This is a genomic window from Variovorax paradoxus (assembly GCF_000834655.1).
Lineage (GTDB): Bacteria > Pseudomonadota > Gammaproteobacteria > Burkholderiales > Burkholderiaceae_C > Variovorax > Variovorax paradoxus_F.
The window spans coordinates 1-46939 of sequence record NZ_JXQQ01000006.1; the positions used below are offsets into that span (position 1 = coordinate 1).

The following is a 46939-nucleotide window of genomic DNA, read 5'->3' on the forward strand; positions in this document are numbered from 1 at the left end:
GAAGATCTCGGTGGTGGTGCCGATCAGCAGCAGCGCGACGCTCGCATAGATGGCGCCCAGCGGCGCGCCCAACACATACGCGCCGGTCGGCAGCAGCCGCACCGTGGCCCGGCGATCGACGCGCGTGGCGACGACGCCGACGGCCAGGCCCAGCACCACGCCCACCGCCTGCCAGGCCAGCTCCGACAGGAGCCCGCTCGCCGCGATCGCCAGCACCGAGGCGGCCAGCAAGCCGATCTGCAGCGCCGGAATGCGCGGCATGGTCTCGGGCCGCGCATGCCGAACGCCGGCACCGGGCCGCAGTTGCACGAGCACCAGCAACGCCTGCGCCGCGGCCACCGGCAGCAGGAACCAGAACGCCCAGCGCCAGTGCCCCGCCTCGGCGAACAGCCCGCCCACCGCCGGCCCGCACAGCGTGGCGACGCCCCACATGCCCGACACCAGCGCCACCGCGCGCGGCCACAGGCGCGGCGCGAACACCCGCTGGATCAGCGCATAGCTCAGCGCCGCGAGCATGCCGCCGCCCAGCCCCTGCACCGTGCGTCCGGCGAGCATCCAGTGCATGGCCGGCGCAAGCGCGCAGCCCATCGAGCCGGCGGTGAACACGGCCAGCGCCGCCAGGCACGCCCCGCGCGGGCCGAGCATTGCGAGCAGCCGCACCGAGAGCGTCGCCCCGAGGATCGAGCCCACCACGAAGAGCGTGGTGCTCCATGCGTACCAGTCGAGCCCGCCGATCTCGCGCACCACCGAAGGCAGCACCGTCGTCACGATGTGGACGTTGACCGCATGCAGCGCGACGCCTCCGGTGAGCGCCAGGGCGCGCCAGCCGTTGCGCCCGGTGAAGAGCTCGCTCCACCCGGCCGTGACAGGCGGCGGCATCGTGGAAGGATCGGCGGAAGAGGAAGCGGCAGGCGGCATGGCGGACCCGGGAGACTGGAAAGGAGACACCGGATACTAGGCGCCCGCAGCCAATTAAACAAGTTATTGCTTTGATAAATAGAACCCCGGCCCGGATCGCCGGGCGCCCGGATGCGCGACACTTCGGGCCTGATGCAAGCCGCTGCTCCTTCTTCCTCCCACGCCACCCTGTCCGGCGCCATGCCGCAACCCTCGATCCGCCGCCCCACCCTGCGCTTCCTGTTCGGGCACCCGGCGCATGCCATCGCGCTGGGCTTCGGCTCGGGCCTGCCGCGCTTTGCGCCCGGTACCGTGGGCACGCTGTGGGCCTGGGTCGCCTTCGTGGTGATGCAGCTGTGGTTCACGCCGGCCACCATCGGCTGGATCATCGCGGCGTCGCTTCCCATCGGCTGGTGGGCCTGCACGGTGACGGCGCGCGACATGAACCTGGCCGACCCCGGCGCCATCGTGTGGGACGAGGTCGTTGCCTTCTGGATCGTGCTCTGGCTGGTCACGCCGGCTGGCCTGTTCGCGCAGGCCATCGCCTTTGGCCTCTTCCGTTTCTTCGATGCCGCCAAGCCCGGCCCGGTGGCCTGGGCCGATGCGCTGTTCAAGCAGCGCGACGCCGGCCAGGTGCGCTGGTGGCGCGCGGGCTTCGGCATCATCCTGGACGACCTGGTGGCGGCCTTCTGCACGCTGCTGGTCATTGCGCTCTGGCGCGCGTGGTGAACACTATGGATTCTTCTTCGACGCTCTCGACGCTGTCGACGCTCCCCGACCAGGACACGCCCGCGCTCGTCGCGGCGGTGGCCGGGCGGCTGCTGAAAAAAGGCTGGATGCTGTCCACCGCCGAGAGCTGCACCGGCGGCCTGATCGCTGCCGCCTGCACCGAGCTGGCCGGCTCCAGCGCGTGGTTCGAGCGCGGCTTCATCACCTATTCCAACGCGGCGAAGACCGAGCTGCTGGGGGTCGATGCGACATTGATCGATGCCCACGGCGCGGTCAGCGAGCCGGTGGCGCGCGCCATGGCCGTGGGCGCCATCGCGCGCTCGGCACCCTCTCGCGCGGCCATCGCCGTAACCGGCATCGCCGGGCCCACGGGCGGCACGCCCGAGAAGCCCGTCGGCACGGTGTGGTTCGGCTGGTCGGTGGACGGGCAGCTTCGCACCGAGCGCCGCCGCTTCGACGGCGACCGCGCCACGGTGCGCGCGGCCACGGTGCACTACGCGCTGCAGACGCTGGTGGAACTGCTGGGCGAGTAACCCTCGCCCCGGCCTTCTCAGGCCAGCATGAAATCGCCGACCGCCCGGCGCGGTGCGGCGGGCACCGGCGCCATCGGATAGCCGAGGCGGCACATCATCTGCAGCGTCGGGCTGCGCGGATGGCGCGGGGGCCCGGCGCCCAGCAGCAGGTCGTGCGCCGCGGCGTGATGCGGCGCCATCTCGGCGAATTCCTCCAGCGGCTGGCTCATCGGATGCAGGCCCACGCCGAGCTCGGTGGCGCGCAGTTGCTGGCGCACATAGGCGCGGCCCGCGGCGACCTGGTCGGTGCGGCTGTTGCCGCGCGTGCTGAGCCAGACGAAGCCCATGGCCGTGTGGGCCTGGTCCTCGAACACCTGGAAGGTTTCCTTGAACGAGCCGCTGTCTTCGGGCGCGGGCACGTTGCGATCGAACTGCCCGAGCGCGATCGCCAGTCGCAGCGCCGGGTCGTTGCGCGAGAAGCCGTCTCGGTGCGCCAGGATCTCCTGCGGCCCGACGCGCAGCATCCGCAGGTTCTCCAGCGCGGTGCCGGGCGTGACGATCTCCACGCGCGCGGCCTCTGCGCAGAGCTTGCGCAGCACCCGCACGCGGGGCATGTCGACCGTGCCGTCCGACTGCACCGGGCCGCCCGCGGGCGCGACGGCGGTGAGCCCCTGCAGCATGTCGGCCGACACCGGCCGGCCGGTATCGAATCGCTGTTTCGGCGTGCGGCGCCGCAGCACCTGCGCGAAGAGCGGATCGGGTGCAGCGCCGCCCGACAGCTGCAGGCGGGCGACGGGAATGTGCGGCCAGTGCCGCGGCTCGCTCGGCAGTTCGCCCTGCGGCCACAGCTGCACGTTGGCCAGGATGCCCTGCTGCGCCAGCGCCATCACGAGCAGCTCGATGAAGGCGCCGTGGCCGATGAGGGCCTGCCGGCCATACGGGTCGGTCTCGGGCAAGAGGCGCTCGCGATCGCAATAGAGAACGACGGCATCGGGCTCGCGCAGGTCCACCAGCCAGGGCTGGCAGTTGTACGCGGTGGGCGCGGTGACCGCATAGGCCACGGCGCGCCTGCGCGGATCGGCTTCGTTGCCGGGCCCGTTCCAGATCTCGAGCGCGGCCGCCGGAATGTCGGAGTGAAGCCACCAGGTTGCCAGAGCCATCACGCCGGCCGCCACCACCACACCGCCTCCCAGCAGCCGGACAAAGTTTCTTCGTTCATCCATTGCCGGCATTATCGAAAGACGCCTTTCAATTCACAATGCGTCAACTTTTGATCCCCGCTGCCAATGTGGCTCGCGGTGCATCGCGAGATCGCACCGGGCGGCGCATTCGCGCCGTCTATGATTTCCTCGCGCGCAACATCCCGGCGTCGATCCGACTTCTCTCCCGAATCTCCCCGGAAGCTCCCCGATAACTCCAAGAGGCCTCATGACAGCAGCCACCAATGCCCAGACCATCGAGCGCTTCTACAGCGCGTTCGCCAAGCTCGACGCCGCCACCATGGAGGCCTGCTACGCACCCGATGCGGTGTTCGACGACGAGGCCTTCTCCCTGCGCGGGCGGCGCGAAGTGGGCGGCATGTGGCGCATGCTGGCCGCTGCCACCAAGGCCAAGGGTGCGGACGTGTGGCGCATGAGCTTTCGCGACGTGCAGGCCGACGAGACCACGGGCAGCGCGCACTGGGACGCGCACTACCGCTTCAGCGCCACCGGCCGGCTGGTGGACAACAGCATCGACGCACGCTTCACCTTCACGCCCGAGGGGCTGATCGCCACGCACCGCGATACTTTCCCCTTCTGGACCTGGTCGCGCCAGGCGCTGGGCACACCGGGCCTCCTGCTGGGCTGGACGCCGATGCTGCGCAAGAAGGTGCGCGCCACCGCCGCCGGCAATCTTTCCAAATTTCTACAGGGCCAACCATGAGCAACGACATCGCCTACACCAACAACGAAGCGGCCCACCGCTATGAAGCCACCATCGACGGCAAGCTCGCGGGCTACGCCGAATACAACCTGCTGAGCGAGGCGATCATGTTCACGCACACCGAGGTGCTGCCTGAATTCGAAGGCAAGGGCGTGGGCTCGGGCATCGCCAAGCATGTGCTCGGCGAAGCACGCACGAAGGGGTCGCATGTGATTCCGGTGTGCCAGTTCATCGCGGGGTACATCCGCAAGCACCGCGAATACGCCGACCTCGTGCGGCCCGACATCCAGCGCGCCTTCAAGATCTGAGGAACACGGGCTCTCCCCCAGGCTACGCGCACTGCGTGTTGCCTCTACTACCCCCTGCCGGGGGCAACACCTGAGGCCCGGCAAAGCCGGTTCCTCGGTGTTTCACGATCAGGACGCCACGGCCTTCGGTGCGGGCAACCATGCGAAGGCCGCGATGCCGATCACCAGCAGCGTGGCGATGGTGGCCAGCACGGCCGTGAGCGGATCGCCGCCGTGCGCCGCTGCAATGGACGCCGCGACACCCGTGCCCCACTGCATCAGCGCGACGCCGAGGAACATCGCCATCGTGAAGACGGCCATCGCGCGCCCGGTGAGCGTCGCGGGGTAAGCCACGCGCACGTCGGCGTACTGCCACACGATGAAGCCCGAGAGCACGCCGATCAGCACCATGCCGAAGATGTCGAGCCACGCCGAGTGCAGCACGGCGATGAGCGCGAAGAGCGCGGCGTAGATCAGCCCGCAGATCACGATCCAGCGGCGGCGCGCGGCGCCGTCGCGGTCCAGCCGCCCGAAGAGCGGCGCGCCGACGAGCGAGATCACCGACACCGCGAGTGCGACGTTGCCGCTCTGCACCAGCGAGTAGCCGTGGCGTTCCATCATCAGCGGGCCCAGCCAGAGGCCGCGCAGCGAGATGAAGGCCGCATACGTGACCGCGCCGAGCACCATGATGCCCAGCGTGTGCGGCATCGCGAAGAGCGTGCCGAACTGGTGGATCGCTTCGGGAATCGACTCCTTCACCTGCGGCACGGCCGACGCGGGCTCGTGCACCCAGTACCAGATCGCGAGCCACGCGAGCGCCGCGGCAACCGCCAGCACGAGGAACCCCGCGCGCCATGAATACGCCTCGACCAGCCACGCGAGCGGCGTGCCGGTGGCCAGCATGCCGATGCCGCCGATGGCCAGCACCATGCCCGACACGGTGGCGAAGCGCGCCGCCGGAAAGTGCCGCGCGATGAACACGGTGCACACCAGAAAGGCCGGCGCGCAGCCCACGCCGATCAGCGCCTGCCCCGCCACCAGCACCAGGTAGCTGGACGACACCGCCGACAGCAGCGCGCCCGCGATCGCGATCGGAAAAGCCACCAGCACCGTGCGGCGCACGCCGTGAAGGTCGATGCCGATGCCCATGAAGAGCTGCATCGCGCCGAATGCGAAATGAAAAGCCCCCGAGAAGATCCCGAGGGCCTGGGCGGAGAGCTTGAAGTCGGTCTGCAGCGGGCTCGCCATGATGGCGCCGACCGTGCGGAAGGCCTGGCTGAGCGCGACCCCGGCGCACAGCGCCAGGACCATCACCCAGGCCGCGCGCGGCGTCAGGGGCTCCGAGGTCAAGCGCTGCGGCGGCGGGACGGCGCTCATTTCAGGCATACCGCGGAACCGGCTTTGCCGGGCCGCAGGTATTGCCCCCCGCCAGGGGGTTGGCGAAGCGACTCGAAGTGCGCGAAGCCTGGGGATGAGCCCAGTTACTCACCGTGGCACTTCTTGTACTTCTTGCCGCTGCCGCAGGGACACGGATCGTTGCGCCCCGGCGTGGCCTCCTTGCGGATCGTCTCGACCTTCGGCCCCAGGCTCTTCCAGAGCTGGCGCAGGTCGTACACCGCCCAGATGGCGGCGCCGAAGTCGTCCAGCCGCTGCTGGCTCACGCTGGGCGGCGCGTCGTCGCTGTACATCGAGAGCGTGGGCTTGGCGGTGTCGTCCTCGGTGAGCGCGACGATGTTGTCGAGCGCGTCGTCCAGCATCTGCGCGGCTTCCTTGTCGCGCGGGGTGGCCCAGTCTTCGGGCCAGTTCTCGACCGCGTACATGAAGCCGAGCGCCCAGACCTGCGCGAACGAAGGAATCTCCTCGCCGGCCACTTCGGCGCGCTCTTCCTCGGGGAGCGAGGCGATGGCGCCGCGGGTGTCGAGCACCTCGGGCTGCCAGCTGCGCTCGTCGTCCAGCGACTCGACGGGGGCGTCCAGGCCCTCCTCGATCTCGCGCCAGCGGCGCTTCCAGTTCCAGACGAACTCCATGTGCTGGGCCGGCACGAAGTTGTCGCCCAGCAGCACGGGCCAGTATTCGGTGGGCTCGATGGGCCGGCGGGTGCAGATCAGCGCGGCCATGAAGCCTTCGCAGAACTCCCACTGGGGAATTTCCTCGTCGTGCTCGCGCATGGCGTCCAGCGCGGTGTCGAGGGCGTCGAAATCGTCGGGGCCCAGGGGCTCCTGGTCGGGGGTCTGGGGGGTATCGGGGGGAGTGGGAGAAGTCGTCATGGCAGGTTCGGGGCAGCCCTCTATGATGCAGCAGGCTCCCGGAGTCATCTATTTCTATGCCCACGATTATTCCGTTTCCGGCGCGCTACAGCGCCTTTGCCTTGTGCGTGGTCGGCCTGGTCGCCTGCGTGGCCTTCGTTCTCGTATCGCCGCATCTGTGGCTCGCCTGGGCCGGGGTGGCGGTCTTCGCGGTACTTACAGGTACCGGCATTCACGACCTGCGGCAGCCGCGGCACGCGATCCTGCGCAACTACCCGGTCATCGGCCACCTGCGCTTCCTGCTGGAATTCATCCGGCCCGAGATGCGCCAGTACTTCATCGAGAGCGACTCCGAAGCAGCCCCCTTCTCGCGCGCGCAGCGTTCGCTGGTCTACCAGCGCGCCAAGGGCGAGCCGGACAACCGACCCTTCGGCACGCAGCTGAACGTGACCATCGCGGGCTACGAGTGGATCAACCACTCGATGCAGCCGACCAAGCTTGCGAACCACGATTTCCGCATCGTGATCGGCGGCACGCCGCAGCCGGCCGATGGCAACTCCGCCCAATCGGCCGCCGCCGGGCCGCCCCAAGGCGGCCGAGCCTCCCCCTCGGGGGGTGGCGAAGCACACGAAGTGGCAAGCCGGGGGGCCAACCATCCTTGCACGCAGCCGTACAACGCGAGCGTCTTCAACATTTCTGCCATGAGTTTTGGCGCACTGTCCGCCAACGCCATCCTCGCCCTCAACCAGGGCGCCAAGATGGGCGGCTTCGCGCACGACACCGGCGAAGGCTCCATCTCGCAGCACCACCGGGTGCACGGCGGCGACCTGATCTGGGAAATCGGCTCGGGCTACTTCGGCTGCCGCAACGACGACGGCACATTCAACGCCGAGCGCTTCGCCGCCAACGCGCGCGACCCGCAGGTGAAGATGATCGAGATCAAGCTGAGCCAGGGCGCCAAGCCAGGCCACGGCGGGGTGCTGCCCGCGCCCAAGGTCACGCCCGAGATCGCGGCCGCGCGCGGCGTGCCCGTGGGCGTGGACTGCATTTCGCCCGCCTCGCACAGCGCGTTCTCCACGCCGACGGAGATGATGCATTTCGTCGCGAAGCTGCGCGAGCTCTCGGGCGGCAAGCCGACCGGCTTCAAGTTCTGCCTCGGCCATCCGTGGGAGTGGTTCGGCATCGTCAAGGCGATGCAGGCCACGGGCATCACGCCCGACTTCATCGTGGTCGACGGCGCCGAGGGCGGCACGGGCGCGGCGCCGGTCGAGTTCAGCGACCACGTGGGCGCACCGCTGCAGGAGGGCCTCCTGCTCGTGCACAACACGCTCATCGGCGTGAACCTGCGCCACCGCATCAAGATCGGCTGCGCGGCCAAGGTGATCACCGCCTTCGACGTGGCCCGCATGATGGCGCTGGGTGCCGACTGGTGCAACGCGGCGCGCGGTTTCATGATGGCGCTGGGCTGCATCCAGGCGCAGAGCTGCCACACCGGCCATTGCCCCACCGGCGTGACCACGCAGGACCCGCTGCGCCAGCAGGCGCTGGTGGTGCCGACCAAGGCCGACCGCGTGCGCAACTTTCACCGCAGCACGCTGCATGCGCTGCAGGAACTGGTGCAGGCCGCGGGCCTCGATCATCCGCAGCAGATCACCGCGCACCACATCGTGCGCCGCATCTCCGACACCGAGGTGCGCCTGTTGAGCAACCTGGTGATGCAGGTGCAGCCGGGCGCGCTGCTCGGGCCGCTCGACGCGCAGCACAATGTCTTTCGCACCTACTGGCCGCTGGCCAGTGCTGAGAGTTTCCAGCCTGTGACGCAGGGCCCGCAGGGCCTGGTACCGGGCTTTGCAATGGCCGCATGAGCGCAGCGCCGGGCCGCCCCATGCAAGCTTGTACCGCAGCACGAAGTGCGGAGGTACCGACCTGATGAATCCACTGAGACGAGGCGCTTCGACGCGCCTGCACAGCGCGAAAGGCGCGGCTTCGGCGCCGGCGCCGCTCGACGCGCTGCCCGAGCACCCATCGCCGGGCGACTACGCCGAGTTCCTTCGCATCACCCTGCCCAAGCAGGAAAAGAACGTCGCCAGCCATCGCCTCGGCAGCGAGCGCGTGTGGCTCAAGAAGGCCGGGCCGCGCCACGGCAAATGGGGCTACCGCGTGATGGCGGCGGTCGCGCGGATGGCGCGGCTGGACATCATCAAGCCGGTGCCCAACCCGGGCGGCGAAGCCGCCATCGCCACCGAGGCGCGGCGCCTGAAGCAACTCGCGGCCGCGGGCCTGCGCGTGCCGACGGTGCTCGCGCAGCAGCCCGATGGCCTCCTGATCTCCGACCTCGGCGAAAGCGGCCGTGCCACCGTCGTGCTGCAGGAGCGCCTGGACCAGGCCGCCGCCGCCGGCCCAGCCGCGCTGCTCGCCGTGTGGCGCGAAGGCCTTGCCGCCATCGCGGCCGTGCATGTGCGCGGCCAGCACCTGAGCCAGGCCTTCGACCGCAACCTCGTGCAGTGCCCCGACGGCGTGATCGGCTACATCGATTTCGAGGACGACCCCGCCGAGGTCATGACGCTGGCCGAATGCCAGGCGCGCGACTGGCTCAGCTACCTGCACTCGACGGCCATGATGCTCGAGGCGGCCGCGCCGCAGGCGGCCGGCCAGCACTGGCATGCCGCGCTCGCCACGGTGAACGAGGAAGTGCGCGAGCGCATTGCCAATGCGGCGCGGCGCATGAAGTGGGCGCGCAAGCTGCCCGCCAGCCGCCGCTGGGGCCGCGACACGCAGCGCGTGCGCGCGGTGGCCCGGCTGCTCGGGCGCTGGCACGACGCGGCGGCCTGACGCTTCTTCTTTTCGTACCGCTCAGGGCGGCGTCGTCCACCGCAGCGCGGCCAGCAGGTTGCTGTGGTCGTCGGTCCACGTCGCAACGCCCGCGGCATCGATCGCCTCGCCGCGCTCGCGGATCACCGGGTCCTGCAGGAAGCGCGCATCGCGCGTGAGCAGCACGTATTCGGACGAATGTTCGAGCGTGAGATTGCCGGGTGCAGGTTCGAAGTGCACGCGCACCGCCTGCATGCCCGCGTCTTCGGCCAGGCGCTTGACCACCGGCGCCAGCTTCAGGTGCCGGTTGCTGATGTGGAAGGCGATCACGCCCGTGGGCAGCAGGTGCCTGCCGTAGAGCGCCAGTGCCTCGCGCGTCATCAGGTGCATCGGAATGGCATCGCCCGAGAAGGCGTCGACCACGATCACGTCGAAGCGCTGCGAGCCTTGCGCATCGAGCTCCTGCTGCATCAGGAGCCGCGCATCGCCCTGCGCGACTTCGACCGTCGCGGATGAATCCGCGAGGTAGGTGAAGTGCGAGCGCGCCGCCGCCGTAACGCGCGGGTTGATCTCGTAGAAGCGCACCGTGTCGCCGGCGCGCCCGTAGGCCGCGAGGGTGCCCACGCCCAGGCCGATCACGCCCACGCGCTGCGTTGCGGCGCGGTTCGTGAGCAGCGCCAGGCCGACGCCCGACTTCGGCCCGTAGTAGGTGCTCGGCAGCCGCCGCTGCACCGCGCCCTGCAGCTGTTCGCCGTGCGAGATCACGCCGTGCATCAGCCGGCGCGATGCGGTCAGCGCGCCCGGAATGCCGAACTGCTCCACGCGCAGCGCGCCGTAGAAGTTGCGCACGCGCAGCATCGTGCGGTTGTCGGCTTCGAGCACGCTGTAGACCGAGAGCCAGACCACCGCCACCGAGGCCAGTGCGCCGCCCAGGCCCGCAGCCGCCGACCATGAACGTGCGCGCCATGCGGTGTAGCCCACCGCGAAGAGCGCCAGCGCGCTCACCGTCGCATACAGCACGTTGAGCGACACGGCCACTGCGTCCATCCGCAGGAACGCCGCGAACCCCACCACGACCGCGAACGCGAACAACGCCCACACCCACTGCTGGCGGCCGCGCGTGAGCCACAGCACGATCAGCCCCGGCACCGCCAGGCTCATCGGCAACTCCCAGTAGCCGTTGAAGAAATGCGGCGCGACCACGCCCGCGAAGATGCCGCCCACCGCGCCGCCCAGCGCCAGCAGCAGGTAGAAGCGCGTGAGGCGCTCGGGCCCGGGCCGCGCGCGCGCGAGTTCGCCGTTCGCGAACATGCAGATGGCGAAGAGGCCGACGCTGTAGAGCCCGATGGCCGCGGCGATCGGCAGCGAGCGCTGCGGCGTGTTCAGGTACCAGCCCATCACCGGCGTGAGCAGCAGCACCGCGGGCCAGAAGAGCCAGCGCCGGTACCAGAAGTCGCTGTCGAAGCACAGCACGAAGCTCAGCAGGTACAGCGCGAGCGGCACGATCCACAGCATCGGCACCGAGGCGATGTCCTGCGTGATGAAGGCCGACACCGCCAGCAGCGCGACCGTGCCGAGCGCGGCCAGCACCAGCCACAGCAGCTGCTCGGACCACGGCAGCGGCGGCGCAGCCGGGGCCGGCGTTGCCGACACCGCCTCGGCACCGGTCCGCGTCGGCCGCGCCTTCCCTACCGCCACCACCGACACGATGGCCAGCATCGCGAAGAGCCCGAACCCCACCGACCATGCCAGGGCCTGCGCTCGCAGCGCGAACACCGGCTCCAGCACGAAGGGGTACACCACGAGCGCCGCCAGCGCCGCGAGGTTCGACAGCGCGAAGAGCCGGTAGACCTTCGCCTGCCGCGGCGCATCGCCCGCATGCAGCCGCGCGACCCAGCTCTGCACCAGCGGCCCGGTGGTGCAGACCGCGAGGTACGGCAGCCCGATGGTGGCGGCCAGCACCGCGAGCACGCCCGCCGAGGGGTCGCCCTGCCCGGTCGGCTTCCATGCCGCATCGGGTATCACCGGCAGCGTCGCGCAGGCAGCAAGCAGGAGGAGCGCATGCACGACGGCCTGCATGCGCAACGGCCGGCGCGAGAGCCAGTCGGCGTAGAAATATCCGACGAGCAGCACCACCTGGAAGAACACCAGGCACAGCGTCCACACCGCGGCCGAGCCGCCGAACCACGGCAATATCTGCCGCGCGATCAGCGGCTGGACCAGGAACAGCAGGAAGGCCGAGACGAAGATGGTCGATGCGCAGAGCGCCAGCGCGCCGGCGCTCGCGTCGCGCGCAGCGCGTGCTGCGCTCCCGCCGCGCACGGCATGCGATGCGTCCGCCACCTCGCGCATCAGGGCGCTTTGCCCGGGTTCGGCACCTTGTCCAGCTGACCCTTGACCGAGGCGTTCCAGATGGCCGGGCAGAAGGAGTTGCCGTCACCCACCTTGTCGGCCAGGGAATCGACGCCGCTGGCCAGGAGCTGCGAGGCCCACTCGGTGCTGTTGTTGCGCACGAAGGCAAAGATGTTGGTCATGGCGTCCTGCGGTTTCTCCAGCACGTTGATGCCTGCATTGTTGCTCCACGCCGGGTCCCATTGCAGGTCGATGCTGCGGTCGCTCTTGGGCCCGAACGAATAGAACGGATGCCAGAACATCGGCGACTCCATGCCGGCCACGCCGTCGGCGGCCAGCGGGATCTTGCCGTTGGCGATGTAGTAGGCGTCCAGCTGGTTGAGGCGGAAATCGGTGCCCGGCGCGGTGGCGCCATCGACCGACATCAGCTTGAACCACGCCTCGCCCACGAACTGGTAGCCCTTCAGCGCGGTGAGGATGATCTTGTTGGCCACCGGAATCCCGAGGCGATAGCCGTAGTGCACGCGCAGGTGCAGCACGCTGGACTCGCCCAGCGTCTTGTTCGACACGTTGCCGCGCAGTTCGGCGTCGGGCGGCAGCGGGTCGCCGATGCCCACGGTGGTGCTCATCGCCTTGGCCTTGAAGTCGTAGGGCAAGGGCTTGCGGTAGCGCATCGTGTCGTTGGGGATCTGCATGATCCAGCGGTTCTCGCCGAAGTTCTCGATGAAGGCCCAGTCGATGAAGGTGGTCTGCGTGGGGTTCAGGTACTCGATGCAGGCCGACTCGATCATGTCGGTGTTGGTGTCGATCCAGCCCTTGAACATGCCGCCCACGCTGGCCTCGCGCACATTGAGCGGCATCATCCCCTTCACCAGCCCCTGCCACACGCTCCCGCGCGTGAGCGCATTGGTGGTGAGCTCCAGCGCCGCGCTGTTGAGCGTGCTCAGGCCCGGCGTGGTCGAGTTGCCGATGCGGAAGATGAAGGGCAGCGGCATGCCGTTGTTGAGCGAGCCCGCGCGTGCCGCCTCGTGCGCGGCGTACTCCAGCGTGAGGCGCGCACGGTAGATGAGGCCGAACTGCACCACGCACATCACGAACAGGATCAGCACCGGCAGCGCGATCATCGTCTCGGTCATGGAGACGCCCCGCTGGCCGCGCCGTGGCCGGGCAAAGCGGCGCTTCTGGTTCGCTCGAAGAGTGGAATGCATTGCTGTTCTCCTCTGTGTGTGGTTACCAGCCCGACAACTTGAGACCCGGTCGCAGCGCGAGCCGCCTGGCCTGTCCCGCGGCCAGTTCGAGCACGTTGGCCGCGCCCAGGCACATGGCCATGCGCATCGGGCGCAGGCTCTCCACCACGCGGGCGATGCCGCCGTGCCGGTCGAGGAAGACGACATCGATCGGGTAGCGCATGCCCACCGTGTGCACCGAGCTGCAGCGCATGATCAGGAGGCCTTCGCTCGCGGCCAGGCGCGGCCGCCCGAGCAGCCCGCGCGTGCGGTCCCAGCCGCGTTCGGCCACGCGCACGGGACCGAAGGGCTGGGCCTGGGGGGAGCGAAGGGAGACGATGCGCATCGATGGTGTCAGTGGTTCTGGGTTTCGAGGAACTGCATCACCAGCGGGAAGAAGATGATGATGAAGGTCACCGGGAAGATGAAGATCACCAGCGGCCCGATCATCTTCACGGGCGCCTCCATCGCGAGCTTCTCGGCCATCTGGAAGCGCTCGGTGCGGCGCTGGTCCGAAATCGCCGAGAGCGTGTCGGCCAGGCTCGCGCCCAGCGACTCGGCCTGCGTGAGGTTCGACACCAGGCTCTTGATGTGCTTGTTGTCCAGCCGGTCGGCCAGCGCGTTGAGCGCGTCCATGCGGCTCGCGCCGGTGCGCATCTCGCGCATCATCCGGTCGAACTCCTGCCCGAGCGCGCCGCCCGGGCCCTTCTGCACCGCCTGCGCAATGGCGCCGGTGAGGCTCAGGCCCGCCTGGCAGCACAGCGTGATCATGTCCAGGTAGCCGGGCAGCGTGCGCAGGATGTCCTTCTCGCGGCGCTTGCGGCGGTCGCGCATCCACATCACCGGGTAGAGCCACCCCGTCACGCACGATGCCAGCGTGACCCAGATCTTGGTGCCCGCCATCGCATCGAGCAGGCCCGCGGTCCAGAGGCCCAGCGCGGCGACCACGATCATCGACACCACCTGCACCGCGATGAACTCCTCGGCCTTGAGCACGAACTCCAGGCCCGCCAGCTGCAGCTGGCGCTTTCGCTTGACCAGCATGGAGGTGGGCGCGATCTCCGAGACGTGGAACTGCAGGATGTTCACCACCGGCCACACCAGCCGCAGCATCCGCGGCAGCGGGTCCATGTGCGTTCGCTCCGAAGGCCGGGCCTTGCGGATCAGCGAGATCATGTAGAGCAGCAGGATCACGCCCGTGGTCGCGCACAGGAAGATGATGGCCAGGAGGATCAGCGAGCGCATGGCAATCCCGGATCTTCAGATGTCGATCGCCACGATCTTGCGGATCATCGCGTAGCCCAGCATCAGCATGATGGCGATCACGGTCAGCACGACCCAGCCGATGGTCGTGGTGAAAAGGAGCGACATGGTCGGCTGCATCAGGTAGAGCACGCCCATCAGCAGCAGCGGAAAGAGCGTCATCACCAGCCCCTGGATGCGCCCCTGCGCCGTGAGCGCCTTGATGCGGCCTTCGAGAATCGCCTTGCGGCGCAGCGTCTCGGCCAGCACCTGCAGCGGCTCCGAGAGATTGCCGCCCACTTCCTTGGAGACGCGCAGCGCCACCACCACCAGCACGAAGTCGGGAATGCCCAGGCGCTGCGACATCTTCTGGATCGCATCGTCGAAGCTCACGCCCAGGCGCTGCTCCTTGAGCACCAGGCCGAACTCCTGGCCGAGCGGCCCCACCTGGTCGCGCACCAGCACCTGGATGGCGACCGAGAGCGCGCTGCCGGCGCGCAGCGCGCTCGCAATGAAGAGCAGCGCATCGGGCAGCTCCGATTCGATCTGCTGGCGGCGCTTCTTGCGCTGCCACGCGAACCAGCGTGCGGGCAGGAGATACAGCACCACCGCCGCCACCACGCCGCCGATCAGGTTGCCCGAGATGAGCCAGCCGATCGCGCCGCACAGCGCCACCAGGAAGGCGTGGCCCGAGGCGAACGCCACCGCATGCTGCGCCTGGAATTCCGACAGGTTCAGCGTGCGGCGGCCGCTCGCCTGCAGCTTGGACATCATCTTTCCGACCAGCTCGGGCGAGCGCTGCAGCAGCAGGTAGCCGCACAGCGTGATGAAGCCCATGCCGCAGAGCACGGAGGCCAGCAGGATCATTCCCTTCATGGCACGGTCTCTCCGAAGAGGTATTCCAGGTCGAGCTTCAGGCCGTGCTCCTGCAGGCGCGTGAAGAACTCGGGCACGGTGCCCGCGGCGGTGAAGTGGCCGACGGTCTTGAAGCTCTCGTCCACGCCGGTCTTGCGGAAGGCATACACGTCCTGCATCTGGATCATGCCGTCGGCAAAGCCGGTGATCTCGGTGATCTGCGTGACCTTGCGGCTGCCGCACGGAAAGCGCGTGAGCTGCACGATCAGGTCGACCGCCGAGGCGATCTGCTCGCGGATCGCCGCCACCGGGATGTTCATGCCCGCCATGGTCACCAGCACCTCCAGCCGCGACATCGCATCGCGCGGCGAGTTGCTGTGCAGCGTGGTGAGCGAGCCGTCGTGGCCGGTGTTCATGGCCTGCAGCATGTCCAGCGCCTCGCCGCCGCGGCACTCGCCCACCACGATGCGGTCGGGCCGCATCCGCAGCGAGTTGCGCACCAGGTCGCGAATGGCGATGGCGCCCTTGCCTTCGATGTTGGCGGGCCGCGATTCGAGCGACACCAGGTTCGGCTGGCCCAGCGAGAGCTCGGCCGCATCCTCGATGGTCACGATGCGTTCGTTGGACGGAATGAAGTTCGACACCATGTTCAGGAGCGTCGTCTTGCCGGTGCCGGTACCGCCCGAGACGATGATGTTGAGCTTCTCCTCCACCGCGATGCGCATGAAGTCCACCATCTGCGCGGTGATGGAGCCGGTGCGGATCATCCCCTCGTGGCCCATGCGGTTCTTCGGGAACTTCCGGATCGTGACGCTCGGGCCGCGCAGCGCGAGCGGCGGAATGATCGCGTTCACGCGCGAGCCGTCCTTCAGGCGCGCGTCCACCATCGGCGAGCTCTCGTCGATGCGCCGGCCCAGCGGCGTCACGATGCGCTCGATGGCACCCAGCACCGCGATGTTGCTGGTGAAGGCGACATTCGTGCGCTCCAGCCGGCCCGCGCGCTCGATCCATATCTCGTCGAAGCGGTTGACCATCACTTCGGTCACGCTCTCGTCCTTGAGCAGCACCTCGAGCGGGCCGAGGCCGATGGCTTCGTCCAGCAGTTGCTGGCTCAGGAGCGCGCGGTCCAGCTCGGGCGGCATGTCGCGCGTGTCACGGATGATTTCGCTGATGAGCGCGCGGATGTTGGAGCGCAGCTCCTCGTCCTTCATCTGCGCGGTGTCGATGCGGCGGTTGTCCAGCTGCTGCAGCAGCGTGCGGTGCAGCGAGCGGCGCCATTGCAGCAGCGGGTCCTCGATGGCGAGCGCGGCCTCGGCGTACTGCGCCGCCTCGGCCGCCTCCTGCGGATCGACGCCCGCGGGCTTGAGCGCGGTATCGAGCGACACCACCAGCGTGTGGCCGCCGATGATGATTTCCTCGCCGCCCTTCATCGGGCCGAAGCGCGTCACGCGGTTGCCGTCGACCCAGGTGCCGAAGAGGCTGCCCAGGTCCTGCACGAACACCTCCTCGTCGTGCAGCACGAACTGGGCGTGCAGCTTGGCGACGTTCCAGCCCGAGAGCACGATGTGGTTGCCGGCATCCTTGCCGACCTGGAGCTCCGCGACGTCGATCGGGACCTCGCGCACGACCTGCTGCGGGGAGTTGACGAAGACCTTGTGCATGGTGGCGCTATCTCAAGGGGTCAGGGGGCGACGGGCTGGCCGGGCGTGCCGGCCGGGATGCCGCCGATGTCCGCGGCGGCGGCAGGCGGGCGCATGCCGTTCGGGTCCGACTTGTCCTCGGTCAGCTGGCCGAAGTTGCTTCCCACGTCCTGCTCGAGCTGGCGCGAGCGCTCGATGCGCTGCCGGCTGTCCGCCGGGCCGACCACGCGCGGCGTGATGAACACCACCACTTCCTGCTCCTTGTCGGTGTCGTTGTCGGAACGGAAGGCGCGGCCGATGACCGGCGCCTTGCGCAGGCCCGGCACGCCGTCGCTGGAGCGCGTCGATTCGCGGCTCAGGAGCCCCGACAGCACGATGGTCTCGCCGGCCTTCACGTTGAACTCGGTGTCGGTGCGCCGGATCAGGAGGCCCGGGATGCCCTGCACCGCGACGCTGCGGTCGATGCTGCTGACCTCGGTGAGGATGCTGCCCGACACGTTGCCCTCGCCGTCGGCGATGGGCTTGATGTTCAGCCGCACGCCGTAGGGCTTGAACTCGACCGAGCCCGCGCCCTGCGTGCTGAGCGCGGGCAGCGGGATCTCGCCGCCGGCCAGGAACTTGGCTTCGCCGCCGCTGCGCGTGGAGAGGTTGGGCGAGGCGAGCAGGAAGGCGTTGCCGCGCTGCACCAGGAGGTTGATGCGCGAGGTGAGGCTCAGGCCGATGCCGAAGTACGCCTCGGGCATGCGCCGGTTCTGCGAGAGCAGCGCCGTGCCCTGCGGCGTGGAGGTGTTGAAGGCCGAGCCGTCGGGCAGGATGCGGTAGCTGCCGCTGGAGGCGATGTCCGAGAACAGGCCGAAGTTGAAGCCGTCGCCCGAGCTCTGCCAGCGCACGCCCAGGTCGTCGAGCGCGGTCTTGCTGAACTCGACGATGCGCACCTGGATATCGACCATGCGGTCCACGCGGATGCGGTCGGCCGTGGCCAGCGACACCACCGCCGGCGCATAGAGATTGGCCACCGTGTTCAGGCGCTCGACCGCGGCCGGGTCCAGGCTGTTGCCGTCCATGATGATGCGTTCGCCGATGCGGCGGATGTTCACGCCCGAGATGCCGTGCGTGATCTCGCGCAGTTCGTCGGCGATGCGATCCAGGTCCACCACGTTCACGCGCACCTTCAGCTTGCGCACGGTGCCGTTCCGGTCCCAGACATGCAGCGTGCTGTCGCCCGCATCCTGCGCGGTGATGAGCATGTTCGCGCCGTCGAGCACGCGCGCCTCCAGCACCTTGCCGTTGCCGATGGCCACGCGGGACACGCCCGGCATCTTGACCAGCGCCATCTGCCCCACGTAGAGCGTGAGCAGGTCGGGCAGCCGCTGCAGCACGGTGGCGCGCGCGGCGATGCGCTGCAGCTCGGCCTCGGTAATGGAGGCCTGCGTGGGCGGCGGCGCGGGCGGGCGGATGCCCGGCGAAGTTTCGGCGCGCGCGCCTGTCGGTGCGCCGGGCGTCGAGAACGCCGGCGATGACATCACGGCGCCCGAGGGCCCCACCGTGCCCAGCGGCACGGGCGATGCCGCCGGCGCGCCGGGGTACGGACCCTGCGCCTCGGCCTGGAAAACAAGACACAGCGCCGTCGCTGCCAAGGTGCATCGCTTGAGGTTCATCGAACTTTTCTGGAGATCAGTAAAACGGGTGCGCCCCGAGGGGCAATGTTCGGGGCGGCAGGGCTTCAGCGCGGCAGCGCGGCACCCAGGCCGGGCGCGGGCGGGGCGCCTCGGCCGCCGCTGCCACCGACGATGTATTCGACGCTGGGGCCCGAGGGCCCGCTGGCCACCGCCATGGGGCGCGAGCGCTGCGGCCTGAAGCCGGCGACGATGGCGTCCAGGTCGACCGCGTCGACGCCGCTGGTCATGGTGGCGCGGTCCTCGGGGTTGCGCAGCGTGGCGATGATCTTTCCGAGGCGCTGCGCGAGGATGAGCTTCTGCGCATCCTGCGGCTGGATCGCCACGGTGACGGTGGAGTAGCGCTGCTGCGCGTAGGGGTCGGTGTCGGCCGAGACGTCGGAGCGCTTTCGCATCGAGGCGAACTGCTCCGAGGTGATCTGGCCGGTGGCGCGCACCTCCACGTCCTGAAGGAGCGGGATCACCACCGAGGGGTCGTTGGCCGCGGACTTCTCGACCACGTACATGAAGTCGATGCGGTCGCCCGCGCGCAGCATGCCCGAGATGGAGCTGATCTCGTCCACCGGAATGGTGATGGCGCGCACGCCCTGCTCGATCTCCTGCGCGAACACCTTGCGCGGCGCCGAGAAGAACGAGGCGAGCAGCGGCTTGCCCGCGGCCACCGGCACCGAGAGCTGGCGGCCCGCGAACTGCGCGAAGGTCTCGGGCGTGAGCGCGTCGTTGTGCACGTACTCGTTGGGCACCGAGCGCTTGGCCACCATGTTGGGCAGCACGGTCGTGCCGTCGCCCAGCGCGCGGTTGGCCACGACCACGTCGCGGCGCTGGCTGTCGGCGTCTTTCTCGAGGCTGGCGGCGATTTCGCGCTCGCTCGCCCGGAGGTAATACCAGCCCAGGCCCGCGGCCAGGAGGCCCAGCATCAGGGCACCGATCAGGGGGGACAGCCGTTTGACGCTTTGCTTGAACTTGAGGAGTCCCGGAGATGATTTCATGCCTGGCTACAAAGGATAGGAAAGGGTGTACGAGTAGGTCGACCAGGCGTCGCGGAAGGCCTTGATGAGCAGCGCGATCACCGAGCGGTCGGCGCCCGGGAAGGTGGCGAACAGCATCACGGCCAGGATGCCGGCGACGATCACGTATTCGGTGATGACCTGGCCGCGCTGGGCGCGGCGAAAGGAAGGGGCGCGTTGGGAATGATGGCGGCGTGGACGCATGACGGTCGCTCTCATTCCGGCGTGGTCTGGCTGGCGACGATGAAGTAGCCGTCGTCGCGCTTGGAGATGGCCACCACCATCTCCTCCCCGTTGCGGCGGAACACCAGCGCCGAGCGCGTGCCGCCGTCGACGGTGCGGTCCTGCACCAGCGTCCAGCCCAGGCGGATCATCTGTTCGCGCAGGTAGAGCGCGTTGGTCTCCACGCTCACGTTGTTGGTGACCACGATGGTGCGGTTGCGCTGGCCTTCGTCGTAGGAGAGCGTGTCCGAGACCACCTGCGAGCCGGCCGGGCGCGGAAAGCCCTTGCCGATGCGCTCGGCGCGCTCCTGCAGGCGCTGCTCGCTCTGGACCTCGTCGTAGACCTTCGCCGCCACCAGCCGGCCGGCCGTGCCCTCGGGCCGCGCGCGCAACTGCACCGAGACCTGGTACACGCCGAACTTCGCGCCGAGCACGCGCATGGCGCCGACGGTGTTCACGCCGTAGCCCGCCTTGTCGGCCAGCCACTTCTCGTAGTAGCGCGACACGACCTCCATCGGCTCCTTGGACTCGATGCCGCGGATCTGCATGGGAATGGTGTTCTGCTCGATGTACTCGGCGATCCAGAAGGTCTTGGCGCCCGCGGGCGACGGAATCGCCGGCCAATCCAGTTGCGGCGGTGCCGCGGCGGCAACGCTGCACAGGCAGAGCCAGGCGGCGAGCATCCATCGCAGGAACGGCACGGGCGCGGGCACGGTCATCAAGGCAGCGTGTTGACCACCGGGGTCGGCGGGAAGGCGCGGTAGTAGCGGAAATGGTCCTTCACGCTGCCGCCGTTCGCTTCGCCGTCGCCGCCGGTCTCGCCCGTCGCACCGGGCGGGATGCGCTCGAAGCGGTCCAGCGGGGTTTTCTCGAGCGCGTCGCCCGGCGTGAAACCCATGGTGAGGTTGTTCATGTCGAAGGCCGGAAAGATCTGCTTGATCTGGTAGGCCGTCTGGTGCATGCCGCCGCGCAGCTGCTGGTAGAAGGCGCCGTCCAGCAGCTTCATCGGCACCAGGCCCTGGATCTTCGTTTCCTCGCGGTTCGTGCCGCCCGCGTTCCAGGCTTCGGTGAGCATGGTGACCTGCTCGCTCATGTCCAGCGCGGGAACGTCCTTGAACTTGGTATAGGTCTGGCTCACCTTCACCTCGTGGCGCAGGTACCCGCTGCTCACCATCTGGAACTTGCCCAGCGGCCCGGTGATCGCGTTGGAGCCGAGCGCGGCCTGCGCCACCCGGATGCCGTCGAACACCACGTCGCTGGCATTGAGCAGCGAGGGCATGGGCGCGGCGATGCTCGATGCGCTGACCGCCGTGGTGCGCTGGTCGATGGCCGGCAGCGTCGGCTCGAACTCGGCGATGTCGGCGGCGTGGATGGAGATGCCGGGCGCCGAGCGGTCGCGAAAGATATGGCGGCGCAGGTCGCGCGTGACCTCCGCGTCGGTCTTCTTGATCGCCCCCGACGCGCCCTTGGCTTCGGTGTCGGAGATGCCTTGGTTCTCCGGCATCCACACGGTGCGCTGCCAGGCCACCAGCTTGGCGGCGGCCACGGTCTGCATGCGCTTGGTGCCGTACTCGGCGATGGCCGGGATCGCGCCCAGCGTGACAGCCGCGAAGCTCACGATCAGCAGGGTCTCGACCATCGCGTGGCCGGTGGAAGCGCTCGCGCGCGCCAGGCGTCCGGACGGGCGTCGTTGCAGGCGGTTCATGCGCGGGCGTCCTTCATCAGTTGCCGTTGTCTTCGTCGGCCGAGCCGCCGATGGCCGCACCGCCCATGGCGATGCCACGCGCCCACAGCGAGGGCTCCACGTTGTGCACGTGCCAGTAGGGGCTGAACAGGCTGCGGTGCTCGATGTAGCCGCCGGCGAAGCCCACGTTGTATTTGCCGATCGTCGAAGGATCGGCCACCGCGTTGTCGCGGCGCGCCCAGCGGTCCTGCGGACGTCGGAAGTAGACCTGCGAAGTCGACAGCGCCTTGATCTCGCGGCCCTGGAAGTTGTCGCGCAGTCCCGCCTTGCCGTCGGCCGCGGAGTTGCCGAAGCCGGCGACCTCGCCCGTGCGCACCTTGTCGCCGCCCTTTTGCACCACGAGCGTGAAGGCCGGGCCCTTGTCGGTGTTCTTGCCCCACTTGAGCGGGTTGGCGCCCTTGAAGCCGTTTTCCGCGAGCCAGTTGTCCGACTCGTTGGCAATCATCGGCGGGTGGTCCTTGATCTCGGTGAAGCGGGGCATCGCCCAGCTCTTGGTGACCAGGCCGATGTCGGTGCGCGGGCTGTAGTGCAGCTTGGCGTTGAACACCAGCACCGCCAGGGGGGCCACCAGGATCTCGCCGTTGCTGTCGCGCGCGGCGCGCTCGAAGGACTCGCGCTCCATGTAGGCGGTGTCGCCGATCTCGCCGTTCAGGCCGCCGTAGGTGCGCCCCTCGCGGGCATAGCTGCGCAGCGTGAGACGCTGGCCTTCCCAGCTCTTCATGTAGTTGGGCCCACCCGCGGCCGCCGCGCCGGCACCCAGGCCGAAGCGGCCGCGCAGGATGTCGTCCCAGCCGCCGATGATGTCGGTGTAGAGCACCCCGATGGGCAGCTTGATCTCGATCGAATCGGCCGACTGCCAGCGGATGCGCCCGGTCTCGTCGCCCGCGATGCCTTCTGTCGCGACCAGTTCGGTGCCGCCCTTCCACTCGAGCAGGCCGCCCATCATGTCGCCGGTGATGTCGCTGAAGCCCGGCGGCGAGGTCGGGCTGCTGGAAACCATGCCCTGCAGGGCGCCCGACATGCCCGAGGCGACCCAGCCCAGGACGTTGGGCAGGAAGCGTCGGTTCTTGGTCCAGTCGTCGCGTGTGGCCTGCGCGGCATGCGCGAAGCGCAGCACCTCGTTGAACTCCTCGTCGTCGAACGAGAGGCTGCCCGACTGGTGGTAGGTCTTCAGGTAGGTCCCCACGTCGGCCACGAACTTGATGACGAAGATCGCGGTCTCGGCCGGCGGCACCGAGGCGTCGGGGTCGTTGGAGTTGACGACGTCCTTCACCAGCTGCGGCAACTGCGCCGTGGTGCCCACGAGCATCGCGACCTGGCTGGCCGAGATGCCCTGGTTGAACGCGCGAAGGATGTCGGCCCCGATCTGCAGCGGCTTGGCCGAGGGCTCGACGAAGCCGGCGATGCGGTCGGCGGTGCGCTGCAGGCGCTGGGCCTTGGCCAGGTTGCCAAGGTACTGGAAGAAGTAGATCCAGCCCACGACGGGAAGGCGGCTTCTCTCCAGGTTTCGTATGCCCTTGAGGGCCTCGGCGACGACCAGGCCCTCCTGGATGTTGGCCGCGCTCGTGATGAGCATGGCCATGGAGGTCTGCGCGCTGGCCAGCGTCGCGATGCTCGCCTCGTTGGCGGCCATCGCGCGGTTGGTGTAGGCCATGTAGTTCAGCGCGCGTGCCGTGAGCACGTTGGCGCTGTAGGTCGCCGCATCGGCGGTGTTCTGCAGCTTCATCTTCTCGCGCGCGGCGGTGGCGGCGTTGTAGACCACCAGCACGCTCAGGAAGATGATCGGCAGCATCGCCACCAGGTACACGATCGCCTGGCCCGACTGGCGCCGGCGCCTGGACGCGCCGGCAGCAGCCAGGAGGAGTGAGGCGGCGGCTGGAGGCATCACGCGATGTCGATCAGGCCGTCGAAGCGGGGAAGCGTCGGGGAAGCGCCTTACTTCGTGGCGTCCGCACCGCCCTTGGTGTAGGTGCTCATGTTCATGTTGACCTGGGCGTTGGTGGACGCCTTGCCCGCGGCCGTCTGCGCGTTCGTGACTTCGGTGGAACCCGACTGGCCGCCCACTTCCTTGGCCATGCCGGCCACCTGGTTGCGCATGGTCTGGCCGAAGAAGCTGAACACGGCGATCGCGGCGATGGCGATGAGGCCCAGGATCACGAGGTACTCGGTCATGCCTTGCCCGCGGATCTTGATCTTCGAGGCAATTTGGCTGCTCAACTGGGTCAGACGATGGATTTGCATGGGAGAAGTTCCTGAAAGGTGGCTGAAAGGACCAGCGGATCGTAGGGACGCACCCGTCGTGTGTTCGATACACTTTTTGCGAATCTCGATACAAATTAACATTCGCAAAAAGATCGCAAACTGCGCGAATCCTTTAGTTCTCCAAACTGCCCGCACCCTCGAAACGCAGCTGGCTTTGCCTGCGAAATTCGGTCGGCGTGACGCCCTTGATCTCCAGGAACCGGCGGTTGAAATTCGAGACGTTGTTGAAGCCGACCTCATAGCAGATCGACGTGACATAGCGCTCGCTCTGCATCAGGAGGAGGCACGCCTTGTTCACCCGCACCTCGTTCACGTAGCTCAGGAAGCTGTGTCCGGTGGCACGCCGGAAGAGCCGGCTGAAGCGCCCCGCATTCATGCCGAGCTCGGCCGCGATGTCGGCCGCGCTCAGGTCCCTGGACGGATCGTTGGCGATGCGCGTCACCACGTCGTTGATGGCCTCGATGCCGTGGTCGCCATCGGTCTGCATGCCCGAGAGCAGGCGGTAGTCGGTGCACATCGCCATGTCAGCGAGGAAGTCGCAGAACAGGCTGAAGCGCTTCAAGCCGCGCGCCTCCTTCACGCGGTGCCAGTGCGCCTCGGCGGAAGCGGCCATGCCGAAGAACTCGATGCCGTAGCGCGCGCGCTCCAGCATGCGCACCGCCTCCTGCAGTTCGGGAATGCGCTCGGCGGCCTCGAAGATGGGGTCGTGCAGGAACTGGATCACGAGGTCCCGCTGCGGCACGCCTTCGGGCGGCACGTCCAGCGAGATCCAGTTGTGCGGCAGCTTCGGCCCGCACAGCACGAGGTGTCCCGGCTCGAACGAGCCGATCCAGTCGCCCACGAACGCCTGGCCCGAGGTGGCGACGATCAGGTGCAGCTCGTATTCCTCGTGGCAATGCCAGCGCGCGAGCGGCGTGGGAAAGCCGTGCTCCAGGCAGCGCACCAGTCCAACCTCGGTCGATGGCTCGTAGCCCAGTTCAGGCGAACGGGCGCGTTCGACTTCGAGTTCGGGGAGCAACTGGCGCGGCGTTCGGTGGCTGGAACTCGTCATGACTTTGTGTTGGGCTGACAGCAAACAACCGCCCGCGATCCTGGGGTCGCGGGCGACACGGCAACGAAATCGATGATCTTCGGGGGCAAACAAGTCGGTAGCACGCTCGCACGCAGCGGCGAGCGCAGGCACCGGGTTCGCGCCGCGGAAGATATTGGTTAGGCCTTGCAATTGCCAGACCCTATGCGAACTACGAAGATTCGTATGCGTGCACGGCAAGCACCGAATCGGGCCCGCCAGACAACTGCCAGCGTTGTATAGACAGCCGGCTTTCCATCCTCCCTCCAGTGAAAAGCATCACCCGAGTAGACGCGCAGGCGCGGGCTGTCTAGAAGGCGGTGCGATGCCCTCGCGAAGTCGGTGTTTTTCGCGCGTCGGTGCCAGCCTAGGCCTCGGCCAGCACCGCCCGGACCGTGACGCCTTGCACAGCCAAACGTTTGCGCATGGTCAGCACCGCCTGGTCCTTGCTGATGAGCAGCGCGCGCTGCGCCACCGCGAGGTCGATGAAGACCTGGTCGTCCGGGTCCTTGCAGACGCACGGCGCGCGCGGCGGCGTCTCGGCCAGGAGGTGCGCGCGGGCGTCGAAGGCCGCCAGCACGGCGGCCGCATCCATCTGACGCTGCGCCAGCCGCCGAGCGATCAGCGGGTAGCCGAGCACCCGCGCGAGTTCGGTGCGCATGGGCGCGGTGACGATCCAGCGCAGCGCACCGGACGCGAGCGCCGCGGCCAGCGGCACGCAGTCGGGGTTGTCGAACACGAACAGGTCGAGCGCGATGTTGGTGTCGATGACGACGAGGCCGGAGTCTGGAAGGGTCATGGCGGCGTGGAAATGACCGCCGATGTTGCACCATGTGCGACCCCGGTCAGCCGCGCGTCGGGCGCGGCGCCCCACAATGCTGCGGCGCGCACCACGCCCCCGTTTTGCACACGCCCACCCCGCCTTGCCATCCGCCCTGCCATCCGACATGAAACGACTCCCGCTGCTCTGCCTCGCCCTGCTCGCCTGCGCGGTCGCACGGGCCGAATGGCTCACCCTGAGCGGCACGCCCGGCGATCCGGCCAGCAACTACGTGCAGGTCGACCCGAGCCGCATCGAGATCGATGGCGCGCGCCGCGGCGTGACCCTGCGCATGAGCCTGGCGCAGGACACCACCGGCAAGGACGGTTTCAGGTTGCGCTCGTTCGAGGCGCGGGCCACCGTCGACTGCGATGCGCGCACCGCGCGCTACGTGAGCGCCACCTACTACCGGCTGCCGAACTTCGTCGGCGAACCGGTGGCGGTGAAGCAGTTCGAGGACGACGACATCCGCCCCGTGACGCTGCCCGGCGCCCCGCCCGAGCTGGCCGCACGCACCGTCAACGCCGCCTGCAACGCCAGCAGCGTCGGCACCAGCAAATAGCTCAGAAGCCGCGCAGGTCGGCCACCGGCAGCGCGAGGCTCGCGCCCGTGATGCGCTCCAGCGTGCGGCCGATGACGCCGATGTCGTTGTCGAAGCTGCCGTGTCCCGCCGTCTCCAGCACCGGCTTGCCGCTGGCGTCGAGCGCAACCTGGATGCGGTCGTCCTTCACCCGCTGGGTGCGCCTGTCCAGCTTCGCGGCCTTGGCCGAGTTGCGCCACACGGAGAGCGCCTCGCCGGTGTCCGAGGAGCCGTCCCACCCCGAGTAGGCTTCGTCGTTCACGCGGTCCAGGCCCAGGATCGGCGTGTGCAGGTCGGCCTCCAGCGCATTCGAGACGAGATACAGCAGCGACTTGCGGTAGACCTTGCCGACGTTGTCGTCGGACTCGATCTTTTCCGAGAGCACGTCCAGGTGCAGGCGCTCCATCACCGCCGCGTTGCTCGCGTAGTGGCGGTTCGCGAAGGCGACAGTGCAGGCCGGCGCATACAGGTTCACCGAGGCGAGCCGCTCGCCGAGGCCGCCGTCGCGCCCGGCGCGGGTGCGCGCACTCAATGCGCTGAGCAGATGGCCGATGGCGATCGAGCCGGCCGAGTGGCCGACCAGGTGCAGCTCGAACTGGTCGCGCCAATTGGAGGCCAGCGCCTGGAGCGCATCCAGCAGCAGGTCGCCGCCGCGGCGATCGGCGAATGCGAGCTCGGCGTTCTCCTTCATCTCGCTCCAGATCGGGCGCGCGAGCGGGCGGCCGATGCCTTTCTCGATGAGCAGGTCGGTCTTGTCGGTGATGCGCTCTCCAATGCCGCCGCCGGCGGGAAGCGACGGCAGCTTGCCTTCGATGATCCCGCCGATCGATTCGAAGAGCCCCGTCTTCCACACCAGGAACAGCGGGTAGCAGCCGTTGCCCACGAAGTAGCGCCCCATGGCGCAGGCGCGCTCGATGGCTTTGTCTTCGTTGTTGAGGCCGCCGTGCACATAGAGGACGAGGCGCTTGCGCTGCGAGGGCTGGCGGCGAAACCAGTCGTCGGGCAGCACGCAGGCCTGCTGCTGCAGCTTGCGTGGCTGCTCGTCCTCGGTGAGGTAACGGCTCACGCGGCCGTCGTTGCCCAGCACCACGCTGTGCTGGTAGGCCAGGCCCGTGTCCCACCACTTGTTGCGGTCCGCGGCCGAAGCGCTGCCGCGCGCCTCGGTGGCGGCGGTGCCGTTCACCGCGAGCCGGCCGGCCACCACGCCGGGTACGCCGAGCGAGACCACCCAGGCGTCCATCGCATGCGCGAGCCAGTCGAGGTAGCCGAGGACCGCGAAGCCGCCCGCGCCCCAGCGGTTGCCCCAGGAGTTCTGCACGATGAAGCCCTGCGCATTGAAGCCGATCAGGGCGAAGGCATGGCCGCCTTCCTCGGAGCGCCGGCCGTCGAACGGAATGAGCGGAAGGTCGGCATGCGTCTTCGGCGTCTTGGAGAGCTTCACCGCGTTCCAGCCCGCGTGCGTGAAGGCCGAGACGAACACCGCGCGGTGCTGCGCGATCGCGGCCTGCATGTCGGTGATCGAGGAGGTCTCGATGCGGTAGTAGACGCCCAGGGTGACGTTGGCCGCGCGCGCTGCGAAGCCGTAGGTCGCGGCGCTCGACTTCTCGCTCGAATAGGGCCAGTCGGGCTCCAGGCACACGCCGTTGTTGAACCAGCCCTTGAGCGCGCCGCGGCAGCTCGAGCCCTCGTAGTTCTCGCCCTCGTACTCGTCGTGCCGGCGCGCCAGCGTGTAGAGCATGCGCGGGCTCACCGAGTCCATCTTCGCGGGCAGGCCCGACTTGACCCAGCGCAGGTAGTTGACGACGCAGCTGAGGCCAAAGCCCGTGCACGCGCCTTCCTGGCCCTGGTCGAGGATGAGCCCCGCCTTGTCGTAGGCGGGCAGGTACTTGCGCATTTCCTCCACCGGCGGGTACTCGTCGGGCAGGCTGGTCGCGGCGGGCAGGTAGAGGCGGTCGCGCAGGTCCGCGGCGTCCTTGCGGGTGCGCAGGTCGGTGGTGCGGCGCGCGGGGGCCTGCGGCTGGGCCGCGGCTCCTGCGGCGCCCGCGCGCGCGACCGCGGGAACATCGCTCCACACCGTCTTCGCGCGCTCGAACACGTCGCGGAACCGGTCCAGGCCGTGCGCACCGCCGTTGACCAGCCGGCGCGCTTCGCGCAGGCCGTCGCGCCCGCCGACGCCGTCGTTGCGGATCGCATCGCGAAACTTGACCGCCTTGTCGGCCAGGAACAGCGCGAGCAGCACCGCGGCGATCTCCGGCGCGTTCGCGCGGTCGGGCGCCGCCTCGAGCGGCAGGCCGACGCGCTGGCCGTAGCGCCGGTAGTTGTCCTTGCCGGTCAGCTGCACGAAGCCCCGGCCGCGGTATCGCTCGCCGTCGCCGGGCTGCCCGTTGCCCAGGTCGGTGCGCGTGTCGTAGAGGCTGAAGGGCGCACCGCCGGGCGGCGTGTTGAATTTCGAGATGCCTTCGGAAATCGGCACGAAGCCTTCGGTCTCGGCGCGGATGGTGCCCAGCGCGCCGAGGATCATCGGCCGGTCGGTGAGCTTCGCAACGCCGAGCGCGGCCTCGATGTACGGCAGGTAGCGCGCGATGTTCGCGGCCTTGGTGGCGGGGAAGAGCTTGCTCACATGCGCCACGTCGAGCACCAGTTCGAACTCGCGCTTGTCCAGCGCGATGAGGCCCAGCAGCACCTGGCAGCGCGGCCCGACGACGCCGTCGCCGATGAGCCCCACGCCGGCCTGCCATTTGCGGATGGCGGCATCGAAGTCGTCGTCGATCGGTGTGCCCGATCGTTGGAGCGACGCGAACAGGTCCGCGTCGCTGCCGAGCGTTTTCGCGAGGGCCTTGCGCAGGCGTTCGACGTCTTCGCCGACGCTGCCTTTGCTCATCAGGATGTCCATGCCGCTTCCCCTTCTTGCGGGCCGTGACGGGCCGCGGGACGCATGGTGAAACTCGCGTGAAGGCGCGTCTATCCGTCGGATTGGCTAGGCCGGACCCTCAAAGTGACTAGGCCGGGCTCTCTTCGCGAAACACCGTGGAACCGGCTCTGCCGGGCCACTGGTATTGCTCCCCGGTCGGGGGAAGGCGACGCGACACGAGGTGCGCGCAGCCCGGGGCGAGCCTATTTCCGCGCGGACCCTGCGACCATGTCGAAGCGGAACAGGCGGCACTCGATCGGCCCGTTCCACATCGGCACGCGGCGCGATTCCTTCAGGCGCATCTGCTTGGGCAGCTTCAGGTCCGGCGTGAGGACCCAGGCCGTCCACCCGGCATAGTTCTTCTTCCAGTGGGTGGCCAGTTGAGGAAAGAACTCGCTGCCGTCGCCCTCTTCGGTCTGCGCGGATTCCCGCGCGCCGGAGCGGGCCACGCCGCCGACCTCGATCCGTTCGCCATAGGGCGGATTGAGCATGACCACACCGCCTTCGGCCGGCGGCATGCGCTGCAGCGCATCACCGCCGCGGAACTCGATGGCATCCGCCACGCCGGCGCGCTCCGCGTTGCGCTCGGCGAAGTCGACCATGCGGTGCGACACGTCCGAGCCGAAGATCGCGACGCTGCCCGGCTTCACGGCCGATTGCGCTTCCTTTTTGATCGCGTCCCACACATGCGCCTGGAACGGCAGCAGCTTCTCGAAGCCGAAGCGCCTGAGCGAGCCGGCCGCGATGCCGCGCGCGATCTGCGCCGCCTCGATGGGAATGGTGCCGCTGCCGCAGCAGGGGTCGTACAGCGGCGCGTCGGCCACTTCGCCGGTCTCGGGGTTCCACCAGCCGCTGGCGGCCAGCATGGCGGCGGCCAGGGTTTCCTTCAGCGGGGCGTCGCCCTTGTCCTGGCGCCAGCCGCGCTTGAAGAGCGGCTCGCCCGAGGTGTCGATGTAGAGCGTGCAGCTGTCGGTGGTCAGGTGGGCGAACACGCGGGTGTCCGGCCACTGGGTCTCGATGCTGGGGCGCACGCCGTTGGCCTTGGCGCGGAAGCGGTCGGCAATGGCGTCCTTGATGCGCAGGGTGGCGAAGTTCAGGCTCTGCAGCGGGCTGTGCTGGGCGGTGGTCTCGATCTTGAAGGTCTGCTTGGGTGTGAACCAGATCTCCCAGGCCACGCCGCTCGCGATGGCGTACAGGTCGTTCTCGTTGCGGTAGGGCGCATGGGCCAGCTCGACCAGCACGCGCTGCGCGAGCCGGCTGTGCAGGTTGAGCTTCAGGGCGTCGCGCCAGTCGGCGCGCACCCGCACGCCGCCGCGCAGCGTGAGCAGATCCTGCCCGACGCGGCCCGTGAGGGCGTGGACCTCCTGGGCGAGGAATTCCTCGACGCCGGCGGCGCAAGGCAGGAAAAAGGAGAGATCGTTCACGGAAAGTTGGCCATCGGGAAGCCCGACTAGGGGCCTCCATTGTCGCCGCGTCACAAAGCTTCTCTATATAGTCGATTTGCCGATGAATTCCACCCCCGCACCTTTGCTCGCCCCGGCCGCCGCCGGCAGCGACCGCTTCGCGATCCAGTGCGAGGTGCTGCGGCTCTCGATCCGGCCCATCGGGCCGGTGCTGCTGGTGCAATACCTGCTCAATTGCGGCGTTGCCGCGCTCTTCGCATGGCAGTACTCGCTCACGCGCGCGCTGGTGTGGATCGCGCTCATCACCGGGGTGACGGTGATGCGCGGCTTCTTCCCCCAGCGCTTGCCCGACCCCTTCACGCCTCCGAGCCTGCGCCACGCCCAGCGGGTGCACACGCTGCGCACCGCCATCTGGGAACTGGCGCACGGCCTGGCCGGCGTGCTGCTCTTCAACCCCGAGCGGCCCGACCAGCAACTGCTGCTCGGCCTGATGCTGATGGGCATGACGCTGTCGTCGGCTTTCTCGGTGTCGTTCTACACGCCGGCCACTCAACTGGCGATCACGCTCCTGCTCGCGCCGGTGATCGTCACCGGCCTCACGCTCGGCGCGCCGACCATGATGGCCGTCTCGGTGATCGGCATCGGCCTCACGGCCATGATGTGGAAGCTGGTGGCCGAGCGCTCGCGCCAGCTCGAAGAGAACATCGGCCTGCGCCTGAACGAGCGCACGCTGCGCGAACAGGCCCTCGCGGGCCTGCGCGCCTCCGAGCAGGCGCAGGCCGAGCGGCTGCGCTTCTTCTCGGCCGCCAACCACGACCTGCGCCAGCCCGTGATGGCCATCGGCCTGCAGGCCGAGGTGCTGCGCCAGCAACTCGACACCGGCGCCGACCCTGGCGCGGTGCAGCACACCGTGGTCTCGCTCGCGCGGGCGCAGCAGGCGCTCGAAGGGCTCACCAACCAGTTGCTCGAGATCGGCCGCATCGAAGCGGCCGTCGATCCGCTGCGGCCCGTGGCGGTGGCGCTGGCGCCGCTGCTGCAGGACCTGGCGCGCCAGGCGGGCGACGGCCGCGTGACGGTGCGCTGCCCGGTCGGGGCCGTGGCGTGGACCGATGCCGTCTCGCTGCGCCGCGTGCTGGCCAACCTGGTCGACAACGCCGTCAAGTTCACGCCGCGCGGCCGCGTGCTGCTGGCGGTGCGGGCGCGGCAGCGGGGCACGGAGCGGGCCTGGCGCGTCGAGGTGCGCGACAGCGGCATCGGCATCGCGGCGGATTCGCAGGAGCGCGTGTTCAACGACTTCGAGCAGATCGGCAACGCCGAGCGCAACCTGCAGCACGGGCACGGCCTGGGTCTGGCGATCGTGCGGCGGCTGGCGGCGCAGCTGGGCATCGAGGTGTCGCTGCGCTCGGCGCCGGGCCGGGGCTCGGTGTTCGGCTTCGAGCTGCCTGCGGTGCTGGGCTACGGCTCGGCGGCCTCGCAGGCCGCCCCTGCGCCTTCGGTCGCGCCCGGCGCCGCGCCCGCGCTGCGGCCGGGGCTCGCCGTGCTGGTGGTGGAAGACAACACGGTGGTGGCCGACAGCCTCTCCGCGCTGCTGCGGCAGTGGGAAGCCGCACCGCGCGTCTATGCGAGCGCCGCGGAGGCGCTGGCATTGGCCGACCTGCAGGCGCTCGACGTGGCGCTGTGCGACATCCGCCTGCCGGGCGCGCTGGACGGCATCGCGCTGGCGGAACGGCTGCAGAAGCAGAACCCGGCGCTGACCATCGCGCTGGTCTCGGCCGACATCAACGAGGCCACCCAGCGCCTGGCCACCGAACGCGGCTGGCATGCGCTGCGCAAGCCCGTGCAGCCGGACGAACTGCGCGGCGTGCTGCAGCGGGCGCAACGACCCGGTTGACCGCTTGGTTGGCACGGCCCGTGCAACGCCGAAGGCCTCGCCTTGCGGATATGCTCCGCGCACAGGCCGCCCGCCCCTGCCACCGATGTCTGCCGACACCCCTCTTCACCCCCAAGCCGCAGGCCCGCACGGCCAGCGCTACGGCACCGTGGCCATCGTGCTGCACTGGCTGCTCGCGGCCATGATCGTCGGCTCGCTGGGCGTGGGGCTCTACATGACCGGGCTGCCCTTCTCGCCCCAGCGCATCAAGCTCTACAACTGGCACAAGTGGGCCGGCGTCACGATCCTCCTGCTGTCGGCGCTGCGGCTCCTGTGGCGGCTCGCCCACCGCCCGCCCGCGGTGCCCGCGCAGGTGCTGGCCGCCATGCCGCGCTGGCAGCTCGCGAGCCTGCGGGCCAGCCATGCGCTGATGTACCTGCTGTTCTTCGCGGTGCCGCTCGCCGGCTGGGCCTACACCTCGGCGCTGGGCTTTCCGGTCGTGTGGTTCGGCGTGCTGCCGCTGCCCGACTTCGTGCCCGTCGACAAGGACCTCGCCGAGGCCATACTCAAGCCGCTGCACAAGGCGAGCGCCTTCACGCTGGCCGCGGTGGCGCTGCTGCACACCGCGGCGGCGCTCAAGCACCACTGGATCGACCGCGACGGTCTTCTCGAACGCATGTGGCCCGGACCGCGCCACTGAAGGAACCTGCCCCGATGACGCGCCTCCTTTTCCCGAGCCTCTGCGCACTGGCCTTCATGGCGGCCATGCCCGCCGCGGCCGAGCCCGCCGCGAAACTGGTCGCCGACAAGAGCCAGATCGCCTTCGTCACCAAGCAGATGGGCGTGCCGATGGAAGGCGCCTTCAAGAAGTTCGACGCGCAGGTCGCCTTCGATCCGAAGAAGCCCGAGGGCGGCAGCGTTGCCCTGCAGATAGCCATCGCCGGCGCCGGCTTCGGCGTGGCGATGAGCGATGCCGAGTTGCCCAAGGCGCCATGGTTCGACGCCGAGAAATTTCCCCAAGCCACGTTCCAGTCGAGCGCCATCAAGGCGCTGGGCGACGGCAAGTTCGAGATGGCGGGCAAGCTCACCATCAAGGGCACGTCGAAGCAGGTGACGGTGCCCTTCGCCATCGCGCCGGCCGGCGGCAACCATGCAGTGGCCACCGGCAGCTTCACGCTCCAGCGCCTGGACTACAAGGTGGGCGACGGCGAATGGACCGACACCTCGGTGGTCGGCAACGACGTGCAGGTGCGCTTCAAGTTCACGCTCGCGGGCCTCGGGCCGCTCTGAATCCGATCCGATTTTTTCGATTGCATATCCCATGTCCCTCATCCCTACCGCCATGAAGAAGCTCCTCCTTGCCTCGGCGCTGTCGGCCGCGGCACTCCCGTTCGCCGCCACCGCGCAGGAATACACGGCCCCGGCCGTCGCCGCCAAGCCCGCGGGCGGCCCCGTGAAGAACGGCAACTACGTGATCGACCCCACGCACACCTTCGTGATGTACGAGATGGGCCACTACGGCACCACCACCAACCGCGGTCGCTTCAGCACCAAGGACGGCTCGGTGCAGATCGACGGCACGGGTGCCAGCGGCAAGGTCGACATCACGATGGACATCGGCACCATCAACACCGGCGTGGATCTGCTCAACCGCCACGTGCAGAGCAAGGACTTCTTCAACGTCGCCGAATTCCCGACGGGCCGCTTCGTGGCCGACCGCATCGAGTTCAGCGGCGACAAGGTGGTCGACGTGCCGGGCACCCTCACGCTCATGGGCCAGACGAAGCCGGTGACGCTGAAGGCCGTTCGCTTCAACTGCTACCTGAACCCGCTGATCAACCGCCAGGTGTGCGGCGGCGACTTCGAGACCACCGTGCAGCGCAGCGACTGGGGCATCAACTGGGGGCTGAACTTCGGCTTCGAGAACAAGGTGAAGCTGCTGGTGCAGGTGGAAGCGGTGAACGTGCAGCAATGACGAAGGCCGCGCGATGATCGACACCACGCTCTCCCTGCTCGGCATCGCCGGTGCCATGACGGTCGGCGCGATGAGCCCGGGCCCGAGCTTCGTGATGGTCGCGCGCACGGCCGTCGCTTCGCGCAGCGACGGGCTCGCGGCGGCGCTGGGCATGGGCGCAGGCGGCCTCGTCTTCGCGATCGCGGCGCTCGCGGGACTGCAGGCGGCGTTCCTCGCGGTGCCGGGGCTCTATCTCGCGATCAAGGGCTTCGGCGGCGCATACCTGATCTACCTGGGCTTTCGCATCTGGCGCGGCGCGCGGCAGCCGCTCGCGATGACCCAAGAGGCCGATGCATCGTCGGGCCGGCCGCAGGGCCGCGGCGGGCGCACCTTCCTGCTCGGCCTGGCCACGCAGGTCAGCAACCCGAAGACGGCGGTGGTGTACGCGAGCATCTTCGCGGCCTTCCTGCCGCGCGAGGTGCCGCTGGTGCTGGCGCTCGCGGTGCCGGTGGTCATCTTCTGCATCGAGACGGGGTGGTACGCGATCGTCGCGCTCGCGCTGTCGTCGGCGGCGCCGCGTTCGGCCTACCTGCGCTACAAGGCCTGGATCGATCGCGCGGCTGGTGGCGTGATGGGGCTGCTGGGCCTGCGGCTCGTGTGGTCGGCTGTGCGCGGCAACTGAAGCCCCACCCGTTCGGGCCGAGCTTGTCGAAGCCTCGCGCAGCGCTTCGACAAGCTCAGCCCGAACGGTTTTTTTAGCGCAGGTTGCCGGGGATCACAGCAGGCTCTCAGGCGTCAGCGGCGCCAGCAGCTCGAGCATCGTGCGGTCCCAGAAGCCGGAGTCGGGCTCCTCGTTCAGCACGGTGGTCTTGCCCGCGTCCTCGCTGATCCACTCGATGTGCGCTTGCCCGCTGCCTTCGACGAAGCGCAGCCGGTAGGCGCCCTGTTGCTTGAGCACATCGATGAGCTTCAAGGTCTGCTGCGCCATCTCGGGGCTGCGGATGAACAGGCCGATCTCGGTGTTGTAGGTCTCCGAGCGCGGATCGAAATTCATCGAGCCGACGAAGAGGATGCTGCGGTCGATCACCGCCGACTTCGCATGCAGCCGGCCCACCGACGTGCCGAACAATCCGAGCCGCACGCTGCGCCGGGTGCGGTTGGTGCTGAGCTCGTAGAGGTCGGCGCCGAGCTTGAGCATCTCGGGCCGGTAGCGGCGGTAGGCGGTGTGCACCAGCGGCTCGTCGGTGGCGGCCAGCGAATTGGTGACCACGCTGATCTTCACGTTGCGCTGTCGGATCTCCTTCATCACCTCCAGCCCCGCGGCGCCCGGAATGAGGTAGGGAGAGACGATGGTCACCTCGCTGCGCGCGCGGCGCATCTGCTCGACCACGTTGTAGCGCACGCTGTCGACATCGAGCAGCGGCACGCCGCCGTACGAGGCGGTCTTGCCGATCACGCGGTCGGGTGAATCGGCGTACGCCTCGGCGAGCGTCCAGATGAGGCCGAGCTTGCCGGCGTTGAGGTCGTCCGCGATCGGGCTGTAGCCGAGCAGGTCGTTAGGCGCGGGCCTGGGCGGCGGCGGCGTGGTGTCGGGGCCGGTGGCGGCGTCGAAGCGCTTCTGCAGCTCCTCGCGCGAGAGGTCGCTCGCGATGATCGACTGGACCGGCCGCACGTAGACGCTGTTCCAGTACTGGTCGAACAGCACGCCCAGGCGCGGGATGAGCGCGCCGGCAACGAAGGTGTCGAGGTCGATGAAGTTCTCGCCCGAGGTGCGCGTGAAGTACTGGTTGCCGATGTTGCGCCCGCCCGCCACCGCCATCGCGCCGTCGGCGATGAAGAGCTTGTTGTGCATGCGGCGGTTGACGCGGCTGAAATCGAAAAGCGAGGCGGTGAAACGCTTCAGAAGGCTGCCGCGCCCGGCCGGGAACGGGTTGAAGAGACGCAGCTCGACGTTCGGCGTGGCGGCCAGCCCGAGCAGCAGCTCGTCTTCGCCCGACGTGTACAGGTCGTCCATCAGGAGGCGCACCCGCACGCCGCGCTGCGCCGCATCGCGCAGGGTGCGCAGCAGGTAGCGGCCGGTCTCGTCGTTCTCGATCTGGTAGTACTGCACGTCGAGCGTGCGCTGGGCGCGGCGCGCGAGCTGGATGCGGGTGTCGAAGGCGAAGTCGCCGCCGGGCATCAGGCGAAAGCCGCTCAGGTCCGCATCGGGCTGCGAGGCCAGCGCGATCTTGCCGAGCGCGGTGTCGGCCGAGACGGCGATGGCCTTGGTGGGGGCGCGCGGGGCCTCGTCGGGCAGCGTGGCGCAGCCGGCGAACAGCAACGCGGTGGCAATGACGAAAAACCAATGCCCACAACGCGACAGCAGGCCATGGGTCATCGGCGGCTTTCTTCTAGAGGGCTTTGCGCAGGTTCGCGGGCGCGATGCGCAGCGCCTCGCGGTACTTGGCCACGGTGCGGCGCGCGCACTCGATGCCCTGCTCCTTCAGCATCTCGGAGATTTGGCTGTCCGACAGCGGCTTCTTGATGCTCTCGGAGCTCACGAACTGCTTGATGAGCGCGCGCACTGCGGTGCTCGACGCGTTGCCGCCGGTCTCGGTGCCAAGCGCCGAGCCGAAGAAGTACTTGAGCTCGACCGTGCCGAATGGCGTGGCCATGTACTTGGCCGTGGTCACGCGCGAAATGGTCGACTCGTGCAGGCCCAGTTCGTCGGCGATCTCGCGCAGCACCAGCGGGCGCATCGCGAGTTCGCCGTGCACGAAGTAGCTCTTCTGGCGTTCCACGATGGCGTTGCTCACGCGCAGGATGGTGTCGAAGCGCTGCTGGATGTTCTTGATGAACCAGCGCGCCTCCTGCAGCCGCTGCGACAGCGCCTGGCTGCCCTCGCCCTTGTGCGACTTGAGCGCGCCGGCGTAGATGTCGTGCACGCGCAGGCGCGGCATCACCTCGGGATTCAGCATGACGCGGAACTTGATGTTGGTACCGCGGCCTGTCTTGGTGACGATCACATCGGGAATGACGATGTTGCGCTCGACGTCGACGAAGCGGCGGCCCGGCTTGGGCTCCAGGCGCGCAATGATCTGCAGCGCCGAGCGCACCAGCTCTTCGTTGGTGCGCGTGAGCGTGGCCAGGCGCTTGAAGTCGCGCCGCGCGAGCAGCTCCATCGGCTGCTTGCAGATCGCGATGGCGGTCTTGCGGATAAGTTCTTCGTCCTCGGTCTCGTCTTCGCTGGCGAGCGCACGCAGCTGGATGCCCAGGCACTCGCCCAGGTCGCGCGCGCCGACGCCGGCCGGCTCCAGGCTCTGCAGCAGGCCGAGCGCCACCTGGAAGTGGTGCACGAGGTCGTCGAACTGGTCGTTGTCGTCGCCCGCGAGGCCCGAGGCCAGCGCGGGGAGCGAGTCTTCGAGGTAGCCGTCGTCATTGAGCGATTCGATGAGAAAGCGCAGCGCGGCGCTGTCGTTCTCGGTCAGGCGCAGGCTCAGCGCCTGGCGGTGCAGGAACGACTGCAGCGACTCCTGGCTGCGCGCGAGCTCGGTGGCGTCGGCGCGTTCGTCGTCGCCCAGGTTGTTCTGGCGCGCGGGGGCGTCGCTGCCCCACTCGCTGTCGTCGGGCGCCATGTCGACGGTGCCGTCGCCTTCCCAGTCGGGCTCGCGCTCGGCGATCTCGGCGGCGGGGCCGTCGGTATCGGGCGTCGAGGTGGCGTCCGTCGTGGAGGTCGTCGCGCTGCTGAGCGGGGCAGAGGCGAAATCGCTCTCGCCGGTTTCGCCGCCGTCATCGCGCGGAGGGGGCGTGTCGACGGCATCGAGCCCGAATTCCTCGCGCGCCGCTTCTTCCGCGGTGCGCTCGAGGAACGGGTTCTCGTCCAGCATCTGCTCGACCTCCTGGCTCAGTTCGAGCGTGGAGAGCTGCAGCAGGCGGATCGACTGCTGCAGCTGAGGCGTCAAAGCCAGATGCTGCGAGACGCGAAGGGACAGCCCTTGCTTCATGAGGAAATGGCTCCCCCCCAGGCTGCGCGCTGCGCGCTGCGCCTACCCCCTGCCGGGGGCGGGCCGGCCGCTTCGGGCGGCCGTGCGCGGCGCCCCCCGCGAAGCAGCTCCGCGCGGATGACGGCCACGTTCATCCTTGACCCTCGACGCACGATCACATCCGGAAGTGCTCACCGAGGTACACCCTGCGTACTTCGGCGTTGTCGACGATCTCCGAGGGTGTGCCTTGTGCCAGCACATGCCCGTCGCTGATGATGAAAGCGTGATCGCAGATGCCCAGCGTTTCGCGCACGTTGTGGTCGGTGATGAGCACGCCGATGCCACGTTCCTTCAGGAAACTGATGATCCGCTGGATCTCGATCACCGCGATCGGGTCGATGCCGGCGAAGGGCTCGTCCAGCAGGATGAAGCGCGGCTGGGTGGCCAGCGCGCGCGCGATCTCGACGCGGCGGCGTTCGCCGCCCGAGAGCGCGAGCGCAGGCGAATCGCGCAGGTGATCGACGCGCAGGTCAGTCAGCAATTCGGACAGGCGCTCTTCGATGTGCCTCTTGGTGAGCGCCACCACCTTGCCGCTCTCGTCGGGCTCGCGCTGCAGCTCGAGCACGGCACGCACGTTTTCCTCGACGGTGAGCTTGCGGAAGATCGACGCTTCCTGCGGCAGGTAGCTCAGGCCCATGCGGGCGCGGCGGTGGATCGGCATGTGGGCGATCGGCTCGCCGTCGATGGTGATCTCGCCCGCGTCGGCGCGCACCAGCCCGACGATCATGTAGAACGAGGTGGTCTTGCCGGCGCCGTTGGGGCCGAGCAGGCCGACGACTTCGCCCTTCTGCACGTCGAGCGAGACGTCCTTCACGACGGTGCGGCTGCCATAGCTTTTCTGCAGGCCGCGCGCGACCAGGCGGCTGCCCGGGACGTTGTTGGCTTCCTGGATTCCGGCGTGTTCGATCACTTGCGCCCTTCTCCCTCTCCACTGAGCGTAGTGGTCGAGCGCAGGCCGGTGCCGGGCGCGGGGGTGGGAGCCGCGGCCGCGGGCTTCGCGCCTGCCGGGGCCGAGGCGCCGGGCTTGGGCGCGGTGGCGGCCTTCGGGGTGAGGATGGTCTTGACGCGGCCGCTGGGGGTCGACGCGTTCACTGCGGTATTCGGCGGCACGGTCGAGCCGTTGACCGTGTAGGTGTCGTTGCTCTGGTCGTAGACGATCAGCGCGCCCTGGCTCTCGTCGTTCGGCGTGGCGCCGAGCAGGCGGCGCATGGTGGCGTTGCGGATGAACTTGACGTTGTCGGCGCGGCTGTCGTACTCGATGACTTCGGATTCGCCCTCGATCCACTCGTCGGGCGCATTGCGCTTCTGCTTGTAATAGGCGCGCTTGCCGGGTGCCGCCGTGACCACGCCGTACTGGTAGCCCTCGGCATCCTGGCGCACATCGAGGCGCGCGCCGCGGATGATGATCGTGCCCTTCGTGACGAGCACGTTGCCTGTGAACACGCTGGTCTGTTTCAGGTCGTCGTACCGCATCGCATCGGATTCGATGTTCATCGGCTTGGTACGGTCGGCGGTCTCGGCCAGGGCGCCCGAGGCGAGGCCGGCCAGCAACAGCGCGCCGACGGCCAGGCGGCCGATGCGACGAATGAGGGGGGTGTTGTTTGGGTAGGAGGGCAATGTCATAGAGGCACGAAACTTGCTCTGAACCATTGTATGCGGCGGATTCACACCAGTTACCAGCGCCGATGAAAAAGGCCCGCCAAAGCGGGCCAGTGTTCCCATCGGGAGACACCGCGGAACCGGCTCCGCCGGGCCGCAGGTGTCGTTCCCCTGCAAGGGGTGGGCGCAGCGGACACGAAATGCCGCGCAGCCCCGGGGGTCAGCCCTTCTTTGCTTCGCCGACCAGGAAGTTGACCACTTGCAGCACGTTGGTCATGTTGCCGGCGGTCTCGCCATCCACATACCAGCGGCCTGCCACAGCCATCGCCGGCACGCCGGCCACCTTGTAGGCGTCGGTCATCTGCGAGGCGCGCTTGGCCTTGCTGGCCACGCCGAACGAAGTGAAGACTTCCTTGAACTTGGCGCCGTCGATGCCGTTGGCCGCGACCCAGGCAATGATGTTGGCGTCGCCGTTCACGTTCTGGCGCTGCTTGTGGATCGCGTTGAAGACCTTGGGCTGGAATTCGTCAACCTTGCCCAGCGCCTCGAGCGCGTAGTACAGGCGCTGCTTGGCTTCGACGTCGTTGCCCACGAAGGGCACCGGGATGCGGCGGAAGGCGACTTCCTTGGGCGCCGTCTTGGCCCAGGCTTCGAGCGCCGGCTCGAAGTCGTTGCAATGGGGGCAGTTGTACGAGAAGAACTCGACCACCTCGACCTTGCCGGCCGGGGCATCCACCGGCACGCGCTTGTCGAGCACGAGGTACTCGGAGCCGGCCTTGGGCGCGCGCGCCTGGGCGTGGGCCGGGTTGGTGGCCAGCGAAAGCAGCCCGAGCGAAGTGGCGGCCAGCGAAAAGTCACGACGTTTCATTGAAAGGGTTCTCCTGTTGGTACGGCAGACTGAGCCGGCGCGCGGCGAGGAGTTCCTCGCAAGCAGTGCACACGGCGCGCCCGGGGCGCTGAATGGTGGCGGTGACGGCGGCGGCAAGTGCCGTGCGCCGAAGCTTAAAGGCTATTCGTGGCAGCCGCAGCCGGTCAGCGCTGCACGCGGACCAGGGCCGATTCGAGGCCGCCGCCGTCGAGCCGTTCCTTGAGGCGGTCGGCGTCGTCCTTCTTGTTGAACGGACCGGCGCGCACGCGGTAGACCGTACGGCCGGCCTGCTCGCGCTCGGTGACGCGCGCCTCGACGCCCATCAGCGACAGCTTGGCGCGCTGCGCCTCGGCGTCGTCGGTGGTGCGGAAGGCGCCTGCCTGGACGAAGTACATGAACGGATCGGCGCCGCCGGAGGATGCCGCCGCGGCGCTGTTGCTGCTGCTCGGCGCGGCGGAGGCCACCGTCGTGCTGCCGGAGCCCGAGCCCGCGCGGGCACGGGCGAGGTCGCCCAGCGGATCGTTCGACGCCGGCAGCGCGTTGGCTTCGGCCGGCACGGGGGCCGCGCGCGTCGGCTTGGGCGCGACCACCACGGGCACCGGTGCGGTGGCCGGGGGCGGCGTGCCGGGCGCGACGGCGGTGTTGCCGGTGGCAGGCTCGCCGGTGACCGGGTTGACCGGACCGGTGGGGGCCGGTGGCGCGGACCTGGCTGCGCCGGCCTTGCCGGCCAGCGGTGCGTTGGGGTCCCAGTCGCGGTTCTTGCGGGCTTCGGCTTCGTCCTGCTCGGCGCCGCCCTTCTGCGTCTTGGTCACGAACGGGATCGGCACCTTGGTCACGTAGACCGCGATGCCCAGCGCCACGCCCAGGCCGATCACCAGTCCGATGATCAGGCCGATGACGATGTTGCCGCGTTGTCTGGTTGTCTTCTTCATGTTGAGGTTCACATCTTGCTCGGCGCACTGACGCCGAGAATCGCGAGGCCATTGTGCAGCACCTGCGCGGTCGCGGCGACAAGCGCCAGGCGGGCCAACTTGACCTTTTCGTCGTCCACCAGGATGCGCTCGGCGTCGTAGTAGCTGTGGTAGCTGGCGGCCAGTTCGCGCAGGTAGAAGGTGACGTCGTGCGGGGCGAAATCCTTCGACGCCGCAGTGAGCATGGCCGGGTACTTGGCCAGCAGCAGCATCAGCGCCTGCGCCGCCGGGCTCTCCAGCGGCGACAGGTCCACGTCCTTGAGCGTCGCGGCGTCGCCGCCCCAACCGGCCAGCACCGAGCAGATGCGCGCATGCGCGTACTGCACGTAATAAACCGGGTTGTCGTTGTTTTTCGTCACCGCGAGGTCGACGTCGAAGGTGTATTCGGTGTCGGGCTTGCGGCTCAGGAGGAAGAAGCGCACGGCATCGGTGCTCGTCCACTCGATCAGGTCGCGCAGCGTGACGTAGCTGCCGGCGCGCTTGCTGATCTTGACCTCTTCGCCGCCCTTCATCACGCGCACCATGGTGTGCAGGACGTAGTCGGGGTAGCCCTCGGGAATGCCTTCGCCCGCGGCCTGCAAGCCGGCGCGCACCCGGGCGATGGTGCCGTGGTGGTCGGTGCCCTGGATGTTCACGACCTTGTGGAAGCCGCGCTCCCACTTGGCGATGTGATACGCGACGTCGGGCACGAAGTACGTGTACGTGCCGTCCTTCTTCTTCATCACGCGGTCTTTGTCGTCGCCGTAGTCGGTCGACCTGAGCCAGAGCGCGCCGTCTTCCTCGTAGGTCTTGCCCGCGGCCACGAGCTTGCCCACCGCGGCCTCGACGCGGCCGCTGGTGTACAGGCTGGACTCCAGGTAGTAGTTATCGAAGCGCACGCGGAAGGCCTGCAGGTCCAGGTCCTGCTCGCGGCGCAGGTACGCCACGGCGAATTCGCGGATGGAATCGATGTCGTCGATGTCGCCGCTCGCGGTGTATTCGCGGTCGTCCGACTTGACGGTCTTCTTCGCCTTGAAGTCCTCTGCGATGTCGGCGATGTAGTCGCCGTTGTAGGCCGGAGCCTTCTCGCCGCTCGGCCACTCGGCGTCGCCGGGCTTGAAGCCGCGGGCGCGCAGCTGCGTGCTGTTGGCCAGCGTCTGGATCTGCACGCCGGCGTCGTTGTAATAGAACTCGCGCCACACGCTGTCGCCCTGCGAGGCGCGCAGGTTGCAGATGGCGTCGCCCAGCGCCGCCTGGCGGCCGTGGCCCACGTGCAGCGGGCCGGTCGGGTTGGCCGAGACGAACTCGACCAGCACCTTCTCGCCAGTGGCCGGCTGCTGGCCGAAATTGGCACCTGCAGACAGCACTTCGCGCACGATCTGCTGCTTGGCGGAGGTCTTCAGCCGGATGTTGAGGAAGCCGGGCCCGGCGATCTCGATGGCCTCGACCCATTGGCCGAAAGCGGGGGTGGCGAGCAGCGCAGCGCTCAGTTGCTCGGCCAGTTCGCGGGGCTTCTTCGCGAGCGGCTTGGCCAGCTGCATGGCGGCGGTGCTGGCGAAATCGCCATGCGCGGCCACCTTGGGCGATTCGAACGCGGCCTTGGAGCCAGCGCCGGGGGAGAGGGATTCGAGCGTGTTCGCGAGCGCCGCGAGCAGCTCCTGTTTGACCAATAGCATCTGCGAATTTTACCGGGGGCAAACCCGGGCGCAGTTGACGATGGTCATCCGATCGTTGCCGCCGCCCGTTACGATGGGCAGCCCCGGGGCGGGGCACCTGTCACAACTCCACCTTGCAAGGACATATCACCATGAAGAAGTTCCTTTCCCTGGTCGCCCTGGGCGCCTGCCTTTCCTTCGGTGCCGCGCAGGCACAAGACAAGGCCCCGGCGCCCGCCACGGCCCCCGCTGCAGCAGCCGCCGGCGCCACCTGCGACGCCAAGGCCATCGACAAGAACGGCAAGCCCCTGGCCGGCGCCGCCAAGGCCAGTTCCATCAAGAAGTGCGAGAAGGAAGCCAAGGCCGCCGCAGCCCCCGCATGCGCCGCCAAGGCCATCGACAAGAACGGCAAGCCGCTGGCCGGCGCCGCCAAGAACAGCTTCATCAAGAAGTGCGAAAAAGACGCCGCGGCCTGATGGGCCCGCGTCGCGCTGCTAGACAAAGCAGCGCAAGAAAGGAAGAGCCCGCCCCGTGCGGGCTTTTTTTATTGCTTGCCGAAGCCGCGTGCGAGGAACACGGCCACCAGCGGAATCAGCGCGATCAGGTGGGCCTGCACCATCACCAGCTTGCGCGTCTTTTTGATGTCGTCTTCGGCCGGCAGCTTGCCGGTGGAGCGCAGCGTCTTGCGCCAGCGGAAGTAGGTGAGCGTCGGAAAGATCGACAGCACGCCCACGATGATGAAGAGCCCCAGCTTCACGTGCAGCAGCGGGTTGGTCCAGTACCAGGCCGTGCCCTTCACGCCCCACCAGGTGCGCGCGATGCCGGTGGCAAGCACCGCGATGGCGGCGATGCCGTAGACCATGTCGACCTTGGCGAGCCGCTCGACCACGGCGGCGTTGAGCCACTGCACGCGGCACAGGGCTGCTTCACTGGAAATGAACACGACCATCGTGAGGATGGCCAGCAGATGCAGGTAGGCGAGGATGGCTTCGAGGGTCATCGATGGCTTTCAAGACTAGAGCTCGCCCCCAGGCTTCGCGCACTTCGTGTCGCTTCTCCCGCCCCCCTGCCTGGGGCCATACCAGCGGCCCGGCAAAGCCGGTTCCGCGGTGTTTCGCGAAGAGAGCCGTGGGGACTTCGGCGGTTTTTCAAATGCAAACAGATTGTGCCGCCGCTCCCGCGCCGTCAGGCTGTTCGCCCCCAGAATTCCGGTTGTCCGTACTGGTCCTTGAGGAAATCAAGCCACAGTCGCACCCGCAGCGGCAGGTGCTTGGCGCCCGCGAACACCGCGTAGATGCCGTTGGGCGGCGCGGCGAATTCGTCGAGCACGGGCACCAGCAAGCCCGCGTCGATCTCGGCCTCGACCTCCCAGGTGCTGCGCCAGGCGATGCCGTGGCCGGCCAGGCACCAGTCGTGCAGCACCTGTCCGTCGGAGCAATCGAGCGGGCCGCTCGGGCGCAGGTGGATCAGCTCCTCCACGCCGGCCTCGGAGGTGACGCGAAAGGCCCAGCCGCGCGTCTGCGAGGCATCGCTCGACAGCGTGAGGCAGGCGAAGCGCGACAGGTCGCCGGGGTGCTTCGGCGTGCCGTGGTGGCGCAGGAAATCGGGCGTCGCCACGCAGCGGCGGCGGTTGTCGGCCAGGCGCACGCTCACGAGCGAGGAGTCGGGCAGGTCGCCCACGCGCACCGCGCAGTCGAAGCTCTCGCCGGTCACGTCGACCACGCGATCGCTGAGGTTCAGGGAGATCGTCACCTCCGGGTGCATCGCATGAAAGCGCGGCACCAGCGGCGCGACATGGCGGCGCCCGAAGCCGGCCGGTGCCGTCACGCGCAGGTGCCCGCTGGCCTTGACGCCGCCGGCGCTCACGCTGGCCTCGGCATTCGCGAATTCGGTGAGCAGCCGCTGGCAGTCTTCGAGGAACGCGCTGCCCTCGTGCGTGAGCGTGATGCGCCGCGTGGTGCGCACCAGGAGCTTCACGCCCAGCCGCTCCTCCAGCGCATCGAGTCGCCGCCCCATGATCGCGGGCGCCACGCCCTCGGCCTTGGCCGCGGCCGTGAGGCTGCCGCGGGCCGCGACCGAGACGAAGGATTCGAGTTGCTTCAGGCGGTCCATGGGGCGGGAACTATATCGCCCGCCGCACCGTGGGCGTTTCCGGGATCGCCCACCGGCCGGTGGGCACTGCTTATTCGGGCCGCACGCCCGCGTCGCGCACCGCCGCGCCCCAGCGCTCGTGCTCCGCCTTGACGTACTGCGCCGCCCGCTCCGGGCTGCCGCCGACCGGCACGCTGCCCTCGGCCTGCAGCTGGGCAATGGTGGCCGGCCTGGGAGCGCCTTGTCGATGGCGGCGTTGAGCTTCTTCACGATGTCGGCGGGCGTGCCGGCCGGCACGACGACGGCCTTCCAGTCCACCGCCTCGAAGCCCTTGTAGCTCTCGCCCACGGTCGGCACGTCGGGCATCACCGGCAGGCGCTGCGCCGAGGTGACGGCCAGCGCGCGCAGCTTGCCGCCCTTGACCATCGCGAGCGCGCCCTGCGGCGTGGCGAACATGTAGTCGGTCTGGCCGCCGAGCAGGTCGGTGATGGCGGGCGCGGCGCCCTTGTACGGCACGTTGAGCACCTTGAAGCCCGCGCGCTTGGCGAGCACCTCGCCGGCCATGTGGCCGAGCGTGCCGGTGCCGGCCAGCGCCTGCTTGATCTCGCCCGGTCTGGCCTTGGCGGCGGCCACCACGTCGGCCAGCGTCTTGAAGGGCGCATCGGTGCGCACCACCAGCACGACCGGCTGCGCCGCGACGATCGACACCGCCACCACGTCCTTCAAGGCGTCGTACGGCATCTTCGGAAAGAGCGTCGGGTTGATCGCGAGGTTGGCCGTCTGGCCCAGGCCGATCGTGTAGCCGTCGGGCTTGGCCTTGGCCACCACGTCGATGCCGATGTTGCCGTTTCCGCCCGCACGGTTGTCGACGATGAATGTCCATTTGGTGTCGTCGGTCACCTTCTGCGCGATAAGGCGCGCGACGATGTCGGTGGCGCCGCCCGGGGTGTAGGGCACGACGAGGCGCACAGGCTTGTCGGGCCATGCGGCGCCGTCTGCCGCCAGGGCCGGAAGTGCGGGAAGGCATGCAGCGGCTGCGGCGCAGGCCAGCAAGGCGCGCCGTGTCAATGAAAACATGGGGTCAGTCTCCGAGGGTGATGTGTTGTGACTTGAGGGAGGCGATCTCGGTGTCGCTGTAGCCCACTTCCTTCAGCAGCTCGTTGCTGTGCTCGCCGATGTGCGGCGGCTGCAGGCGGATGCCGGGGCGTTCGCCGTCGAGCGTGAAGGGCATCAGCGGCACCTTGGCCGTGCTGCCGTCGTTCATGCGCACGGGTGCGAGGCCGCCCGTGGCGTTCAGGTGCGGATCGTCGAAGAGCTCCTGCGGCTTCGTGATGGGCGCGAAGGGCAGCTCGTTCTGCTCGAACACCGCGGCAAGCTCGGCCGCGCTGCGGTCCGCCAGGTGCGAGCGCAGGATCGGCATCATCCAGTCGCGCGCGCGCACGCGGTCGTTGTTGGTCTTCAGGCGCGGATCGGCCAGCATGTCTTCCAGGCCGAAGGCCTTGCAGAAGACGGCCCA

The 46939-nt window shown here is 68.8% G+C and carries 44 protein-coding genes and 1 pseudogene; 13 read left to right on the forward strand and 32 right to left on the reverse strand.

Annotated elements, in window-relative coordinates; translation table 11 throughout:
* Positions 1-879, reverse strand: an 879-nt coding sequence (locus tag RT97_RS01635; RefSeq protein WP_253278103.1) for an MFS transporter, incomplete at its 3' end; no start/stop codon positions are given.
* A gap of 219 nt (positions 880-1098) precedes the next feature.
* Here RT97_RS01635 and RT97_RS01640 point away from each other — a divergent pair.
* Entirely contained in the window at positions 1099-1626 is a 528-nt protein-coding gene (locus tag RT97_RS01640; protein WP_080898136.1) for a phosphatidylglycerophosphatase A family protein, read from the forward strand.
* Positions 1627-1631: 5 nt separating this feature from the next.
* Positions 1632-2159: a CinA family protein gene (locus RT97_RS01645; protein WP_172672141.1), complete on the forward strand. Its 528-nt coding sequence runs from the start codon at positions 1632-1634 to the stop codon at positions 2157-2159.
* A 17-nt stretch (positions 2160-2176) separates the two neighbouring features.
* On the opposite strand, the gene RT97_RS01650 is transcribed toward RT97_RS01645, so the two are convergent.
* Positions 2177-3361: an Acg family FMN-binding oxidoreductase gene (locus tag RT97_RS01650; RefSeq protein WP_253278104.1), complete on the reverse strand. Its 1185-nt coding sequence runs from the start codon at positions 3359-3361 to the stop codon at positions 2177-2179.
* 205 nt (positions 3362-3566) lie between these two features.
* Between RT97_RS01650 and RT97_RS01655 the strand changes: the two genes are divergently transcribed.
* Together RT97_RS01655 and RT97_RS01660 are read left to right on the forward strand one after the other, a co-directional pair.
* Positions 3567-4061: a nuclear transport factor 2 family protein gene (locus RT97_RS01655; RefSeq protein ID WP_042577051.1), complete on the forward strand. Its 495-nt coding sequence runs from the start codon at positions 3567-3569 to the stop codon at positions 4059-4061.
* Positions 4058-4369 (forward strand): GNAT family N-acetyltransferase, encoded by a 312-nt coding sequence (locus RT97_RS01660; protein ID WP_042577052.1) that lies wholly within the window; start codon positions 4058-4060, stop codon positions 4367-4369. The genes RT97_RS01655 and RT97_RS01660 overlap by 4 nt, the downstream gene beginning before the upstream one ends.
* A 108-nt stretch (positions 4370-4477) precedes the next feature.
* Here the strand turns inward: RT97_RS01660 and RT97_RS01665 are convergent, their stop codons facing one another.
* On the reverse strand, positions 4478-5659 hold the full coding sequence (locus tag RT97_RS01665) for an MFS transporter (RefSeq protein ID WP_042577084.1): 1182 nt from the start codon (positions 5657-5659) through the stop codon (positions 4478-4480).
* Positions 5660-5829: 170 nt separating this feature from the next.
* Positions 5830-6615: a UPF0149 family protein gene (locus RT97_RS01670; RefSeq protein WP_042577053.1), complete on the reverse strand. Its 786-nt coding sequence runs from the start codon at positions 6613-6615 to the stop codon at positions 5830-5832.
* Positions 6616-6671: 56 nt separating this feature from the next.
* On the opposite strand from RT97_RS01670, the gene RT97_RS01675 reads away from it, so the two are divergent.
* Positions 6672-8459, forward strand: coding sequence for an FMN-binding glutamate synthase family protein (locus RT97_RS01675; protein ID WP_042577054.1), 1788 nt, complete (start codon positions 6672-6674; stop codon positions 8457-8459).
* A gap of 64 nt (positions 8460-8523) precedes the next feature.
* The gene (locus tag RT97_RS01680) at positions 8524-9426 is read left to right on the forward strand and encodes a hypothetical protein (RefSeq protein WP_042577055.1); all 903 of its coding nucleotides are present in this window, start codon (positions 8524-8526) and stop codon (positions 9424-9426) included.
* Between the two features lie 21 nt (positions 9427-9447).
* Here the strand turns inward: RT97_RS01680 and RT97_RS01685 are convergent, their stop codons facing one another.
* From RT97_RS01685 to RT97_RS01755, 15 genes are all read right to left on the reverse strand, one after another.
* Positions 9448-11757 (reverse strand): spermidine synthase, encoded by a 2310-nt coding sequence (locus RT97_RS01685; RefSeq protein ID WP_052810519.1) that lies wholly within the window; start codon positions 11755-11757, stop codon positions 9448-9450.
* A complete protein-coding gene (locus RT97_RS01690; protein ID WP_080898131.1) occupies positions 11757-12965 on the reverse strand; it encodes a TadE/TadG family type IV pilus assembly protein in 1209 nt (402 codons plus the stop codon). Before RT97_RS01690 ends, RT97_RS01685 begins: the two co-directional genes overlap by 1 nt.
* Positions 12966-12987: 22 nt before the next feature.
* Complete coding sequence (locus RT97_RS01695; RefSeq protein ID WP_042577057.1) at positions 12988-13329, reverse strand: DUF192 domain-containing protein; 342 nt, start codon at positions 13327-13329, stop codon at positions 12988-12990.
* A gap of 8 nt (positions 13330-13337) precedes the next feature.
* Positions 13338-14228, reverse strand: coding sequence for a type II secretion system F family protein (locus RT97_RS01700; protein ID WP_052810520.1), 891 nt, complete (start codon positions 14226-14228; stop codon positions 13338-13340).
* Positions 14229-14243: 15 nt separating this feature from the next.
* On the reverse strand, positions 14244-15101 hold the full coding sequence (locus RT97_RS01705) for a type II secretion system F family protein (RefSeq protein ID WP_080898132.1): 858 nt from the start codon (positions 15099-15101) through the stop codon (positions 14244-14246).
* The gene (locus tag RT97_RS01710; RefSeq protein WP_042577058.1) at positions 15098-16741 is read right to left on the reverse strand and encodes an ATPase, T2SS/T4P/T4SS family; all 1644 of its coding nucleotides are present in this window, start codon (positions 16739-16741) and stop codon (positions 15098-15100) included. The genes RT97_RS01705 and RT97_RS01710 overlap by 4 nt, the downstream gene beginning before the upstream one ends.
* 20 nt (positions 16742-16761) lie before the next feature.
* Entirely contained in the window at positions 16762-18378 is a 1617-nt protein-coding gene (locus tag RT97_RS01715) for a type II and III secretion system protein family protein (protein WP_052810522.1), read from the reverse strand.
* A gap of 65 nt (positions 18379-18443) precedes the next feature.
* Entirely contained in the window at positions 18444-19385 is a 942-nt protein-coding gene (cpaB, locus tag RT97_RS31980; protein ID WP_080898133.1) for a Flp pilus assembly protein CpaB, read from the reverse strand.
* 6 nt (positions 19386-19391) lie between these two features.
* Positions 19392-19607 carry a TadE/TadG family type IV pilus assembly protein gene (locus RT97_RS01725; RefSeq protein ID WP_042577059.1) on the reverse strand — a complete coding sequence of 72 codons (216 nt, stop codon included), beginning with the start codon at positions 19605-19607 and terminating at the stop codon, positions 19392-19394.
* An 11-nt stretch (positions 19608-19618) separates the two neighbouring features.
* Positions 19619-20344, reverse strand: a complete 726-nt coding sequence (locus tag RT97_RS01730) for a hypothetical protein (RefSeq protein WP_042577060.1) — start codon at positions 20342-20344, stop codon at positions 19619-19621.
* Positions 20344-21330, reverse strand: a complete 987-nt coding sequence (locus RT97_RS01735; RefSeq protein WP_042577061.1) for a hypothetical protein — start codon at positions 21328-21330, stop codon at positions 20344-20346. The genes RT97_RS01730 and RT97_RS01735 overlap by 1 nt, the downstream gene beginning before the upstream one ends.
* Positions 21331-21346: 16 nt before the next feature.
* Positions 21347-23254, reverse strand: a complete 1908-nt coding sequence (locus RT97_RS01740; protein ID WP_080898134.1) for a Tad domain-containing protein — start codon at positions 23252-23254, stop codon at positions 21347-21349.
* A gap of 50 nt (positions 23255-23304) precedes the next feature.
* The gene (locus RT97_RS01745; protein WP_080898135.1) at positions 23305-23610 is read right to left on the reverse strand and encodes a Flp family type IVb pilin; all 306 of its coding nucleotides are present in this window, start codon (positions 23608-23610) and stop codon (positions 23305-23307) included.
* Positions 23611-23743: 133 nt separating this feature from the next.
* Positions 23744-24682 carry an AraC family transcriptional regulator gene (locus RT97_RS01750; protein WP_042577063.1) on the reverse strand — a complete coding sequence of 313 codons (939 nt, stop codon included), beginning with the start codon at positions 24680-24682 and terminating at the stop codon, positions 23744-23746.
* 385 nt (positions 24683-25067) lie between these two features.
* A complete protein-coding gene (locus tag RT97_RS01755) occupies positions 25068-25499 on the reverse strand; it encodes a putative toxin-antitoxin system toxin component, PIN family (protein ID WP_042577064.1) in 432 nt (143 codons plus the stop codon).
* Positions 25500-25647: 148 nt separating this feature from the next.
* Between RT97_RS01755 and RT97_RS01760 the strand changes: the two genes are divergently transcribed.
* On the forward strand, positions 25648-26082 hold the full coding sequence (locus RT97_RS01760) for a surface-adhesin E family protein (RefSeq protein ID WP_042577065.1): 435 nt from the start codon (positions 25648-25650) through the stop codon (positions 26080-26082).
* Position 26083: 1 nt separating this feature from the next.
* Here RT97_RS01760 and RT97_RS01765 read toward each other — a convergent pair whose 3' ends face one another.
* Positions 26084-28993, reverse strand: coding sequence for a C1 family peptidase (locus RT97_RS01765; protein ID WP_042577066.1), 2910 nt, complete (start codon positions 28991-28993; stop codon positions 26084-26086).
* Between the two features lie 221 nt (positions 28994-29214).
* The gene (locus RT97_RS01770; protein ID WP_042577067.1) at positions 29215-30435 is read right to left on the reverse strand and encodes a THUMP domain-containing class I SAM-dependent RNA methyltransferase; all 1221 of its coding nucleotides are present in this window, start codon (positions 30433-30435) and stop codon (positions 29215-29217) included.
* 82 nt (positions 30436-30517) lie between these two features.
* On the opposite strand from RT97_RS01770, the gene RT97_RS01775 reads away from it, so the two are divergent.
* The 5 genes from RT97_RS01775 to RT97_RS01795 all read left to right on the forward strand — a co-directional run bounded on the left by RT97_RS01775 (position 30518) and on the right by RT97_RS01795 (position 34920).
* Positions 30518-32305 carry an ATP-binding response regulator gene (locus RT97_RS01775; protein ID WP_042577068.1) on the forward strand — a complete coding sequence of 596 codons (1788 nt, stop codon included), beginning with the start codon at positions 30518-30520 and terminating at the stop codon, positions 32303-32305.
* A gap of 85 nt (positions 32306-32390) precedes the next feature.
* The gene (locus tag RT97_RS01780) at positions 32391-32984 is read left to right on the forward strand and encodes a cytochrome b (protein WP_042577069.1); all 594 of its coding nucleotides are present in this window, start codon (positions 32391-32393) and stop codon (positions 32982-32984) included.
* Positions 32985-32998: 14 nt separating this feature from the next.
* On the forward strand, positions 32999-33574 hold the full coding sequence (locus RT97_RS01785; RefSeq protein ID WP_042577070.1) for a YceI family protein: 576 nt from the start codon (positions 32999-33001) through the stop codon (positions 33572-33574).
* A 52-nt stretch (positions 33575-33626) separates the two neighbouring features.
* Positions 33627-34259, forward strand: a complete 633-nt coding sequence (locus RT97_RS01790) for a YceI family protein (protein WP_042577071.1) — start codon at positions 33627-33629, stop codon at positions 34257-34259.
* Between the two features lie 13 nt (positions 34260-34272).
* The gene (locus RT97_RS01795; RefSeq protein WP_042577072.1) at positions 34273-34920 is read left to right on the forward strand and encodes a LysE family translocator; all 648 of its coding nucleotides are present in this window, start codon (positions 34273-34275) and stop codon (positions 34918-34920) included.
* 93 nt (positions 34921-35013) lie between these two features.
* Here RT97_RS01795 and RT97_RS01800 read toward each other — a convergent pair whose 3' ends face one another.
* The 7 genes from RT97_RS01800 to argS all read right to left on the reverse strand — a co-directional run bounded on the left by RT97_RS01800 (position 35014) and on the right by argS (position 43353).
* Positions 35014-36615, reverse strand: coding sequence for a phospholipase D family protein (locus tag RT97_RS01800; RefSeq protein WP_042577073.1), 1602 nt, complete (start codon positions 36613-36615; stop codon positions 35014-35016).
* Between the two features lie 13 nt (positions 36616-36628).
* Positions 36629-38221, reverse strand: coding sequence for an RNA polymerase factor sigma-54 (gene rpoN, locus RT97_RS01805; protein WP_042577074.1), 1593 nt, complete (start codon positions 38219-38221; stop codon positions 36629-36631).
* A 154-nt stretch (positions 38222-38375) separates the two neighbouring features.
* Positions 38376-39170: an LPS export ABC transporter ATP-binding protein gene (lptB, locus tag RT97_RS01810; protein ID WP_042577075.1), complete on the reverse strand. Its 795-nt coding sequence runs from the start codon at positions 39168-39170 to the stop codon at positions 38376-38378.
* Positions 39167-39883, reverse strand: coding sequence for a lipopolysaccharide transport periplasmic protein LptA (gene lptA / locus RT97_RS01815; protein WP_042577076.1), 717 nt, complete (start codon positions 39881-39883; stop codon positions 39167-39169). Before lptA ends, lptB begins: the two co-directional genes overlap by 4 nt.
* A gap of 196 nt (positions 39884-40079) precedes the next feature.
* Entirely contained in the window at positions 40080-40727 is a 648-nt protein-coding gene (locus tag RT97_RS01820; protein ID WP_042577077.1) for a thiol:disulfide interchange protein DsbA/DsbL, read from the reverse strand.
* A gap of 164 nt (positions 40728-40891) precedes the next feature.
* On the reverse strand, positions 40892-41659 hold the full coding sequence (locus RT97_RS01825) for an SPOR domain-containing protein (RefSeq protein ID WP_042577091.1): 768 nt from the start codon (positions 41657-41659) through the stop codon (positions 40892-40894).
* Positions 41660-41667: 8 nt separating this feature from the next.
* Positions 41668-43353 carry an arginine--tRNA ligase gene (gene argS, locus RT97_RS01830; RefSeq protein WP_042577078.1) on the reverse strand — a complete coding sequence of 562 codons (1686 nt, stop codon included), beginning with the start codon at positions 43351-43353 and terminating at the stop codon, positions 41668-41670.
* Positions 43354-43484: 131 nt separating this feature from the next.
* Between argS and RT97_RS01835 the strand changes: the two genes are divergently transcribed.
* Positions 43485-43808, forward strand: a complete 324-nt coding sequence (locus RT97_RS01835) for a hypothetical protein (RefSeq protein WP_042577079.1) — start codon at positions 43485-43487, stop codon at positions 43806-43808.
* A gap of 68 nt (positions 43809-43876) precedes the next feature.
* On the opposite strand, the gene RT97_RS01840 is transcribed toward RT97_RS01835, so the two are convergent.
* The 4 genes and pseudogenes from RT97_RS01840 to RT97_RS01850 all read right to left on the reverse strand — a co-directional run.
* On the reverse strand, positions 43877-44332 hold the full coding sequence (locus RT97_RS01840; protein ID WP_042577080.1) for a DUF2214 family protein: 456 nt from the start codon (positions 44330-44332) through the stop codon (positions 43877-43879).
* Positions 44333-44517: 185 nt separating this feature from the next.
* A complete protein-coding gene (locus RT97_RS01845; RefSeq protein WP_042577092.1) occupies positions 44518-45444 on the reverse strand; it encodes a LysR family transcriptional regulator in 927 nt (308 codons plus the stop codon).
* Positions 45445-45717: 273 nt separating this feature from the next.
* A pseudogene (locus RT97_RS32285) lies at positions 45718-46500 on the reverse strand (Bug family tripartite tricarboxylate transporter substrate binding protein); the annotation flags it as partial.
* A gap of 4 nt (positions 46501-46504) precedes the next feature.
* A partial coding sequence (locus RT97_RS01850) for a CoA transferase (RefSeq protein WP_042577081.1) occupies positions 46505-46939 on the reverse strand: 435 nt, incomplete at its 5' end.

Excerpts from the sequence above, each read along its gene's own strand:
- RT97_RS01740 (WP_080898134.1), bottom strand. The coding sequence starts at position 23,254 with ATGCCTCCAGCCGCCGCCTCACTCCTCCTGGCTGCTGCCGGCGCGTCC.
- RT97_RS01780 (WP_042577069.1), top strand. The coding sequence starts at position 32,391 with ATGTCTGCCGACACCCCTCTTCACCCCCAAGCCGCAGGCCCGCACGGC.
- RT97_RS01795 (WP_042577072.1), top strand. The coding sequence starts at position 34,273 with ATGATCGACACCACGCTCTCCCTGCTCGGCATCGCCGGTGCCATGACG.
- rpoN (WP_042577074.1), bottom strand. The coding sequence starts at position 38,221 with ATGAAGCAAGGGCTGTCCCTTCGCGTCTCGCAGCATCTGGCTTTGACG.
- RT97_RS01725 (WP_042577059.1), bottom strand. The coding sequence starts at position 19,607 with ATGCGTCCACGCCGCCATCATTCCCAACGCGCCCCTTCCTTTCGCCGC.
- RT97_RS01790 (WP_042577071.1), top strand. The coding sequence starts at position 33,627 with ATGAAGAAGCTCCTCCTTGCCTCGGCGCTGTCGGCCGCGGCACTCCCG.
- RT97_RS01700 (WP_052810520.1), bottom strand. The coding sequence starts at position 14,228 with ATGCGCTCGCTGATCCTCCTGGCCATCATCTTCCTGTGCGCGACCACG.
- RT97_RS01710 (WP_042577058.1), bottom strand. The coding sequence starts at position 16,741 with ATGCACAAGGTCTTCGTCAACTCCCCGCAGCAGGTCGTGCGCGAGGTC.
- RT97_RS01730 (WP_042577060.1), bottom strand. The coding sequence starts at position 20,344 with ATGACCGTGCCCGCGCCCGTGCCGTTCCTGCGATGGATGCTCGCCGCC.
- RT97_RS01655 (WP_042577051.1), top strand. The coding sequence starts at position 3,567 with ATGACAGCAGCCACCAATGCCCAGACCATCGAGCGCTTCTACAGCGCG.
- RT97_RS01765 (WP_042577066.1), bottom strand. The coding sequence starts at position 28,993 with ATGGACATCCTGATGAGCAAAGGCAGCGTCGGCGAAGACGTCGAACGC.
- RT97_RS01650 (WP_253278104.1), bottom strand. The coding sequence starts at position 3,361 with ATGGATGAACGAAGAAACTTTGTCCGGCTGCTGGGAGGCGGTGTGGTG.
- RT97_RS01785 (WP_042577070.1), top strand. The coding sequence starts at position 32,999 with ATGACGCGCCTCCTTTTCCCGAGCCTCTGCGCACTGGCCTTCATGGCG.
- RT97_RS01645 (WP_172672141.1), top strand. The coding sequence starts at position 1,632 with ATGGATTCTTCTTCGACGCTCTCGACGCTGTCGACGCTCCCCGACCAG.
- RT97_RS01690 (WP_080898131.1), bottom strand. The coding sequence starts at position 12,965 with ATGCATTCCACTCTTCGAGCGAACCAGAAGCGCCGCTTTGCCCGGCCA.
- RT97_RS01695 (WP_042577057.1), bottom strand. The coding sequence starts at position 13,329 with ATGCGCATCGTCTCCCTTCGCTCCCCCCAGGCCCAGCCCTTCGGTCCC.
- lptA (WP_042577076.1), bottom strand. The coding sequence starts at position 39,883 with ATGACATTGCCCTCCTACCCAAACAACACCCCCCTCATTCGTCGCATC.
- RT97_RS01820 (WP_042577077.1), bottom strand. The coding sequence starts at position 40,727 with ATGAAACGTCGTGACTTTTCGCTGGCCGCCACTTCGCTCGGGCTGCTT.
- cpaB (WP_080898133.1), bottom strand. The coding sequence starts at position 19,385 with ATGAAATCATCTCCGGGACTCCTCAAGTTCAAGCAAAGCGTCAAACGG.
- RT97_RS01660 (WP_042577052.1), top strand. The coding sequence starts at position 4,058 with ATGAGCAACGACATCGCCTACACCAACAACGAAGCGGCCCACCGCTAT.
- RT97_RS01840 (WP_042577080.1), bottom strand. The coding sequence starts at position 44,332 with ATGACCCTCGAAGCCATCCTCGCCTACCTGCATCTGCTGGCCATCCTC.
- RT97_RS01835 (WP_042577079.1), top strand. The coding sequence starts at position 43,485 with ATGAAGAAGTTCCTTTCCCTGGTCGCCCTGGGCGCCTGCCTTTCCTTC.
- RT97_RS01800 (WP_042577073.1), bottom strand. The coding sequence starts at position 36,615 with ATGACCCATGGCCTGCTGTCGCGTTGTGGGCATTGGTTTTTCGTCATT.
- RT97_RS01845 (WP_042577092.1), bottom strand. The coding sequence starts at position 45,444 with ATGGACCGCCTGAAGCAACTCGAATCCTTCGTCTCGGTCGCGGCCCGC.
- RT97_RS01705 (WP_080898132.1), bottom strand. The coding sequence starts at position 15,101 with ATGAAGGGAATGATCCTGCTGGCCTCCGTGCTCTGCGGCATGGGCTTC.
- RT97_RS01640 (WP_080898136.1), top strand. The coding sequence starts at position 1,099 with ATGCCGCAACCCTCGATCCGCCGCCCCACCCTGCGCTTCCTGTTCGGG.
- RT97_RS01750 (WP_042577063.1), bottom strand. The coding sequence starts at position 24,682 with ATGACGAGTTCCAGCCACCGAACGCCGCGCCAGTTGCTCCCCGAACTC.
- RT97_RS01675 (WP_042577054.1), top strand. The coding sequence starts at position 6,672 with ATGCCCACGATTATTCCGTTTCCGGCGCGCTACAGCGCCTTTGCCTTG.
- RT97_RS01665 (WP_042577084.1), bottom strand. The coding sequence starts at position 5,659 with ATGGTCCTGGCGCTGTGCGCCGGGGTCGCGCTCAGCCAGGCCTTCCGC.
- RT97_RS01715 (WP_052810522.1), bottom strand. The coding sequence starts at position 18,378 with ATGAACCTCAAGCGATGCACCTTGGCAGCGACGGCGCTGTGTCTTGTT.
- RT97_RS01680 (WP_042577055.1), top strand. The coding sequence starts at position 8,524 with ATGAATCCACTGAGACGAGGCGCTTCGACGCGCCTGCACAGCGCGAAA.
- argS (WP_042577078.1), bottom strand. The coding sequence starts at position 43,353 with ATGCTATTGGTCAAACAGGAGCTGCTCGCGGCGCTCGCGAACACGCTC.
- RT97_RS01745 (WP_080898135.1), bottom strand. The coding sequence starts at position 23,610 with ATGCAAATCCATCGTCTGACCCAGTTGAGCAGCCAAATTGCCTCGAAG.
- RT97_RS01685 (WP_052810519.1), bottom strand. The coding sequence starts at position 11,757 with ATGCGCGAGGTGGCGGACGCATCGCATGCCGTGCGCGGCGGGAGCGCA.
- RT97_RS01670 (WP_042577053.1), bottom strand. The coding sequence starts at position 6,615 with ATGACGACTTCTCCCACTCCCCCCGATACCCCCCAGACCCCCGACCAG.
- RT97_RS01755 (WP_042577064.1), bottom strand. The coding sequence starts at position 25,499 with ATGACCCTTCCAGACTCCGGCCTCGTCGTCATCGACACCAACATCGCG.
- RT97_RS01760 (WP_042577065.1), top strand. The coding sequence starts at position 25,648 with ATGAAACGACTCCCGCTGCTCTGCCTCGCCCTGCTCGCCTGCGCGGTC.
- RT97_RS01825 (WP_042577091.1), bottom strand. The coding sequence starts at position 41,659 with ATGAAGAAGACAACCAGACAACGCGGCAACATCGTCATCGGCCTGATC.
- RT97_RS01735 (WP_042577061.1), bottom strand. The coding sequence starts at position 21,330 with ATGAACCGCCTGCAACGACGCCCGTCCGGACGCCTGGCGCGCGCGAGC.
- RT97_RS01775 (WP_042577068.1), top strand. The coding sequence starts at position 30,518 with ATGAATTCCACCCCCGCACCTTTGCTCGCCCCGGCCGCCGCCGGCAGC.